Genomic DNA, 55,359 nt, shown 5'->3' with positions numbered 1-55,359 from the left:
GCCCGCGGCGGCCACTGCCGCTTCCACGGACGGCGACAGCATCTTCGCCAGCGCCACCACGGCCACGAGGCACACCACCAGCAGCACGCCACTCGCGGCGGCCACGCGCCCCGGCGGCGGCGGTGCGTGCTCGTTCTCGTCGCTGCTCTCCACCAGGAAGTAGTCGCGATGTCGCACCGTCTGCACGAACACGAAGCAGCCGTACAGCACGAGCGACATCAGCCCCGAGAACGCCAGTTGCGACGAGGTCAACATCGGCCCCGGCGTGGAGCTGGTGAAATTGGGCAGCACCATGGTCAGCACCAGCAGCGCTACGAGCACGGCCATGGCCGCCTTGGCGCCGGGCGCCTGGAATTCCTGCTCCCGGTGGTGCAGGCCACCCACGAACAGGCACACGCCGACGATGCCGTTGCAGATGATCATCACGGCGGCGAACACGGTATCCCGGGCCAGCCCGGCTTTTTCGGGCCCGGCCGACAGCATCACCGAGACGATCAGCGCCACCTCGATCACGGTCACCGCAATCGCCAGCACCAGCGTGCCGAACGGCTCGCCCACCTTGTGGGCCACCACTTCGGCGTGGTGCACCGCGGAAAATACCGCGCCCGCCAGCGCGGCGGCCATGATCGCAACAAGCCAGCCCTGGCCCGGCAGCATCAGCCCGACGCCGAACGCGGCCCAGGCGGCCAGCGGCGACCAGACGGTCCATGCGGGCAGTTTGTTCGAAGTAGCCATCCTTGTTCCTTTTTCTTCTGCTGCCGCACGACGGGCGACTGACGGGGCATTGTGCAGCAGAAGGCCGCCCGGCGATAGGTTTCAGGCGGGGCGGGGAAGTTCCGGAGGGCGGCGGATTCAGTCCGGCATGAACGGCCGGGTGGGCGGCTCCGCACGCGCGAGGCGGTCGGCATCGGCATCGCGCAGGCCGGGATGATGGCGCGAGATCCAGCGCGCGGCGACGATGAGGGCGATGAGGAAAGCGAGAACGTACCCGACGAAAGAGACGGCGTTATGCATGGTCTGACCCCTATATAGGAACGGCTCTGGTGGCCGGTGCAGGTCAGTATGGGGAACAAGCGCAGCGGCCGACACCCTCTGTCGGAGGGGCGTTCCGGTCACCCAATTGGGGGCTGCGCCGCGCGTGGGCGCCTGAGTCAGAATAGCGAGCCGGACTCGGGCGCGGGCGGCGCGGGCTCGGCATCGGGGGCGGCATCGGGGGTGGCATCTGGGGTGGCATCCGGGGCGGCGTTGCTTGCCGCCGGCGGCATCGGCGCGGGGGCCCCGGCCATGCGTTCGGACGGATAGAGCCGCAGGAAGGTCCGGGCGACCTCCGGGTCGCGGCAGCGCAGCCAGTCATCCCATTCAGTCTCCGGCACGATCACCACCGAGCGCTTCTCGGTGCCGGGCCGGTGCATGCGCGACAGCAGCGGGTGGGCATCGGCATTGACGGTGAGCATGGTGAAAGACAGCCTGTCGTCCGGCCACGCGCGCCAGAGGCCGGCGATGCCGAAGCCCGGCGTGTCTGGCAGCCAGAGCTTCCAGCGCACGGGTTTGCCGGGCCGCTCCGGCGTGCCGGTTTCGGGATAGGCGTATTCGTAGAACGCGCTGGCCGGTATCAGGGCCAGTTGGCCGGCCTTCCAGAACCGGGCGAAGGACTTGAGCGTGCCCACGGTCTCCGCGCGCGCATTCGCGGTGGGGAAGTAGCGGGTGCCGGGCGGGATCTTCCCCTTCGGCACCATGCTGAACGAGGCCAGCGCGCAGGTGCGCCCGGCATCGGAGCCGGTGATGATGGGGGCTAGGGTGTCTGGCCACGCCTCGTCCGCCCACAACCGGGCCGGCGGCTCGATGCCGAAGATGTCGCGCAGGACTTGCCGCTGGATGGGGGCGTAATTGACGCACATCGATCGCTCCAGGGAGGGGAGAGGCGTGCGGACATCCTAGCAGCCGCCGCCGTGCTACGCACTCCGCTTCGGGAGCTTCCCCGCAATGCCCATGATGGCTGCCACGCCGTCGTCTCCCATCATGGCCCTGGCGGCCGCCTGCGCCTGTGCCCACGCGGGTGCGGCCGCTTTCAGCATCGATTTGCCGGCGCGGGTCACGGAGAGCGGCCGCGATCGGCCATCGGCGGCCTCCGCCGCGTCTTCCGCGATCCATCCTGCTGCGAGCAGCGGCTGCAGGTTGCGGGTCAGCGTGGAACGGTCATGATGATTGCGCCGCCCGAGATCGGCGCGGCTGATCGGGCCGAGTTCATGCACGAGCACCAGCAGCGTGAACTGCGTGGCGTTGATGCCGAACGGGCGCAACGCCTGATCGTAGGCAGCGGTCAGGACACGCGAGATCTGCCGGGCACGGGTCATCACGCAGTGCTGGAGAATCTCGGCGCCCGGGTTGCTGGCCACAGAACGCTTGTCGGTACGCATGTCTCACGGGAAGGGGGAGCGATGAAGTACCGCCAGCGTACCGCACTCAGTGCCGATGTGCTGGCGGCGCGGCCGCGGTGCCCGGCGACCGGGTATCGGGGACGGTCACGCTCACCACTTCCGTCGCCAGGATCTTGTGCGTGGGATCTGCCAGTTCCATCCGCACCTTGTGCGGCCCCGGCGGCAGCCCCACCACGATGATGGGATCCTCGCTCGTGTGCGCCCAGGTGGCCGGGCCATCGTCAACGGTCACATGCAGATGGCCGACGCGCGGCGAAACCTGGGTGGCAGCCTTGCCGAACACCGGGATCACGCGGAAGTTCTCGGTACGGAACTGGACGATCACCACGCCCCGCGCGAGCGGCTCCGGCAATGCCGGGTAAGCCACAACCCTGGGCGCCGGCTCCGCGTCGAGCGGCAGGACGGCCGGTGGACGGCTCGTGTCCGGAGGGGTTTGTGCGGCGGCCGTCATCTGCACTGTCGCGAGCGCGGCGGCGGCGAATACATAGGTAAGTGCTCTCATGTCTGACTCCTGAAGTTGGGAAACAACCCGAGGGCGCCGATGATGCCTTGACGGAATAGTAGGTGCGCGGCCATTTTGTACGCGCATGTATCTGCGCGGCGCCGCCATACACGGCGATACCGTTTGACCGTCTCGGGACCACAGACTGGATACATCGCCTCACTCTAATGCTGCATATGCAACAGATTGCGCGGCTTGGCCGGTGCAGGAGGAAACGAGATGAAAGCGAAATCAGCAATCCGTCGGTCGGCACGGTCGGTGGCCACTGCAGTCAGTGTCTCCGCGGCGCTTATGGCCGGCACAGGCGCCGCTATCGCAGCGGCCAGCGAGCCCGTTGCGGAAGTGAGTTATGTGGATGTCGATCCCGAACTGCGTTTGCGGCGGATGGTGGTCGGGCCGGCGGCACCGCGAGGCACGGTGCTGTTCCTGCACGGTTTTCCCGAAACCATGCTCGCCTGGAAAGAGATTGCCAGGACGCTTGGGGAGGAATACGAAGTCCACGCGTTCGACTGGCCGGGCTATGGCGAATCTTCACGTCCGCCTGCCGAGCGTTTCGCCTACGCGCCGCGTGACTACGCCACGGTACTGACGCGCTACATCGACACGGCAGGCATCGACAGCAGCCGCCTGGTGATCTACGCCACCGACATCGCAGCCTTGCCGGCGTTGCTGGCGGCCATCGACCGGCCCAGCATCGCCCGGACCATCATCGTCGGCGACTTCGCACCGTTCAACCGCCCGCAATACATGCAGGAACGCCTGCAGGCGCTCAAGGAGCCCGCATCGGCCGAAGCCGTGCGGAGCGCCTTCAATGCCTCGCGCGACGAGATTCTGCTGAACGCGTTCACGCGTGGATTGCCGGAGGGGGCGCGCTATGCGTTGGATGCGGATTATCGTGCCGATCTTGCACGTGGCTGGCAGAACGGGGCGCTGACGTCGGCCGACGCGTTCGCGCACTACTACGCGCACTTCACGCGGGATCAGAATGCGTTCGAGGCGCGGCTGCCGGGCCTGAAGGCCCCGGTACGCGTGGTGTGGGGCGAGCAGGACATCTATATCAACAAGGAAATGGGCGTCGAGTTCGCGCGCAGGACCGGAGCGCCATTGCGGCTGCTGCCCGCCACGGGCCATTACCCGCACCTGCAGCGTCCGCACGAGACGATCGAAGAGGTCCGCGCGGCGTTTCGTTGAGGGTCCCCAGCGTGGCCCGTGTCGCCACCACGGGCCGCCGCCTTTCCTACGTGGCGAACACGCCGCTGACGGCTCCTGTCGCCGTTACACCGCGCCCTCCGGCCCGCGCCGGAAGCTGATTGCCAGCCGGTTGAAGGCGTTCATGAGGCCGATCGCGATGGTCAGGTCGGCCAGTTCTTTTTCCTCGAAGACGGCGGCGGCAGCCTCGAAGGCGTCGTCGGGCACATGGGTGTCGGCGACACGGGTCACCGATTCGGCCCAGGCCAGTGCGGCCTTTTCGCGGTCGGAGAACAGGCTGCCGGCCTCGTGCCAGACCTGGACCAGCGCGAGCTTCTGCACGTCCACGCCCCTGCGCGTGAGATCCCGTGTGTGCATGTCCAGACAGTAGGCGCAGCCGTTGATCTGGCTGATGCGCAGGTAGGTCAGCTCCACCAGCGCGGGGTCGAGCCCGGACTGCGTGATGTAGCCGTAGACACTGCCAAGCGCCTTGACGCCGGCCGGGGAAGTTTTGGTGTAGTCGATACGCATGTTCCGTCCTGCTTGTTGGGTGTTCAGGGTTGGAGCCGATCAGAACCAAACTGCCTCATGATCGACTTCAATTCATTACTACGACTGATGCAGTCGGAGATAAAGATAGCCGATCCGCGGTCGTACCGCAAGCGGTGGATGGGTTGGCGTAAACCCCGCCCTCAAAATTTCTTGCGCAGCTTAACTACGACTAATACAATCGTAGTTAAGCCGCGTCGAGAAAGGCGGGCTGGAGATCGCCGCGGCCTCGCCGCTGGTCAAGGCAGCACAGATCCATTCAGGAGCAGTAGAGATGTCCCAACGCATTCTTGTCATTGGCGCCGGTTTTGCCGGCATGTGGAGCGCCCTCGCTTCGGCTCGTCTACTCGACGAGGCCGCGCGTACCGATGTGGAAATCGTGCTGATCGCGCCGGAGCCGGCGCTGCACGTGCGTCCGCGGCTCTACGAGCAGAACCCGCTGAAGATGAAGGCGCCGCTGCTGGAGATCTTCGCCGCTACCGGCGTGCGGTTCGTACAGGGCTTCGTCGAGCGCATCGACGTGGCGGCCCGTGAAGTGGAGGTGAGGGGCGTGGGCGCCGAACCATCGCGCCAGACGCTTGGCTATGACCGCCTGGTGCTGGCGGCCGGCAGTCGGCTGTTCCGGCCGGCGATCAATGGGCTCGAAGCGCATGCCTTCAACGTCGATCAGGTGGCCGATGCCGCCCGGCTGGAAGCGCATCTGCACGGTCTGGCCGGCCGCCCAGACAGCGTGGCGCGCAATACCGTGGTGATCGCCGGCGCTGGCTTCACCGGCATCGAGACGGCGGCCGAAATGCCGGCGCGGCTGCGCGAAGTGCTCGGTGCCGATGCCGCAGTGCGCGTCATCATGGTAGAGCGCAATGGCGAGATCGGTCCGGACCTGGGCCAGGGGCCGCGCCCGGTGATCACCGAGGCGCTGACCGAACTCGGCGTGACGTGGAAGCTGGGCTCCGGTGTCGCGTCGGTGGACGCGGAAGGCGTCACGCTGGAAAGCGGCGAGCGCATCGACGCCCAGACCGTGATCTGGACCGCAGGCGCCCGCGCGAGCGCGCTGACCGACCAGATCCCCGCGCAGCGCGACAACTTCGGCCGGTTGCACGTCGATCGAAACCTGAAGGTCGATGGCGTGGCGCACGTCTATGCCACAGGCGATGTGGCCCGTGCGGCGACCGATGACGAGGGCAACGTCACGATGATGTCGTGCCAGCACGCGATGAACCTCGGGCGGTCGGCGGGGCACAACGTGGCAGCCGACCTGCTGGGCCAGCCGCCGATCCCGTACAGCCAGCCGAAGTACGTGACCTGTCTGGACCTGGGTCCGTGGGGCGCGGTCTACACCGAGGGCTGGGACCGCCAGGTGAAGCTGTCCGGCGCCGAGGCCAAGGCGCTGAAGACCAGGATCAACACGGAATGGATCTATCCGCCGAGCGCGAACCGGGCCGAGGCACTGGCGTCGGCTGACCCGCGCCGCATCGTCGTGGCCTGATCGGGCTGGGGGGAAAGAAGAAGGGCGATCCGCCGGGATCGCCCTTTTTTTATCTTGCGCTGCGCCGGTTGGCCGCGCGGTCTGTCAGCCACTCCACTACCTGCCCGCCGTAGGCGGCGGGCACTTTCTCCACGGTGCGTTCGGCAATGTCGGCCAGCGTGTGATTTTTCAACTCGGCGCGCATCGCCTTCTCGGCGGACTGCATGACGGCGTGGATCGTGCACACGCCGCGCGTTGCCCAGGCCGGCGGGCAGCCCTCGAATACGGCACTGCGCTCGCGGATCTCCCGGCACTCGAACAGCGGCTTGTCGCCGTCGATGGCGACGATCACGTCGTAGACCGAGATGCGCGAAGGCGGACGGGCGAGCCGGAAGCCGCCCTTGATGCCTTCGGTGGCCACCACGAGTTCAGCCTTCGCGAGCTTGGTGAACAGCTTGGCCAGGAACTCGGTGGGGATGCCCTGCAGCTCGGCGAGGTCGCGCACGCTGGCCTCTTCCACGGCCATGTTGGAACGGGACAGATAGAGCAGGCAGTGCAGCCCGTACTCGACACCCGTGCTGATATGGGACATTTTTAACTAGGACTCAATAGATCGTAGTTGAAAGCCTACACCAGCGCCGGCGCGACAGCAAGGCTCTCCAGAGACCTTGAAAAACTGAAGCGCTTGTTCGAATACTGTTGTACTAGCTGCAAATACCCACACGGCCCCGTCCGGCATCGCAAGCCTGCCACTTGCAAATGTCTGGACAATTTCGCCAGATGACAATCCTGCAATGTTCCTCGTGAACTTGCGCCGCTCGCGCTCAAGGAGAACGGGAAATGGACGACTCTTGTCAGCAGAATGGTGGCCGTGCCCGCACCGGCGGCGTGCAACCCGCCGCGCCGCAGGCCGGCGCCGGCCACGCGGTGAGCTTCAAGGTCAACGGCACGCTCCAGTCGCTTACGGTGGCGCCCAACGCCATACTGCTTGACGTCTTGCGCGATCAACTGCACCTCACTGGCACCAAAAAGGGGTGTGACCATGGCCAGTGCGGGGCGTGCACGCTGCACGTGAACGGCGTGGCGATCAATGCCTGCCTGTCGCTCGCGGTGATGCATGACGGCGACGAGATCACCACCATCGAAGGGCTCTCCCAGGGCGGCACGCTGCACCCGGTGCAGCAGGCTTTCTGGGATCACGACGCCTACCAGTGCGGCTACTGCACCGCCGGCCAGATGATGAGCGCCGTGGGCGTGCTCGGCGACAAGCGCATCCCGACCGACGACGCGGCCGTGCGCGAGGCGATGAGCGGCAACATCTGCCGCTGCGGCGCCTACCGGAACATCGTCGCGGCCGTCCAGGACGCACGCGGCAAAATGAAGAGAGGCTAGCCATGCGTACCTTCGAGTATGCCCGCGCGGCGGACGTCGAGCAGGCCATCGTGCTGCACGCGCGCGCGCCTGAGACCGCCTATCTGGCCGGTGGCACCACCCTGCTGGACCTCATGAAGCTGGACGTGATGCACCCGCCGCGCGTGGTGGACATCCACAAACTCGGCCTCAACCAGGTCGAGGTGGCTGAGGACGGCCGGGTGCGGATTGGCGCGATGGTCAGCAACACCGAGCTGGCGCGCCATCCGCACATCGTCAAGCATCACCCGGCGCTGTCGCAGGCGCTGCTGTCCGGTGCCAGCACGCAGCTGCGCAACAAGGCCACCACGGCCGGCAATGTGATGCAGCGGGTGCGTTGCGGGTACTTTCGCGATGGCGTGTCGCCCTGCAACAAGCGCGAGCCGGGCTCGGGCTGCCCCGCCATCGACGGGCTGAACCGCAACGTGCACGCGGTGCTGGGCGGCAGCAACCAGTGCATCGCCGCGCATCCGTCCGATATGTGCGTGGCGATGGTCGCCATCGGCGCCACCATCCACGTGCAGGGGCCCAAGGGCCGGCGTGACATCCCGTTCGCGGACTTCCACCTGCTGCCCGGTGAAACGCCGTGGAAGGAGCACGCGCTGGAGGCCGACGAGATGATCACGCACATCACGCTCGATGCGCCGCTGCCGAACAGCCGCTCGGCCTACCTGAAGCTGCGCGACCGGGGCTCCTACCAGTTCGCGCTGGCGTCGAGCGCCGTGGTGGTGGTGCTGGATGGTCGCACCGTGCGGGACGTGCGCATCGCGCTCGGTGGCGTCACCACCAAGCCGTGGCGGGCCGCCAATGCCGAGGCGGTGCTGCGCGGCAAGGCGGTGACGGACGCGCTGATCCGCGAGACCGCCGCCGCTGCCATGGCGGGCGCGCAGTCCTATGGCCAGAACGGCTTCAAGCTGCTGCTTGGCCAGCAGGCGGTATCGCGCAACCTGACGCGGCTCGTCGCCTGACCGGCTGCCCCGATCCATCCCCGATCCAGCGGACCTTCACTCGACAACGGGAGTCCAGCGTGAACAAGAATGCCATCGGCGCGTCGCCGCGCCGTATCGACGGTCGACTCAAGGTCACCGGCGCCGCGCTCTACACGGCGGACCGCAACCTGCCCGGCATGCTGCATGCCTATGGCGTATTCAGCACGATTGCGAGCGGGCGCGTCACGGGCATCGACACCGCCGCCGCGCGGCGCGTGCCGGGCGTGGTCGACATCCTGCACCATGACAATTTCCTGCGGCTCTACCGCGCGCCGAAGGCGCCGATCTCGCCGGCCACGATCCTGACCGCCGGCATTACGGACGAGCACCGCCTGCCGTTCGAGGACGCGAAGGTGCACTACGCCGGCCAGTTCGTCGCGCTGGTCGTGGCGGACACCTACGAGCATGCGCGAGAGGCGGCCCAGCTTGTGAAGGTGACGTATGCCCCGGCCAAGGCACTCGCCAATCTGGAGCAGGGCATGGCGGCTGGCAAGCTGCAGGACGGCGGGCGCGGCCACTCGCGCGGCGAGCCGGCCAGGGACTTCGACGCCGCGCCGGTCCGTGTCGATGCCGTGTACCACACGTCGGTGGAGACCCACAATCCAATGGAGATGCACGCCACGGTGGCGTGGTGGGAGGGCGGCGACCTGCATCTCTACGAGGCCTCGCAAGGCGTGCTGGTTCATCGCAACACGTTGGCCCTGATCTTCGGACTCACGCCGGAGAGCGTGAGCGTGGACGCGCCGTTCATCGGCTCGGGCTTTGGCGCCAAGCTGTTCCTGTGGCCGCACTCCGTGGCCGCCTGCGCGGCGGCCAAGATGACCGGGCGCCCGGTGAAGCTGGTGGTGCCACGCGCGCAGATGTTCACGACCACGGGGCAGCGGCCGGAGACGAAACAGCACCTCCGGCTGTCGGCGGGCGCCGACGGCAAGATCACGTCGATCCGGCATGAGTCGATCAACACCACGTCCTTTATCGAGCAGTACGTGGAGAACTGCGGCGGCATGACGTCGAGCCTGTACACCTGCCCGAGCGTGCTGGTCACGCACCACACCATCGACGTGCACCGGGGCGCGCCCACCTCCATGCGCGCGCCCGGCGCCGCGCCGGGCCTGTTCGCGCTCGAATCCGCCATCGACGAACTGGCGCTGGCGTGCCAGAAGGACCCGGTGCAGTTCCGCCTCGATAACATCTCCACGCGCGACGAAAGCACCAACCTGCCGTGGTCCAGCAACCACCTGCGCGAGGCCATCGAGCAGGGCGCCCGCAAGTTTGGCTGGGCCAGGCGCGACCCGCGCATCGGTGCGATGCGTGTGGGCGACGAGATTGCCGGCTACGGCGTGGCCGTCTGCAACTGGGACGCCTGGCGCACCCCAGCCGAAGCGCGGGTGCATTTGCGCAGCGACGGCACGGCCGCGGTGATCTGCTCGATCCAGGACATCGGCACCGGTACCTACACGATTGCGGCGCAGACGGTGAGCGAGCTGACCGGCCTGCCGTTCGAGAAGATCGAGGTGAAGCTGGGCGATTCCTCGTTCCCGGCGGCACCGGTCTCGGGCGGATCGTGGGCCACGGCCAGCGTCCTGCCGGCCATCGCAGAGGCCACGCGCAACGCCATCGACCAGTTGCGCACGTTTGCCACGCAGGAGGGCGCGCCGTTCGCCGGGGCGAAGCCCGAGTCGCTTCGCTTCGAGAATGGCTGCCTGACCGATGGAACGCGCACCGTGGACTACGCCACCGTGCTGACCGCGCAGCGCTTTGCTAGCGCCGATGGTCATGCGCGCACGGGCGGCACGCCCACGGACAGGATGTCGTTCATGTCGTTCGGCGCGCATTTCGTGGAGGTGCGCTGGGACCCCGGCATCTCGCGCCTGCGCGTGGCGCGCGTGGTCAGCGCCATCGACGTGGGCCGCGTCATCAACCCACTGACGGCGCGCAATCAGGTGGAAGGCGCCATCGTCATGGGCGTGGGCATGGCGCTGTTCGAGGCCACCGAGTACGACGAGCGCAACGGCATCCCGGGCAACAACAACTACGCCGAGTACGTGATGCCGGTGCATGCGGACCAGCCGGACATCGACGTCATCCTGCTCGACTACCCCGACCTGGCCTTCAACGAGTTCGGCGCGCGCGGCATCGGGGAGATCGGCATTACCGGCTTTGCGGCGGCGGTGGCCAACGCGGTCTACCACGCCACGGGCAAGCGCATCCGTGACCTGCCCATCACCATGGAGAAGCTGATGGACGCGCCCGGCCGGGTCGCCGCCTAGCCGATGGCCTATATATATAGCGGTGGATGGCCGAGCGCGGGAGGGGGTGATGGTCGACAATCCGGTTCCGGAGGATGACGCCGGGGTGCGCGAGCACCCGCGCTACGCGCAGATGTTCCCCGTGCTGACCGAGGAGGACATCCAGCGCGTGCGCCGCTTCGGGCGCCTGTCGCACTTCGCTGTTGGCGAATGCCTGTACCGCGCCGGCAGCCTGTGCCCGGGGATGTTCCTGATCCTGTCCGGCAAGGTGCGCATCGTCGGGCGCGATGGGCTGGGCCACGAGCGCGTCCTCCACACCTACACCCAGCGCGGCGAGTTCACCTCGGACGTGACGCAGCTCTCGAACAAGCCAGCCGTGGTGGATGCGCGCGTGATCGAGGACGTGGAGGCCGTGCTGGTGCGCCCCGACGAACTGAGCGCGATGATGATCAGCGAGGCTGATCTCGGCGAGACCATCATGCGCGCGCTGATCCTGCGCCGCATGCTGGTGATCGAGCGCGGCCACGGCGTGGTGCTGGTGGGCGCGCCGGACAACGGGCGGCTGGTGGCGCTGCAGAACTTCCTGCGGCGCAACGGCTTTCCCAACACCACGCTCGACGCGGCGATGGACCCCGAGGCCGTCGCGCTGCTCGAACGCCTGACCCCGCTGCCGGACGACTTCCCGCTCGTGGTCTGCCCGGACGGCACCGTGCTGCGCAATCCGGACGAAGGCCACCTGGCCTCGTGCCTGGGCCTGATTCCCGAGTTCGATCCCACCCACGTCTACGACGTGGCGGTGGTCGGCGCCGGCCCGGCCGGGCTGGCCACCGCCGTCTATGCGGCGTCCGAAGGGCTGTCCGTGGCCGTGCTCGACTGTCGTGGGCCGGGCGGGCAGGCTGGCACCAGCGCGCGCATCGAGAACTACCTCGGCTTTCCCACGGGCATCACCGGGCAGTCGCTGGCCAGCCGCGCCTTCGCCCAGGCGCAGAAATTCGGCGCCCATATCGGCATTCCATGTGAAGTGAAGGCCCTGTATTGCGACCGGCGTCCGCTCTTCGTGGAACTGACCGATGACCGCCGCATTGCCGCGCGCACCGTGGTGATCGCCAGCGGCGCCGAATACCGGCGACCGGACGTGACTGGGCTTGAGCGCTTTGAGTCGTCCGGCATCTACTACTGGGCCACGCCGATCGAGGCGCGCCTGTGCCGCAAGGAGCCGGTGCTGCTGGTGGGCGGCGGCAATTCCGCCGGGCAGGCGGCGGTGTTCCTGGCCGCGCATGCCGAGCACGTGCACCTGTTTATCCGGGGCACCAGCCTTGAGCACAGCATGTCGCGCTACCTGACTGAGCGGATCGCCGTGCTGCCCAACGTGACCGTGCATACCCGCGTGGACCTGCGCGCGCTTGAAGGCGGGGCACGTCTCGAACGGGTGTATTACCGGGGCGCGGGCGGCGTGGAGGGCTGCATGACCACGCATCACCTGTTCGTCTTCATCGGCGCGGCGCCGAATACCGCGTGGTTGGCCACCTGCGGCGTGCTGCGCGACGAGAAGGGTTTCGTGTTGACCGGGGCCGAAGTGCCCGATGCCGCGCCGCACGTGCCGTCCCTGCAAACCAGCCTGGAAGGCGTGTTCGCCATCGGCGACGTGCGTTCGGGATCGATCAAGCGGGTGGCTTCCGCCGTGGGCGAGGGCGCTGCCGTGGTCGCACAGATCCACGCCGTGCTGGCCGGCATGCGCGGCACCTGCCAGCCCGGCACGCGCTGATCCGTTTCCCCCCCTGCGGCGCCGGCATCACTCCGCCAACGCGCCCCCATCGGAATGCCTACAATAGCTGGACGGACAGGCCGCGCGGGCTGATGCGCGGCACTGTCGCTGCCACGCGTGCTCGCAGGCAGGGGCGCGCGCCACTCATCTCCACGAAACATGGAGAAACATCATGCAGAGTAGCGAAGCGGTGCTGACGCAGGCGCGAGCCGCGTTGGCGCATGTGCCGTATCAGGGCCACCATCTTCATCCCACCATTCACCTGCGGCTTTCCGACGGCGCGCTGATCCTCGAGGGCGAGGTAGCGGACATCGTCGACAAGACGCGCGCCGCCGCGCACCTGCGGCGCGTGGACGGCGTGACCATGGTCATTGACCACCTGCGCATTGCCGATGGCGCCGCGCCGGTGGGCGACGGCGAACTGCGCGATGCCGTGTGCCAACGGCTGCTTACCGCGATCGATTTCCGCAACTGCAAGATTTGCGCGAAGGTGAAGGGCCAGGACGAGGCGCGCCGCGAGGCCGTGGGCGAGCGCAGCGGCTGGATCGAGGTGGCCGCCGCCAATGGCGTGGTCACGCTGTCCGGCAATGTGATCAGCCTTTCCCACATGCGGCTGGCCGGCGTGCTGGCGTGGTGGTCGCGCGGCTGCCGCTGCGTGGTGAACGAACTCGTGGTGGCGCCGGCCGAGGCCGATAGCGATGAGGAAATCACCGAGGCGCTGCAACTGGTGCTGGAAACCGATCCCTTCGTCGATGCGGGCCGCATCGCGGTGCGCACCGCGAAACGCGTGGTGACGCTCGACGGCTACGCCACGAGCGAGGGCGCGCGCAAGCAGGTCGAGCGGGATGCCTGGTATGTGTACGGCGTGGAGGACGTCGTCAACCGGATTTCGCTGAGCAGCTGAGTGCTTTGGGGGCATGCCGGTGGCGGGAACGGCGCGTGGATTGGCGGGATTGACCCTCCCCGGCTGCGCGCGCAGGCGATAGGATCGGCTTTTGTCGCCAACCGTCCACACAGGAATCCTCATGCCCCGTTCCGTTCGTCACCGCCGCGCAGCGCTGCCCGCAGCGCTCTCCCTCGCGTTGTCATTGGCCTGGAGCGGCGCCGCGCTGGCCGCCGGGCCGGACGCGGCCCTGCTGCAGGCGGCACAGGCCGCGCAGCCGGGCGTGGTGCAGTCGCTCAAGGAGATGGTGTCGATCGAGTCCGGCAGCCATGACGTCGAAGGGCTGAACCGCATGGCCGCCTACACCGAGAAGCGCCTCAAGGCGCTGGGTGCCAGCGTGGAGCGCGTGCCGGCGGCGCAGGGCCACGGCCCGATCGTCAAGGGCACGCTGGAAGGCACGGGCAAAGGCCGCGTCATGCTGATCGCCCATATGGACACCGTCTACGCGCGCAACACGCTGGCCTCGCAGCCGATTCGCGAGGACGGCAACAAGCTCTACGGGCCGGGCATCGCCGATGACAAGGGCGGCATCGCGGTCATCCTGCACGCGCTGGAGATCATGAAGGCGCAGGGCTGGAAGGACTTCGCGCGGGTGACCGTGCTGTTCAATGCGGACGAGGAAATCGGCTCGCTCGGCTCGGGCGCCGCCATTGCCGCGCTGGGGGCGCAGCACGATGTGGTGCTGTCCTGCGAGCCCAATCCGGCCAAGGCCGTGGCCAAGACCGAATCCCTGCTGCTCGGCGCCGCTGGCACGGCCTCCGCGACGATGGCTGTTCAGGGCCGCGCCTCGCACGCCGGCGCCGCGCCGGAGCTGGGCCGCAATGCCTTGATGGAACTGGCCTACCAGCTGCAGCAGACGCGCGATGTGGCGAAGTCCGTGCCGGGCTCGCAACTGAACTGGACCAATGCCAAGGCTGGGGATGCCCGCAACCAGATTCCTGCTTCGGCCAGCGCCTTCGGCGATGTGCGGATCACGGCCAACGGTGCCGCCCAGAAGCTGCAGGCGGCGCTGCAGGAGAAGGTCAACGCCGGTCATCTGGTGCCCGATACGCAGACCACCATCACGATGGAAGAGGGCCGTCCCCCCTTCGTGGTCAATGCGCGTGGCCGGGAACTGGCGGCGCAGGCCCAGAAGATCTACGCGGAACTGGACGGCCGGCAGCTGGCCCTGTTTCCCGGCACGGGCGGCGCCACGGATGCCGGCTTCGCGGGCCAGTCGGGCAAGGCCGCCGTGGTGGAGAGCTTCGGCCTGTCCGGCTTTGGCTATCACGCGCGCGACGAGTACATCGAACTCGATTCCATCGTCCCGCGCCTCTACCTGATGACCCGCATGCTTCAGGAGAGCGGGCGCTGAGCGGATTGGGCGGATTGGGCAACCTGCTTGGCGATGGCGTCGGCAAGACGCGTGGCGTCGTTGTAGACGCTGTCGTGCTGCAGTTCGCTGACGCCGTGCGCCGCGCCGCCGGCGGCGGCTGACATGGCCACATGGCCGGCCACCGCGCCCACGCCGGCGGTCTCCGCCACGCCGGGCATGTGGCCGCTATCCGCGCTGGCGTGGAAGTCCTGCACCGCCACCGCCGGGCCATTGGCGGGCTGGTAGACCAGTTCGACCGACGCGCCCACATCGCTCTTGCCCGCGCCCAGGCCCACCACCATGCGGCGGCGCAGGTTGCCTTCGTCGATCTTGTCGAACTGGCCGGTAACGACCAACGCATTCGCGCCCGCCGGGACCGCGCCATCGAGGCGCACTGCGTTGAGCCCCTTGGCACGCAGCTGCCGCACGATTTCATCGCTCACCTGATCACGGGCCTCGCGCGCATCGTGCATGGCCTTGCCAGCCTGGCTGTCCGCGCCGGCCATCGACATGACCTTTTGCATCACGCGGCTGTCTACCTTGACCTGATCGGGGTTGGCGTTGAAGGTCTGCACGTAGATGATGTCCGCGTTGCCGGGGAGGGCGGCGGTGCCCTGCGTGATGGTAGTGGCGTTGGCGTAGCCGGCGGCCAGCAGCGCGGCGGCCGTCAGCGTGGCGAGGGTGAAGCGGCGGGCAATGAGGGAGAGTTGGGTGGTTTGCATGGCGAAATCCTGTATCGGTTGGGTTGGAGCGTGTCGGTGCATCGCTGGAACCCAGTATGGGAAAAACCGACCACAGATGCCATGCAGCAAGTATGTCGAGAAATGTCAGGCCGCTGGCCGCAGCGGCAGCGCCACTACGGCTTCGAGGCCGCCGCCGTCACGTGGGCGGAATTGCAGCGAGCCGCCGTGCAGCCGCGCGATGCGCTCCACAATCGCCAGCCCCAGCCCGGTGCCGCCCGAATGACCGCGCGCGTTGTCGCCGCGTGCGAACGGCGCCTTGAGCTGCTCCAACTGCTGCGCGCCGATGCCGTCGCCCCGGTCGCACACCGCCACATAGGCGGTCTCCGCATCGGCCCAGGTGCGCACGGCCAGTCCGGTGCGGCCGTAGACCACCGCGTTCTGCATCAGGTTCATCAGCAGCCGCATCAGGCTCACCGGGCGGTAGTCGAGCGGCGGCAGGTTGCCGATCGACAACTCGAAGCTGTGTCCCAGCCCCGCAAAATCGGACGACAACTGCTGCACCAGCGCGTTGAGGTCGCCCGGCTGGGGCGGCTCGCGCTCGCCGCTGCCGGCGTAGTCCATGAATTGCTGGAGGATGGTGTCGATCTGGTCGAGATAGCTTTCGGTGGAGGCAACGAAAGCGTCGTCGCTGCCGCGTGGCATGGCCATCGCCATGCCCAGGCGCAGCTTGGTCAGTGGCGTGCGGATGTCGTGCGAGATGCCCGCCAGCATCAGCGCGCGGGTGGCTTCCGCCTGGCGCAGGGCGTCGGTCATCTGGTTGAAAGCGGCGCTGACCTGCGCGATTTCCGTGGGGCCGTCCGTGGGGAGCGGCGCGGGCATCTCTCCAGCGCACACGTCGCCTGCGGCGCGGGCGAGGTCCTGCAGGGGCCGGTTCAGGTGGCGCTGGATCAGGTAGCCGGTCAGCGCGGCCAGCATCGCCAGCGCGGTCGAGAGCGCCAGCGCGGCCAGGATGCCGCTGGCGCGGGCATCGGCGGTCATCGGCAGGGAAATCCACGTCGGGGTGTGGGCCACGTGCACGCGGATCCACAGCCGTTCCTCGCCATCGGGGGCGTCGATCTGCCAGCGCACTGGCATGTCGGGCGGCAGGTCGCGGCGCAGGGCGTGCAGGAAGACATCGCGCTGGTAGGTGCGGAACAGTTGCAAGGGGCTGGCGGCGCCGTCCGGCGTGGGCTCCGGCACAGGGTCCGCCGCCTGGGCGTTGAGCCGCGTGGTGACCGCCTGCGCCTCGGCAGGCGGCAGCGCGGCCAGCACGCCATCGAGGGTCTTCACATAGTCCGCAAAGATAATGGCCGCGCGCTCGATACGCGGGCGCTGCACATAGTGGAGCAGTACCGAGAGGGAGCACGCCTGCGTGACGGCCACCAGCGCCACCAGCAGGGCGATATTGCGCGCCAGCAGCGACCGGGGCAGCCGCATCACGCCGCCACGCCGGCCACCAGCATGTAGCCCACGCCCCACACCGTCTTGATGAAACGGGGCTTGGATGGGTCTTCCTCGATGATCTGGCGCAGGCGCAGCACCTGTACGTCGATGCTGCGGTCCAGCGCGTCATGGTCGCGCCCGCGCGCGCGGGCCAGCAGGTTCTCCCGGCTCACGGGCCGGTTGGGCGAGGATCCGAGCGCGTGCAGCAACAGCATCTGGGCCGAATGCACCTCCACGGGATCGCCACGCAGCCGCAGCGTCTGCTGGCCGACATCGAACTCGAATTCGCCGAAGCGCAGCGTCTGCGCGGTGACGGTGGGATCGCCCGACGCGATCCGCTGCCGCCGCAGCAGCGCACGGATGCGGGCGACCAGCTCGTCCGGCACGAACGGCTTGGAGAGGTAGTCATCGGCGCCGGTCTCCAGCCCCAGCACGCGGTCCATGGGATCGCCCTTGGCGGTCAGCATCAGCACGGGCAGCGTGATGCCGTCCGCACGCAACCGCCGGCAGATGGTCAGGCCATCCTCGGGCGCCATCATCAGGTCGAGTACGAGCAGGTCGTAGGGTTCGCGCTGGAGGTAGCGGTCGAGCTGCTTGCCATCGGCCACGGCGCGCACGCGGAAGCCCTGGCTGGTCAGGAAGCGCTGCAACATGTTGCGCAACTCGGCCTCGTCGTCCAGCACGAGGATGCGGTTGACTACCTCCATGGCATGTCTCCGTGACCATCCGTCATGCGGGAACGATACCCGAAGTCATGCGTAGTGTGCGGGCACCCAGACACGTCCGACCCAATGTCCCGGCACCCACACCGCCGGGTGGGGCGGCGGCGCCACATAGACGGCACGCGGCGCCGGGGCGACATAGACAACGTGCGGCGGCGGCATGACGACGACCGCCCCAGCGCCATACCAGCCGGCGAAGGCGGGCGTGGCGGCGGTGACGGTGGCAACGATGAGGGCGGCGGTAGCGGTAACGAAGCTGAGGCGTTTCATGATGAGTCCCTTCCTGGTGAGTTTCAGCCGACCGATGTGCGGCGGCAACGGGACGAAATATAGGAGGGGACGGGGCAGTCCGCGAGGCGCAAACCATGTCGCGGTGTTACACGGCGTGGCGCCGGTCCGTGCATGACATCCGGCGACATATTTCCCGCATGGCGCGGCTGGCGGGCGGCACCTACATTTGGCTCACCGCGACGCAACATCGTCCCGATCCCCAATCGACTACCCCATGAGGCACGCCATGCTGACCCCCACCGCCAACCCCGACCTATCCGTCCAGCGGATAGCCCTCTACGCCACGGTGTTCATCGTCGCCGTCTCGCTCGTCGAAGCCGTGGTGCTCTGGCGCAAGCGCCGGAACTCGAATGCCCCGTTCGACTGGCGGGAGGTCTGGCTGTCGCTGGCCGACCTGGCCGGCCGCAAGCTGTCGGTGCTGCTGCCGCTCTCGCTGGCCACGCCCGTGTTCGCCTTCGCCTGGGATCACCGCCTGTTCACGGTCACGCTCAACAGCGCGCTAATGGTGCTGCTGCTCTTCGTGGGGCAGGAGTTCTGCTACTACTGGTATCACCGCGCCTCGCACCGCGTGCGCTTCTTCTGGGCGACCCACGCGGTCCACCACTCGCCGAACCAGCTCACGCTGGCCTCGGCCTACCGGCTCGGCTGGACCGGCAAGCTTACCGGCACGGCCATCTTCTTCGCGCCGCTGGTCTGGCTGGGTGTGCGGCCGGAAGTGGTGCTGGCCACGCTGATGTTCAACCTGCTCTACCAGTTCTGGCTGCACAACACGTGGGTGCCGCGCCTGGGCTGGCTCGAATACGTGTTCAACACGCCGTCGGCGCACCGCGTGCACCATGCCTCGAATGTGGATTACCTCGATGCGAACTACGGCGGCGTGCTGATCGTGTTCGACCGCCTGTTCGGTACCTATGTGGCCGAGCGTGCCGAAGAGCCGTGCCGCTACGGGCTGGTCAAGCCGTCCCGCACGGTGAACCCGCTGATGAACCAGTTCGAACACTGGATTGGCCTGTTCCGCGACATGGCGGCAGCCCCCAGCCTCGGCGCGGCCCTCGGCTACCTGACCATGCCCCCGGGCTGGCAGCCCGACGGCAAGGGCGAGACCACCGAGAACCTGCGTGCACAGTCTCAGGGTCAGGTCAGCGCCTAGGCTTCCACCATGCCCAGGAACTGCTGCAACTCCGGGGTCTTCGGACGGGCGAAGACCTCGTCCGGCGGCCCGATCTCGTGGACCTTGCCCTGGTGCATGAAGACCACGCGGTCGCACACTTCCCGGGCGAAGCGCATCTCGTGCGTGACCATCAGCAGCGTCATCCCATCGGCGGCCAGCCCGCGCATGACCTGGAGCACCTCGTTGACGAGTTCCGGGTCCAGCGCCGAGGTGATCTCGTCGCACAGCAGCGCAGCGGGCTGCATTGCCAGCGCCCGGGCAATCGCCACGCGCTGCTGCTGCCCGCCGGAGAGTTGATCGGGATGGGCGTCGAACTTGGCCGAGAGGCCCACGCGGGCCAGGTTCAGCTCCGCCAGCTCGCGCGCCCGGGCCTCCGGCACCCCCTTGACGATCATTGGCGACAACATCACGTTGCGCCCCGCGCTCAGGTGCGGAAACAGGTTGAACTGCTGGAAGATCATGCCCACCTTGAGCCGCAGCGCGCGCAGTTGCAGCTCGGTATCGGCCAGATGGGCGCCAGCCACGGTGATGGCGCCGGCGTCGATGGACTCCAGCCCGTTGATGCAGCGGAGCAGCGTGCTCTTGCCCGAGCCGCTCTTGCCGATGATGGCGATGACCTCGCCCGGCTCCACCGACAGCGACACCCCCTTCAGGACCTCGTTGCTGCCGAACGACTTGCGGACCTGGTCAATGGCGATGAGCGGCATGGAATTTCCTCTCCAGCAGTTTGCTGGCTTGCGAAAGGGGCCAGCACAGCGCGAAGTACATCAGCGCCACGGCGGCATAAACGGTGAATGGCTGGAAGCTCGCGTTGACGATCATCGTGCCGGCCTTGGACAGCTCGGTGAAACCGATGATCGACGCGAGCGCGGTGCCCTTGATGACCTGCACGCCAAAGCCGACGGTCGGCGCCACGGCAATGCGCATGGCCTGCGGCAGGATCACGTGGCGCATCTGCTGCACGTAGCTCATGGCCAGGCTGCCGGACGCCTCCCATTGGCCGCGCGGAATCGCCTCCACGCAGCCGCGCCAGATCTCGGCCAGGAAGGCGGCGGTCCAGAGCGTCAGCGCCACGCCGGCGGCGAGCCACGCGGGCACGTCCACGCCGAACAGCGCGAGGCCGAAGAAGGCGAGGAATAACTGCATCAGCAGCGGCGTGCCCTGGAAGATCTCGATATAGGCCCAGGTGGCCCGGCGCAGGAAGGGCCGCTTGCTGGTGCGCATCAGCAGCACCAACAAGCCCACCACGCCGCCGCCGACAAAGGCCACCAGCGACAGCAGGACGGTCCAGCGCGCGGCCAGCAGCAGGTTGCGCACGATGTCCCACAGCGTGAAGTCGATCATCGCGCCCTCCGCGCAAACAGTTGCCGGCCCACGCCGCGCAGCAGCTGGCGCAGCAGCAGCGCCAGCAACAGGTAGATCACGGTGCTCACCAGATAGACCTCGAAGGCGCGGAAGTTGCGGCCCTGGATGAAGTTGGCGGCGTAGGTCAGGTCCTGGGCGGCAATCTGGGAGCAGACCGCCGAGCCAAGCATGACGATGACGATCTGGCTCGACAGCGCCGGCCAGATCTTCTGCAGCGCCGGGCGCAGCACCACATGGCGGAACACCTGCAGCGGCGACATCGCCAGGCTGGCGCCGGCCTCGAACTGGCCGCGTGGCGTGGCGGCCAGCCCGGCCCGAATGATCTCGGTGCCGTAGGCGCCCAGGTTGATCACCATCGCCAGCGAGGCGGCCACCATCTCGGGCAACTGCACGCCCAGGCTGGGCAGGCCGAAGAAGATGAAGAAGAGCTGGATCAGGAACGGCGTGTTCCGGATCATCTCCACATAGGCGCCGACGATGGCGCGCAGCCAAGCCGGCCCCTGCGTCCGGGCCCAGGCGCCGAAGATGGCCACCGCCACGCCCAGCACGCCGCCCGTGAGCGTGAGCTGGGCCGTGACGGCGATGCCCTTGAGCAGGACGTCGGTGTAGTCGAGCACCGACAGGAAATCGAACTGATAGGCCATGGACGGGACCGGTTGCAGCGGGAGGGGAAGCGGTTCAGATCAGAGCTGGGCCGGCAGCGGACGCAGCAGCCACTTGATCGACAGCGAGTTCAGCGCGCCGTCCTTCTTGGCTTCGGCCAGGATGGCGTTCACCTTGGCCTGGAGCGCGGGCTCGTCCTTGTTCATGCCGATAAAGCACGGCGAGTTCTTGATCAGGAACTTGGTCTCGGGCGCCTTGGGCGCATGCTTGGCGATCAGCGCGGCGGCGACCACGTTGCCGGTGGCAATCAGCTGCACCTGGCCGGACAGGAACGCGGAGATCGTCGCGTTGTTGTCCTCGTAGCGCTTGATGGTGGCGTTGGCCGGGGCGATCTTCGACAGCTCCAGGTCCTCCACCGCGCCGCGCGTGACGCCGACGGTCTTGCCGGCCAGGTCGGCGGCGCTCTTCACGGGCATGTCGGCCGGGCCGAACACGCCGTTGTAGAACGGGGCATAAGCTTCGGAGAAGTCCAGCACCTTCTCACGCTCGGGATTCTTGCCGAGGCTGGAGATGATCAGGTCCACCTTGCGGGTCTGGAGGTAGGGCACGCGGTTGGTGCTGGACACCGGCACCAGTTGCAGCTTCACGCCCATCCGCTTCGCCATCAGCGCGGCCACGTCGATGTCCAGGCCCTGCGGCGCCATGTCGGCGCCAATCGAGCCGAACGGCGGGAAGTCCTGCGGCACCGCCACGCGCAGCACGCCGGCCTTGGTGATGTCCGCGAGCGTGTCGGCCTGCGCCGGGCGGGGCAGGGCGGCCACGCAGACGCTGGCGAACAGGCCCAGCAGCAGCGCGCGGCGCGCCTTGGAGAACAGCGGGGTCGATGGAGTCGGGGTCATCGGTCAGTCCTTTTGCAAAGCGGGTGGGTTGGAGCGGGAGGAAGCGGAGATCGGGGGCGCTGGCGCGCGGCCGGAAACCGGCGCCAGGGCATGGCGCAGGCCGGCCAGCGGGTCCGCCGGCACGGCGTCCAGGCTGGCGTGGACTTCGCCGAGGTGGTCGGTCATCAACCGGGCGGCGCGTTCGCCGTCGCCGGCGGCCAGCGCGTTGACGATTTCCTCGTGCTGCGCGCAGGAGCGGCCCGCGTCAGCGGCGGACTGCTGGCGGCTGGCGACGAGCGTGGTGCGCGCGGTCAGGTCGCGCAGGGTATCCACGAGCAGGCCGTGGCCCAGCGCGGCGCACAGGCAGACATGGAAGTCGCCGAGCAGGAAGCTGCGCTCGCCGGCGTCGTCGCCGTCCAGCGCCGCCTTTTCGCGGGCGATATGCACCTTCAGTGTGTGGATGGCCGGCGCGCTGGGCGGCTGGGCCGCGCTGATCTCGCGCAGCAGGCCGGTCTCGATGATGCGGCGGGCGGCAAACGCGGCGCGGATATCGTCGGCGCCGGGTTCGATCAGGTACCAGCCGCGCCGGGCGCTTACGGTCACCATGCCGCGCGCGGCCAGCCGCATCAGCGCCTCGCGCACCAGCGTGCGGCTGACGCCGAACAGCGCGGCCAGTTCCTGCTCGCCCAGGCGCGAGCCCGGCAGCAGCTTTTGCGCGAGCATGGCCTCGGTGATGCGCTGGGCAATGTCGGCGGAGGGTTTTTCTTGGATGTCGCTCACGGGCATTCCTATTGCAAGTGGTATGCCAGCTTTGTATGCAAGACTTGTGAGCAAACATGGGGCGCAAGGGGCCGGTCAGCCCCCATCGGCGCCGGCATCGGCCCCAACAGGGTGCATGACCGGCCGCGCGTGGTGCACGCAGCCGGTTGATCTTTGGGGGAAGCCCCGGGGCTTACGCCTTGAGCTTGCGGTCCGCCGGGGCCGGCAGGAACTGGCCGGTCCAGATATCCGCCACGGACAGGCCGGGCTTCATCCCGAACGCGCCGACCGTCTCGTCGATGGTGGCCTGCAGCCGTGCCTGGGTGGCGGCGCCCCAACCGTCGCGCAGCGTATCGGGGGTGCGCATCGACCCGTCGACAATCAGCTTCAGCCGTTCGAATTCCAGCGTCTGGTCGGCCAGCGGCTCGCGCGCCTTGACGGCGGCGGCGCCGGCCTGCGGGTCGGCCATGGCCTCGATCCAGCCGCGCGTGGAGGCCTTGACGAAGGCCTTCATGGCGTCCGGGTGCTCGGCCATGCTCTTCGGGTTGGCCACCAACCCGTTGCCGTACGATTTCATGCCGTAGTCGGAGAAGCGGAACACGCTGAGCTTCTCCGGGCCCATGCCGCGCGCCTTGAGGTTGAGCAGGCCGGTGAAGTAGAAGTAGGCCACGGCGTCGAAGTCACCCTTGACGAAGCGGGTGTCGCCGATATCCGGCGTGGCGCTCTCCCATTTGATCGAGGACGGGTCGAAGCCCTGCGCCTTGGCGAACACCGGGAACAGCTTGCGCGAGGCGTTGAACGGCTGGCCGAGGATGGTTTTGGCCGCCAGATCGCCCGGCTTGCGGATCGGGCCGTCCTTGCGCACGATCACGGCGTTCGGGTTCAGGTCGTACTGGATGGCCACCGCCTTGAGCGCGGCGGCGGGGTTGGCGGCGTTGAATTCGAGCATAGCGGCCAGATCCGCCGAGGCGCAGTCGTAGGCGCCGCCCGCCACGAGGCTGATGGCCGAAGCCGAGCCGTTGCCGGTGTCGATCACCACGTCGAGCCCGGCGTCCTTGTAGTAGCCGCGCTGCTGGGCCAGCAGGAAGCCGGCGCCGGACGCCTCGACCTTCCAGCCGAGGTTGAACTTGAACTTCTGCAGGCTGCCGGCGGCGCGCACGAAGGCGGGGGCGGCGATCAGCGACGACACAGCGGTGGCGGCGGTGGCATGGAGAAAGGAACGGCGGCGCATGGGAAAGCTCTCCGGAAAATGGGTGTGGGAACACGCGGCGAGCAATTTCCGGGCGGCCCGACATGGCGAGGCGGGCCGCTGAACGCTTCTACTCTCCTGGCCACCGGTTCAGCAGGTTCCGTGCCACGGCCCCGGCGCCGGGCGGGCCGTGTGGCGCACCGCAATGTTTCATGCCATGCGCCATGGCGGCGCATTGGCGATGCATCGGCGCCCCGGCTGGGCGAACATCGGCGCGATGGCTTGCCGGCGCCGCCTTATCCGACTAAGGTTTCGGCCCATGACGAAGACGACTGACAACACGCCACGGGTTGCCGTGGTGGGCGCCGGCATTGTGGGCTGCTGTATCGCGCTGGCGCTGCGCAAGCGCGGCGCCGACGTGACGCTGATCGACCGGGACGCCCCCGCGCAGGGGTGCAGCTACGGCAATTCGGGCGCCATCAGCGTGAGTTCGGTGGCGCCGCTGGCCATGCCGGGCGTGCTGGCCTCGCTCCCCAAGATGCTGTTCGATCCGGAAAGTCCGCTCCATCTGCGGCTGGCCTACCTGCCCACGGCGGCGGCGTGGCTGACGCGCTTCGTCCTCTCGGCCGCGCCGGGGCGCGTGGCGGAGTCGGCGGCAGCGCTGGCCGCGCTCCACGCCAACGCCGGGGACCGCCACGAGGCGCTGGCGCGCGAAGTCGGCGTGCCCGAGCTGTTCATGCGGCGTGGCCATCTGCATCTTTATCCCGATGCTGCCGCGCTTGAGGCGGATGCGGCGGCGTGGCAGCTGCGCGAGCGCTTCGGCTTCCGCTTCGAACGGCTGGACCGGGCCGGCATCGAGGCGCTCGAGCCCGGCGTGGCGCCGCGCTACCAGGCGGGCGTCTTTCTGGCCGACCACGCCACCATCCGCAACCCGGCGCGCTACACGGAGGCGATTGCCGCGGCCTTCGTCGCGCGCGGCGGCCGGATCGTGCGCGACGAGATTCGCGGGATGCGCCGGCAGGACGGGGAATGGCTGCTGAGCGGTGCGGAAGGCCGCCACACGGCGGACCACGTGGTGGTGGCGGCGGGCGCCTGGTCGCGCCGGCTGCTGGACCCGCTGGGCGTGCGGCTACAGCTGGAGAGCCAGCGCGGCTATCACGTGCAGTTCACCAACCGGCACGACGCGGTGTCGCGCACCGTGGTGCTGACCGATCGCAAGATCTTCGTCACGCCGATGGAGGGCGGGCTGCGCGTGGGCGGCACGGTGGAGATCGCCGGGCTGGCGGCGCGGCCCGATCCGAAGCGCGCGGCCATCCTCGAACGTATTGCGCGGGAGACATTCAAGGGGCTCGAAGACGCCCACGTCACCACCTGGATGGGCCACCGGCCCTGCATGCCGGATTCGGTGCCCGTGGTGGGACCGGCCGACGGCCAGCCCGGCCTCTGGCTGGCGGTAGGCCACGGCCACCTGGGGCTGACCGACTCGGTCAACACGGCCGACCGGATCGCCGATGCGTTAATCCGTTAATCCGTTGGTGCATTAATACTTTGATACAGGGACGCCCTTGACCTCCGGCCGACCGGCATCCTAAAAATTAGACAGTTCCGTTCCTCTCGAAGGGTACCGTCGTGAAGATCTCGATACATCGTCGTGGTGTACGCGCTCTTTTCGTCGCGCACACACACCCGCTGGAAAACATCCCGCCCGCCATGCTCGCCTGGCTCGGTCCGCCCGAGCGGGTGGAGTCGTGCGATTTCGATCCCCACACGCCGCTGACCGGCCTTAGCGCCACCGAGGTCTGGAGTGCGCTGCAGCGTGACGGCTACTGCGCGGTGGACGAATGCCGCATCCTGGCCGAGGCGCGACACCGGCATCCGGTGTCGGCGCCCCAGCCGTGGGACTAGGGGCTCAGGCCCTCAGGCGGACAGGTCGGGCATCCGCCCGAGCAGCTTGTCGAGCGTGACCGGGTAGTCGCGCACGCGCACGCCGGTGGCGTTGAAGACCGCGTTGGCGATGGCGGCCCCCACGCCGCAGATGCCCAGCTCGCCCACGCCCTTGGCCTTCATCGGCGAGGACATCGGGTCGGTTTCGTCGAGGAACACCACCTCCTGCGGGCCGATGTCCGCATGCACGGGCACCTCGTAGCCGGCCAGGTCGTGGTTGATGAAGCAGCCCAGCCGCTTGTCAACCGCCAGCTCCTCCATCAGCGCCGCGCCCACGCCCATCGTCATCGCGCCGATCACCTGGCTGCGGGCCGACTTCGGGTTGAGGATGCGCCCGGCGGCGCAGACCGCCAGCATGCGGCGCACGCGGATCTCGCAGGTGTCCGCATCCACGCCGACTTCCACGAAATGGGCGCCGAAGGTGGATTGCTGGTAGCGGCGCGTGAGGTCGCCGAACTCGATGGTGTCTTCGGCCACGATGTCGCCGCGCGCGGCCACGGTGGCCAGCGGCACGGCGCGCCCGCCCGGGTTGTTGCCGCCGGCGCGGACCCGGCCGTTCTCGAACACGGCCGTGGCGGCATCAAGACCGGCCTGCGTGGCAATCGCCTCGCGCAGCTTCACGCACGCGGCGTAGACGCCGGCGGTGGAGCTGTTGCCGCCCCACTGGCCGCCCGAGCCGGACGAGACCGGGAAGGTCGAGTCGCCCAGCCGCACGATGACCTTGTCGATCGGCAGGCCCAGCATTTCGGCGGCAGTCTGGGCGATGATGGTGTAGCTGCCCGTGCCGATGTCGGTCATGTCGGTTTCCACGGTCACCATGCCGCGCTTGTCCAGCCGCACGCGCGCGCCGGACTTGGCCACCTGGTTGTTGCGGAACGCCGCCGCCACGCCCATGCCCACCAGCCACTGGCCGTCGCGCACCGCGCCGGGGCGCGTGGCGCGGCCCTTCCAGCCGAAGCGCTCGGCGCCGATGCGCAGGCAATCGACCAGACGCCGCTGCGAGAACGGGCGCTCGGGCTTCTCCGGGTCCACCTGGGTGTCATTGCGTACGCGGAATTCCACCGGATCGAGGCCGAGCTTGCCGGCCATCTCATCCATGGCGATCTCCAGCGCCATCATGCCGGGCGCCTCGCCGGGCGCGCGCATGGCGTTGCCTTCCGGCAGGTCCAGCGCGGACAGCCGCAGCGCGGTCATGCGATGGGCGCCGGCGTAGAGCAGGCGCGTCTGCTGCACCGCGTTCTCGGGCTTCACGCCGTCGATGTCGCCGGACCAGCTTTCATGGCCGATGGCGGTCAGCCGGCCGTCACGCCCGGCGCCGAGGCGGATGCGCTGGATCGTGGCGGGCCGGTGCGGCGTGTTGTTGAAGATCAGCGGGCGCGTCAGTGCCACCTTCACGGGCCGGTGTACCGCCCGCGCGCCGAGGGCGGCGAGCACGGCATCGGCGCGCACGAACAGCTTGCCGCCGAAGCCGCCGCCGATAAAGGGCGAGATCAGGCGCACGTTGTCCTTCGGCACGCCGAGCGTCTGGGCGAGGTCGCCCCGGCTCCAGTCGATCATCTGGTTGGAAGTCCACACCGTGAGCTGGTCGCCGGTCCAGCTCGCCATCGACGCATGGGGCTCCATCATCGCGTGGGCCTGGTCGGGGGTGGAGTAGGTGCCGTCCAGCTGCACCGGGGCCGCCGCGAAGGCGCCGGGGAAATCGCCCCGGGCCGATTCGGGCGTGCCGGACTTCGGGCGCGTGGCCCCGTCGCGTGAGGCGGCGAGGTCGAAGCTGCCGCGCTCGCGTTCATAGCGCACCCGCACCAGCTGCGCGGCGGCGCGTGCCTGCTCGAAGGTCTCGGCCACGACCAGCGCGATGGCCTGATGGTAGTGCTGCACCTCCGGGCCGCCCAGCAGCCGCGCGTTATTGAAGCGGCCCTTGCCGAGCGTGCCGGCGTTGGCGGCGGTGACGATGGCCAGCACGCCCGGCGCGCGGTGCGCGGCGTCGGTGTCGATGCCGGCGATGCGGCCCTTGGCGATGCCGGCGCCCACCACGTAGCCATAGGCGGCGTTGCGGGCAACGTCGTGCCATTCATAGGCGTAGCGGGCGACGCCGGTGGTCTTGAGCGGGCCGTCGATGCGGTTGAGCGGCTGGCCGACCACCTTGAGCTGGTCGATCGGATTGGTGGTGGCGGGCGTGTCGAATTTCATCGGAGCGTCCTTGTTTCCGTTCGGTCAGCGCTTGGCCTGCAGCAGCACGGCGCCGAGCGTGCGCTCGGCCAGCGCCACCTTGAAGGTGTTCTCGGGCGTGGGCGTGGCGCCTTCCAGCAGGCGCTGCGTGACGGCGCGCGCGCCCCGCGGCAGGTCCGCCTCGGCGGCTTCCACGCGCCACGGCTTGTGCGCCACGCCGCCCAGCGCCACGCGGCCGGTGCCGTCGCGCTGGACGATGGTAGCCACCGAGACCAGCGCGAACGCGTACGAGGCCCGGTCACGCACCTTGCGGTAGGCGTGCACGCCGCCGAGCGGACGCGGCAACGTGACGGCCGTGATCAGCTCGCCGGGCAGCAGCGCGGTCTCGATATGCGGCGTGTTGCCAGGCAGGCGATGGAAATCGGCAATCGGGATGACGCGCGCGGCGCCATTCGGCTGGACGGTTTCCACGGAGGCGTCGAGCAGGCGCATGGCCACGGCCATATCGCTCGGATGGGTGGCGATGCACGCCTCGCTCACGCCGATCACCGCGTGCTGGCGCGTGACGCCGCCGATGGCCGAGCAGCCGCTGCCCGGCGTGCGCTTGTTGCACGGCAGGTTGGTGTCGTAGAAGTAGGGGCAGCGGGTGCGTTGCAGCAGGTTACCGGCCGTGGTGGCCTTGTTGCGCAACTGGCCCGAGGCGCCGGCCAGCAGCGCGCGGGACAGTACGCCGTAGTCGCGCCGCACGCGGGTATCGGCGGCCAGGTCGGTATTGCGCACCAGCGCGCCCACGCGCAGGCCGCCCTCGGCGGTGGGCTCGATCTTGTCGAGCCGCAGGCCGTTCACGTCGATCAGGTGCGAGGGGGACTCGATGCCGAGCTTCATCAGGTCGAGCAGGTTGGTCCCGCCCGCGATAAAGCGGCTGTCCGGCGTGCGCGCGGCGGCTGCGGCGGCCTCCGCCGGGGTCTTGGCGCGTTCGTAGCTGAAGGGATTCATGCCTGCCTCCCGGCCACTTCGGTCATGGCGTCGGCGATGTTGGCGTAGGCGCCGCAGCGGCAGATATTGCCGCTCATGCGCTCGCGGAACTCCACCACGGTCATCTGGGGCCGCGCGTTGAGGTCGGCGCTGACATGGCTGGGAATGCCCTGGCGGATCTCGTCGAGCACAGCCACGGCGGAGCAGATCTGCCCCGGCGTGCAATAGCCGCACTGGTAGCCGTCATGCTTGACGAAGGCGGCCTGCATCGGATGCAGGCTGTTGGGCGTGCCCAGGCCCTCGATGGTGGTGACCTTGCCCCCGTCGTGCATCACGGCCAGCGACAGGCAGGCGTTGATGCGCCGCCCATCGGCCATCACCGTGCAGGCGCCGCACTGGCCGTGGTCGCAACCCTTCTTGGTGCCGGTGAGGTGCAGGTGCTCGCGCAGGGCATCGAGCAGCGTGGTGCGGGTGTCCAGCTTGAGCGTGTGGCGGCGCCCATTGACGTCGAGCGTGACGCTGGCCACCACGGGCGGGCGGCTGGCGTTGGGGGAGGGCGAGGGGGTGTTTACATTAGTGGGGCTGTCCTGCGCCTGGGCGGCTGGCACGGCCGCTGCGGTGGCCGATGCCGCGCCCGCCTTGAGCAGGTCACGCCGTGACATTCTGATGTCGCCGAAATCTTCCATGGGGGGCATCCTTGTTTTGTGGACTTTCGGGCAAGGCAAACCGGAATGATAGGAGGCGTGGCCCACAAAGGGTAGACGCAGGAATCTGCATACACTTGTTAGCTGTGCTCATGAATGCAGGCCATCGGCGCCCGTCACAGCTCCGGTGGCAGCAGGCAGACCATGCTGCCGCAGGCCGCCTCGATCCGTTGGCGGAGGTACCGGATCACGCCCGTGGCGCGTGCCGACAGGGGCCATTCGGCACGATGGATCCACCACAGCGTGTCCACCACCGGCGGACCGCATTCGGCCACCTTGACCGGGCGGGTGCGCTCCCACGCCTCGCGGGCGAAGCGTGGCACCACGGTGAAGCCGAGCCCCCGCGCCACCGGCTCGTGCAGCATGCCAATCTGGTTGCTGAAGCCGCGCCTAGGCAGGTGGAACGCCCCTGGGTTGCCGGGAAAGCGCCGACTCAGCAGCCGGTTGGCCATCGCCTGGCCTTCGGCATGGTCGATGAAGCCGATGCGCACGAGATCGTCCCAGCTATGGACTTCCTCGTCGGGCGGGATCACCAGTTCCAGCGGTTCCTCGATGAACGGCGTGGCCGTCAGGCGCGTGTCGTCCGGCTTGAGCGTGACGATGCCGAGTTCGTAGCGGTTGTGCAGCACCGCCTCCAGCACCTCGGTATCGGGCGCGAAGCGGTGCCGCACGGCCAGCCCGGGATGCTCCTGCTGGAGGTCCAGCAGCATCGGGTAGATAAATAGGCCGATGCTCCCTGGCGTGATCAGCGCCACCTCGCCCTGTGTGGCATCGGCGTCGGAGAGCCGCGAGGCCAGCCGCTCATGCGCCTGGTTCACCTCGGCGCAGTATTCGAGCAGCGCCGCGCCCGCCGGGGTCAGTTCCAGGGCGCGGGGGCGCCGGATCAGCAGTGATCCATACATCTCTTCGAGATGCCTTACGTGTTGACTGACGGCGGCCTGGGTCAGCCCGAGGCGGTCTGCCGTGCGCGTGAAGTTGCCCAGCTCGGCCAGGGTGGCGAAGGACTTCAGCCATTGCGGGTTCACCATCATGGATTCACCATAACAAACTCTTATTGCGACGATAATTGCCAGATAGTTTTCATTATAGCGGCGCCCGCCTACGATTGGCACCCTCGACAACACCCCCGGAGCCATCCGATGAGCGACGCCGCTTTGTTCACCCCCTTCACGCTGAAAGACGTCACGCTGCGCAACCGCATCGCCATTCCGCCGATGTGCCAGTACAGCGCCGTCGACGGTGTCACCAACGACTGGCATCTGGCGCATTACACCGGGCTGGCGCGTGGCGGTGCGGGCCTGGTGATCGTCGAGGCCACGGCCGTGTCGCCGGAAGGCCGCATCTCCCCGGGTTGCACCGGCCTGTGGAACGACGAGCAGATGGCCGGCATGGCGCGCATTGCCGCCGCGATCAAGGCCGGCGGTGCCGTGGCCGGCATCCAGATCGCCCACGCCGGCCGCAAGGCCAGCGCCAACCGGCCCTGGGAAGGCGACGACCATATCGCCGAAGACGATGCGCGCGGCTGGCCGACCATCGCCCCGTCTGCCGTGCCGTTCGGCGCCCACCTGCCCAAGGTGCCGAAGGCGATGACGCTCGACGACATCGCCCGCGTGCAGGCCGACTTCGTGGCCGCCGCCAAGCGCGCGCTGGAAGCCGGCTTCCAGTGGCTTGAGCTGCACTTCGCGCACGGCTACCTCGCCCAGAGCTTCTTCTCGCGCCACGCCAACCAGCGTACCGATGGCTATGGCGGCGACGTGGCCGGCCGCAGCCGCTTCCTGCTGGAAACGCTGGCCGCCGTGCGCGAAGTCTGGCCGAAGAACCTGCCGCTGACCGCGCGCTTTGGCGTGATCGAATATGACGGCGACGACGCCCGCACGCTCGACGAATCGATCCAGCTGACCCGTGCGATGCGCGAGGGCGGGCTCGACATGCTCAATGTCAGCGTCGGCTTCACCATCCCCGACGCGCAGATCCCGTGGGGCCCGGCCTTCCTGGCCCCGGTGGCCGAGCGCGTGCGCCGCGAGGCCGGCCTGCCGGTGGCGGCGTCGTGGGGCATCGACAATCCGGCCATTGCCAACCAGGCCGTTGCCGATGGCCAGATCGACCTCGTCATGGTGGGTCGCGCGCTGCTGTCCAACCCGCACTGGCCCTATCAGGCGGCCATGGCGCTGAACGTGGAACGCCCGTCGTGGGTGCTGCCGGCGCCGTATGCGCACTGGCTCGAGCGCTACCGGGTGCAGCAGTAAGGCGGATCCCGGCGGCGCGGCTTGAAGCGCCGCCGATCATCCCCATCTAGGCGCCTTTGCCGCCCTCAACCCGATCGACGCATGTACAAGAAAGGCTCCGTCCTAGAACTTCAGTTTTCCCCGCAACGCCTGAACGATGGCGCTGGTGATCCGTTCTGGATCGACTTCACGCTGGAGGAGACCCAGGCGCTGATGGCGAGGCTCCAGGGTCACATGGCCGATCTGGCGAGCGCCACGGCCGCGCCGCTGGTCTTCAGTCTCGATGACCCCGAAACCAGCCAGGACGCCCCCGCCAGCGCCGGGAAGCCAGCGGCCCCCGAAGCGGAATTCAAGCAATGGGTGTGCATCATCTGCGGCTGGGTCTACGACGAAGCGGCCGGCCTGCCCGAGGACGGCATCGCGCCCGGCACGCGCTGGGAAGACATTCCGGACGACTGGCGCTGCCCCGAGTGCGACGTGGGCAAGGAAGACTTCGCGATGGTGGAGTTCTGAGCGGTCCGAGCTGATCAGTACCTGAAATGAAAAACAGGGCGGGAATGCATCCCCGCCCTGTTTTTTTTGGCTTTTCCCCTCAGGCGGTGGCGCCTACCACGGCACGCTGTACAGCAGTGTCGGCGCGGCCAGGATCGACACGGTTGCGGGCGTCAGCGGCGTCAGCGCACCGGTCACGCCGATAACGTACTGGCGGATTTCGAGGCTGCTGGCATTCGGCACATAAAGGAAGCGCCCGGTCGGGTCGATCGTCGGCGCGCCGGGAAGGGTGCCCGCGGCAACGGTGGGCTGGGGCATCGCCACCAGCGTGCCATCGGCGGCGATCGTGTACTGCGAGATCCTGCCGGATGCCGGGCTCGTGGCGTACAGGTAGCGGCCCGAAGGGTCGATGCTGAGGTGCTGTGGCTGCCCGTCGGTGGCAATGAGCACGGCCGGCAGGGGCGTCACATTGCCTGCACCGTCGACGCGATACTCCATGATTCGGTTATTGATGGGGTCCGCCACATACAGATAGCTCTTGGAAGGATGCATCGCCAGCGCTGACGGCGCCACAGCCAGGGCGAGATGGCTGCTGGAGGTCAGCGAGCCATCCGGGGCGATCGCAAAGACGTCGAACCCCGGTGTGGCGGACGAGCTGGCAATCAGGTACTGGCCATCGGGCGTAGCGACCATCCTATCGGGCCGGAAGGTCGTCCCAATCGGGGTCGTCGGGGTCGTCATGTTGCCGAGGACATCGAGAGTGGCGGTGCGGATGTTGAATACGTCACTTCCCACGAAGAGGAACCGTCCGAGGGGGTCGCGCAACAGGCTGGTGGGCGTGCCGCCGTAGGCCCAGTTCCCCGCGCTGCTGATCCACGTGCCGTCCGCGGCCACGTCGAACTTGTACGTCCATCCGCTCGTCGTCGAAAAGTACAGCGTTCTCAAGCTGTCGTCATAGGCCATGGCGATCGGATCCCCGCTGTAGCCATAGGCATTGCCGGAAATGACCAGCTGGCCGTCCGACATCACGCTGTAGACGTCCGTCCGCGTGGCGAAGGCGGCCGGCATGTAGAGGGTGCCAATCGGCTGCGAGGTGCAGATCACTGCGATATTCGTGACGTTGGCGGCGGCCACCGTGCCGGAGCTGTTCACCACGGTACAGGTCTGCCCGAGTGGCAGGGTGTTGATGGTGACATTGAAGGTGCCGCCCGTCGGAAGGGCGGTCGGCATGGTGAATCCGCCGTTCTCGGAAATCGTGAGGAAGTCCGTGCCGTTGTTGGCCAGGGTGACCTGGCTCGACAGACCCGCCACGGTGCCGCCCACACTGTATGTGGTCGTGGCGCAAACCACGTCCACCGAGGCAATGTCCGCGATGACCGCGCTGCCTTGGTGCCCATTCACGGTGCAGGTCTGGTCGGCCGGCTGGGCGGATACCGTTACGAGGTAGCTGCCGTTGTAGGGCACGGGTGTCGGAAAGCTGAACGTGCCATTCGCGCTCAGGGTCAGGGTATCCGCGCCATTGTTGTGCAGGACGACCGACTGCCCGCCAGCCAGTCCGCTGACCTTGCCACCGACGGTGAAGCGAGTGGTGGCACAGACCACGGCGATATTTGTGACCGCTGCGGTCACACCGGCCCCGGCGCCGCCTGCCACCGAGCAGACCTGTCCGGCCGGCTGCTGGGCGATGGTGACCGCGTAGCCGCCGTTATGCGCCACGGGCGTGGCGAAGGTAAAGCTGCCGTCGGCGGACAGCGTCAGCGCATCCTGCCAGTTGTTTTGGAGCACCAGTTGGCTGCCGGCGGCGAGGCCGGCGAGGGTGCCGCCAATGGCGTACGGGCCGGGTGGGGCCGGCACTGTGGGCGCCGTGGGCACTGCCGGTGCCTCGGTGGATTCGTCCGCCGCGCATCCGCCCAACAGCAGGGCGGTGAACAGCGCGAGGCATGGCAGAAAGGCGGCTTGTACGCGCAAAGGCCGCGCGGCGTGGCGCCAGCGCAGGAGATGGCTCATGATTGGACCCGTTTGTGATTATTGTTGATAAGTCAAGCGACAGAAACGTAGCAAGAAAACCGGCGTGAATCAATACGGCGCGATCCATCCCCGCTTCGTGTTGGACGCTGAAATGAAAAAACCCCTTGCACAGCGGTGCAAGGGGTTTGCGGACCGGTCTGGCAAGGCCTACGCCGCCAGTTGCTGCGGCGCCACGCCGAAGTGCGGATGCCGGGAGAACAGGTCGGCCGCCCAGTTCACGAAGACCCGCACTTTCGCCGACAGGTGGCGGTTCTGCGGGTACATCGCCGAAATCGGTAATTCCTCGGTCTGCCAGTCACCCATGACCTCGACCAGCCGGCCGCTCTGGACGTAGGGCTCCGCCATTGCCCGCGAAATCTGGGCGATGCCGTGGCCTTCCAGCGCGCAGCCGATGTAGACATCGGCGTCGTTGGTGGAGATGGCCGAGGGCAGCAGGATCTCGCTGCTCTCGCCGCCGCGTGACAACGTCCACGGCATTTCGCGGCCGTGCCGGTTGGACAGATAGTTGATGGCCTTGTGCTGCGCCAGCTCGGTCAGGTCGGCGGGTGTGCCAAAACGCCGCAGGTAGATCGGCGAGGCAAAGAACGCCAGTTTGACCTGGCCCAGGCGCCGCGCCACCATCGCCTCATCCAGCGAGCCCACGCGCAGCACCAAGTCCACGCCTTCCTGGAGCAGATCGATCGGCTTGCCGTTGATGGTCAGCTCGAGCTTCAGTTCCGGGTAGGCATTGTAGAAGTCGTGCAGGTGGGGAATCAGCACCATCCGCGCGAGAGCCGCCGTGGTATCTACGCACAGCGTGCCCCGTGGCGAGTTGTTGTGGCGCGTCAGTGACTGTTCAGCTTCCTCCACGTCCGCGAGAATGCGCACGCAGCGTTCGTAATAGGCGGCGCCGTCCGTGGTCACGCTGATACGCCGCGTGGTCCGGTGCAGCAGCTTGACGCCGAGATGGGTCTCCAGGTTCTGGATCAGGCGGGTGAGCGTGGCTTTTGGCAGGTCCAGGGACTCCGCCGCGCGCGCAAAGCTGCCGACATCCACCACCCGAGTGAATGCCTGCATAGAGACAAGACGATCCATGATGTTGCTTCCGAAAGGGGTGAGACCGGGGGCTACGTTCCGAAGGATGGTGTCTGGCGGGAGTGGGGTCGCGCATGTCAAGTGCGTGCCCTGGGTTTGCTGCCGGCGGTCCGCCAGTGGCGGCCGGAGCGGGGATGGGTGGAGGTCTGGGGGCTCGGTGGCGGGCGCGGTTCCCCAACCGTGCGTGCACCGAGGACCGGAGTGAATCACATTTCCGGTGTCCTTGCCAAGCGTGTGGTTTCACTTCTCGCAACACTCTGGCGATTATTCCACTCCAGAAACAGTGCGTTGGCAATCTCCAGCTTTATCCCAATCGGGTCAATCACCATAATTCGTTGCATCGCAACACAGTATCGACGGCCCGTGCAGGCGTCGTAACCACCATGTCAAAGACCGTGAATCCCATCACCCCCGCCGTGAAACCGGCTGCAGGCAAGGGAGAAGCGCGCGCTGAGCAATACATGGTGGCGAGCGGCGACCGCGAGATCAAGGTCTGCGTGGCCTATCCCGCCGGGTATGCACCGGCGGCGGGCAGCACCGAGTTGCTGCCGTGGCTGGTGTACCTGCACGCGGGCGGTTTTGTCGAAGGTGGCGTGGAAGCGGCACAGGCATTGGCGCGGGATCTGGCGAAGTCGGTCCCGGCCGTGGTGGTGACGCCGGCGTATTCGCTGGCGCCTGACCATCCGTTTCCGGCCGCGCCGGAAGATGCGGTGAATACGGCGGTCTGGGTGCTCAAGCACGCCAAGAAGCTGAAGGTGGACAAGCTGCGCTTCGCGCTGGTCGGCGAGGAAGCCGGCGGCAATCTCGCGATTGCGCTGGCGCAGATGCTGCGTGACCGCGGCCTGCCGCAGCCCGCCGGGCAATGGCTGATCCGCCCCGTAACGGACCCGTGCCTCCAGCACGCGTCGATGTGCACGACCGGCCAGGTGCCGATGGAGATGCTGCGCCGCCTGGCCTGCAACTATCGTGATTACCTGCCCACGCCGGCCGCCAGCGTGCACCCGTATGCGGCACCGGCCATGGCATCGCGCCTGGTGGGGCTGCCGTCCACGCTGGTGCAGGTGGCCGAGAAAGATGCGTTGCGCGCCGAGGGCGAAGCCTTCGCGGCAAAACTCGTCAAGGCGGGCATTCCGGCCCGCACCCTGATCATGCCCGGCGCCTGTGGCGACGGGGTGGAAGAATCCCATGAGCAGTGCCAGGCATGGGTCAACGAAGGTGCGCGGTTCTTGCGCGAGTGTTTTGCGCAAACCGACGATACCTCATCACCGGCCGAACGCCGGCCCGGCGCTCAAGGAGCCTGAGCGACCGGAGCAAGTTAGCCAGCGCCCTTTGAGGCTGGCAGCGGTAGTGGCATAGCCCCGTCCATCCAGGCGGGGACGAACCCTTGTTTCCCATTTTTCCGGGCCTTCCAGCCCGGCGGGGGGCGTTCGGCCTTTTGCTTTTCCAGTTGAAGAAAACCCGACGAACACGGAGTGAAGAAAAATGAATCATCAGTCTCGACGCACGCTGATCGCCATTGCCATCGTGGCAATCCTGGGCGCCGGCGTGGCGACCTCGGTTCTGCGTCCCTGGCACGGCGGGGAAGCACAGGCCAACCCGGCACCGTCCGCCCCTGCGGTGGAAGTGGCGGCGGCTGTGGGGCAGACCATCACCGAATGGGATGAATTCTCGGGCCGCATCGAGGCCGTGGACCGCGTGGAGATTCGTCCGCGCGTCTCCGGCACCATCGACACGGTGCATTTCCGCGAAGGCTCCATCGTGAAGAAGGGCGATCCGCTGTTCACGATCGACCCGCGTCCCTATGCGGCCGAAGTGGCCCGTGCCGACGCCGCGCTGAACGCGGCCCAGGTGCGCGCCAGCCACGCGCAGAGCGAAAAGGTACGCGCCCAGCGCCTGCTGGATGACAACGCCATTTCGAAGCGCGAGTTCGACGAGCGCATCAACGCTGCCAGCGAGACCACCGCCGACGTGCGTGGCGCGCAGGCTGCGCTGGAAGTGGCGCGCCTGAACCTGAGCTACACGCGCATCGTTGCACCGGTTTCGGGCAAGGTGTCGCGTGCGGAAATCACGGTGGGCAACCTCGTGGCGGCGGGTGCGGCTTCGCCGCCGCTGACCACGGTGGTGTCGGTCTCGCCGGTGTACGCGAGCTTCGACGTGGACGAGCAGAGCTACCTGCGCTACACGGCGCCGGGCGCCGGCGGCGGCAAGAACGACCTGCCGGTGTTCGTCGGCCTGGCCAACGAGGACGACTACCCGCACAAGGGCAAGATCCACTCGGTGGACAACCGCCTCGATACGCGCAGCGGCACCATCCGCGTGCGCGCGGTGTTCGACAACGCCGACGGCCGCCTGCTGCCGGGCCTCTATGCCAAGGTCAAGCTCGGGGGCGGCACGCCGCACCCGGCGGTGCTGATCAATGACCGCGCCATCGGCACGGACCAGGGCAAGAAGTTCGTGCTGGTGGTGGACAAGGCCAACAAGCTGGTCTACCGCGAGGTGAACCTCGGGCCGTCGTTCGAAGGGCTGCGCGTGATCCGCAAGGGTCTGCAGCCGGGCGAGAACATCGTCGTGAATGGCCTGATGCGCGTGCGTCCGGGCGATACCGTGGCGCCGAAGCCGGTGGCCATGGCCTATCGCAGCGAACTCGAACCGCGTGGCACCACGCCGGACCGCAAGCAGGCTGCCGAGGACAAGGCGGGCCAGGCCGACAAGCCTGCCGAAGCCGCAGCGGCCAAGACCGTGAGCTGAGCACTACCCCGCAGTACGCACAGGTAGCTTAATTTTTTCTCCCTTGCAGCATATGGCGTCCGCTCCGGCGGACGGCCAGGGGGAGTGCTTTCGCCGAGACCAAGATGAATCTCTCGAAATTCTTTATCGATCGCCCGATCTTCGCGGGCGTGTTGTCGGTGCTGATCTTCCTGATCGGCGCCATCTCGATGTTCAAGTTACCGATCTCGGAGTATCCCGAGGTGGTGCCGCCGTCGGTGGTGGTGCGCGCGCAGTTCCCGGGCGCCAACCCGAAGGTGATCGCCGAAACGGTGGCCACGCCGCTGGAAGAGCAGATCAATGGCGTCGAGGACATGCTCTACATGAACTCGCAGGCCAACAGTGACGGCAACCTCACGCTGACGGTGACCTTCAAGCTCGGCACGGACCCGGACAAGGCCCAGCAGCTGGTGCAGAACCGCGTCTCGCAGGCCGAGCCGCGCCTGCCCGAGGACGTGCGCCGCCTGGGTATCACGACCGTCAAGAGCTCGCCCGACCTGACCATGGTGGTCCACCTGGTCTCGCCGAACGACCGCTACGACATGACGTACCTGCGCAACTACGCGCTGATCAACGTGAAGGACCGCCTTGCGCGGATCCAGGGCGTGGGTCAGGTGCAGATGTTCGGCGCGGGCGATTACTCGATGCGCGTGTGGCTGAACCCGGAGAAGATCGCCGAGCGCCATCTTGCCGCGTCCGACGTGGTCAAGGCCATCCGCGAGCAGAACGTGCAGGTGGCAGCCGGTGTGATCGGCCAGTCGCCGTCGCTGCCTGGCACTGACCTGCAACTGTCGGTGAACGCGCAGGGCCGTCTGCAGACCGTCGAGGAATTCGGCGACATCGTCGTCAAGACCTCGTCCGACGGCGTGGTGACCTACCTGAAGGACATCGCCCGCATCGAACTCGGTGCGTCGGAGTACGCGCTGCGCTCGCTGCTGGACAACAAGTCCGCCGTGGCGCTGCCGATCTTCCAGGCACCGGGCTCCAACGCCATCCAGATCTCGGATGACGTGCGCAAGACCATGGCCGAGCTCAAGGAGAACATGCCGGAAGGCGTGGACTACAGCATCGTCTATGACCCCACGCAGTTCGTGCGCCATAGTATCGAGGCCGTGGTTCACACGCTGTTCGAGGCCATCGCGCTGGTGGTGCTGGTGGTGATCCTGTTCCTGCAGACCTGGCGCGCGTCGATCATCCCGCTGCTGGCGGTGCCGGTGTCGATCGTCGGTACCTTCGGCCTGATGCATGCGTTCGGCTTCTCGATCAACGCGCTGTCGCTGTTCGGCCTTGTGCTGGCCATCGGTATCGTGGTGGACGATGCGATCGTGGTGGTGGAGAACGTCGAACGGAACATCGAGGAAGGACTCTCGCCGAAGGAGGCCACCTACAAGGCCATGCGCGAAGTGAGCGGCCCGATTATCGCCATCGCGCTGACGCTGATCGCCGTCTTCGTGCCGCTGGCCTTCATGACGGGCCTGACCGGCCAGTTCTACAAGCAGTTCGCGCTGACGATCTCGATCTCGACGATCATCTCGGCCTTCAACTCGCTGACGCTGTCGCCGGCGCTGTCGGCCCTGCTGCTGCGCGGCCATGATGCGCCGAAGGACTGGCTCACGCGTGGCATGGACAAGGTCTTCGGCGGCTTCTTCAAGCGCTTCAACCGGTTCTTCCACCGCAGCTCCGATAACTATGGCCGCGGCGTGACGGGTGTGATCCGTCGCAAGGGTGCGGTGTTCGGCGTCTATGCCGTGATGCTGGTGGCCACGTGGGGCGTGTTCCAGATGGTGCCGAAGGGCTTCGTGCCGGCGCAGGACAAGCAGTACCTGGTGAGCTTTGCCAAGCTGCCGGACGGCGCCACGCTGGACCGTACGGAAGACGTGATCCGCCGCATGTCGGATATCGCCCTCAAGCATCCGGGCGTGGAATCGGCCATTGCGTTCCCGGGCCTGTCGATCAACGGCTTCACCAACAGCCCGAGCGCCGGCATTGTGTTTGTCTCGCTCGATCCGTTCGATCAGCGCAAGAGCAAGGAGTTGTCCGGCGATGCCATCGCAGCGGATCTGAACAAGCAGTACGGTGCGATCCAGGACGCGTTCATCGCCGTGTTCCCGCCGCCGCCCGTGCAGGGCCTGGGCACCATCGGCGGTTTCAAGCTGATGATCGAGGATCGCGCCGCGCTGGGTTATGACGCGCTGTTCGATGCGACCAATGCGTTCATGGGCAAGGCACGCGCCACGCCGGAGCTGGCTGGCATCTTCAGCAACTACCAGGTGAACGTGCCGCAGCTCGACGTGCAGCTGGACCGTACCAAGGCCAAGCAGCTCGGCGTGCCGGTGACGGACGTGTTCGATACGCTGCAGACCTACCTTGGCTCGGCGTACGTGAACGACTTCAACAAGTTCGGCCGTACGTATCAGGTGAAGGTGCAGGCAGATGCGCAGTTCCGCGCCCATGCCGAGGACATCCTGCAACTGAAGACCCGCAACGTGAATGGCGACATGGTGCCGCTGTCCTCGCTGGTCCAGGTGAAGCAGGGCTTTGGCCCGGACAGCGTGGTGCGCTACAACGGCTTCACGGCCGCTGACATGAACGGCGGTCCGGCACCGGGCTTCTCGTCGGGTCAGGCGCAGGCTGCAGCCGAGCGCATCGCCGCCGAAACGCTGCCGAAGGGTATCAAGTTCGAATGGACCGAGCTGACCTATCAGGACATCCTGGCCGGCAACGCGGGTGTGTGGATCTTCCCGCTGTGCGTGCTGCTGGTGTTCCTGGTGCTGGCAGCCCAGTACGAGAGCCTGACGCTGCCGCTGGCCGTGATCCTGATCGTACCGATGAGCCTGCTGGCCGCCATGACCGGCGTGTGGCTGACGCGTGGTGACAACAATATCTTCACGCAGATCGGTTTCATCGTGCTGGTGGGGCTGTCCGCGAAGAACGCGATCCTGATCGTCGAATTCGCACGGGAACTGGAGCACCACGGCCGTACGGTGGTGCAGGCCGCGATCGAAGCGAGCCGCCTGCGTCTGCGCCCGATTCTGATGACGTCGTTCGCGTTCATCATGGGTGTGGTGCCGCTGGTGGTCTCGACCGGCGCCGGCTCGGAAATGCGTCATGCGATGGGCGTGGCGGTGTTCGCGGGCATGCTCGGCGTGACGTTCTTCGGCCTGTTCCTGACGCCGGTGTTCTACGTGGCGCTGCGCCTGTGGGCCACCCGTGGCCAGCGTAAGGCCGTGGCGAATGACGCCTCGGCTTCGCACGCGGTGGCATCGGCGGAATAAGCCAATCAGAGACATGAAAGCAAAAAGGGAACACATCATGATTGCGCAATTGACACGCACGCTGCCCCGCCTGGCCACACTGGCCGCCGCGCTGGTGCTGGCGGGCTGCTCGCTGGCGCCGACCTACAAGGTGCCCGAGACCGCCTCCGTGCCCGCGTTCAAGGAAGCGGAAGCGGCGCAGGCCGAGGGCGCGCAGTGGAAGACCGCTACGCCGGCCGAGGGCCAGCATCGCGGTGACTGGTGGAAGGTATTCGGCGATGCCGACCTGGACCGCCTGATCACGGCCGCCAACGGCAGCAACCAGGACCTCGCTGCCGCAGCCGCCCGGCTGAAGCAGGCGCGGGCCTTCATGGGCGCGACCGAGGCCGACCTCTATCCGCAACTGAGCGTCGGGCTCGATCCGACGCGTACGCAGGCGTCAGCCGCCTCGCAGGGCCTGCCTGACGGCACCCGTGTGTCGCCGCAGACCGTGTACAAGGCCCGTGCCTTCGCCAGCTACGAGCTGGACCTGTTCGGCCGCGTGGCCAGCAGTGTGAACGCCGCCCGGGCAGACACCCAGGCTGCCGAGGATCTGTATCGCTCGGTGCAACTCGCGCTGCAGGCTGACACCGCGCAGGCCTACTTCGCGCTGCGCACGCTGGATAGCGAACGCGAACTGCTGAACGCGACGATCAAGCTGCGCGAGGATGCGCTGTCGCTGCTGAAGAAGCGCTACGACGCCGGCGAGACTACCGACCTCGATCCGGCCCGTGCCGAAGCCGAACTGGGCACCGCGCGCGCGGACCTGGCCGGTATCGAGCGTCGCCGCGCCAATCAGGAGCATGCGCTGGCCGTGCTGACCGGCGTGCCGCCGGCGCAGTTCACGCTGGCTGCGCGGCCGTTCGACACGGCACCTGTGGCGGTGCCGGCCGGCCTGCCGTCGGAGCTGCTGGAGCGCCGTCCCGACATCGCCGCCGCCGAGCGGCAGATGGCGGCCGCCAACGCGCGGATCGGCGTGGCGAAGGCCGCGTTCTTCCCGCGTATCTCGCTGACCGCGCTGTTCGGCTTCGAGTCGGCGGATCTGTCGAACCTGTTCAAGTGGTCGTCGCGTACGTGGATGCTGGGGCCGCTGATTGGCACGACCGTCGCGCAGACCGTGTTCGACGGTGGCCGCAACAGCTCCAATCTGGCCGGCGCCCGCGCCGCGCACGAGGAAACCGTGGCGTCGTACCGGCAGACCGTGCTGGTGGCCTTCCGCGAAGTGGAAGACAGCCTGGCCGACGTGCGCTGGCTGAGCCAGCAGGGTACGGCGCTGGACGGCGCGCTGGCCGGCGCCCGCCGCGCGCAGCGCATCTCGCGCAGCCGCTACGATGCCGGTGCGGTCGATTACCTGACCGTGATCGACGCGGACCGCACGGTGCTTCAGTCGCAGCGTGAGGCTAATCAGGTCGCGGGCCTGCGCGCAGCGGCGACGGTGTCGCTGGTGCGCAGCCTCGGCGGCGGCTGGGGTCCGCTGCCGGAGTCGGTGGCGGCCAACGGCACCGCGCAACCGGCGGCGCAACAAACCGCCCAGTAGCCTAGGCAGTAAGCGGCGTAACAAGTCGTAAGCCCCGGCAGGGGCACGCTGGCGCGAGGTATCCAGAGCACTACACTGGATGCATCGCGCCAGTTTCTTTTTGTAGCGGCGCCATGAAAGAGGAGGGCGCCATGCCATCGAGACTGCTTGTTGCCATGATGGCGGCCACCCAGTTGTCGCTGGGCATGCTGTGGCCCCAGTGCGCAGGCGCCCAGCCCTCGACCACGGGATCGATCGCGGTAGGCGGCTCGGCGCATGTGAAGGGGCCAGTCACGGTGCAGGGCACCCTGAGCGTGGACGGCAGCGTCTACGCAGAGGGTCCGATCACCGCCGCGTGGTTCTCCTCCCCGGGGCGCGGCTATCCGCCGCCGCCGGCGCGCGGCCTGCTCAAGGTGTTCCATGGGCCGTTGACGGTACATGGCACGATGGTGGTGCACGGCGACCTGCATGTCGATGGGCCGCTCACGGTCACCGGCCCGCTCGAGGCCGGCGGTGGCATCGACGCCGGCGGCCCGATGGTGGAGCGGCAGGCGCGCTAGGCCAGCCGGGCGATCCGTCTCGCCGCGAATGCTGCACAATGGCGGCTTCGTCGACTCCCGCAACTCGCCATGGCAAAAGGGGCAGCAGCCAGCCCGCAACTGGGCCTCAAGAGCATTGCAATGTTCGAAGCCGCCAAGGGCGCGCTCGTCATCCTGGCCGGCATCGGCCTTGTGGCGCTGCTGCACCGCGACGCGCAGGCACTGGCGGAAGCCATCGTCAGCCGCTTCCATATCAACCCGGCGAGCCGGTATCCCACCATCTTCCTGTCGCTGCTTGCCCATCCCACGGATGGGCGGCTCTGGGCCATTGGCGGCTCGGCCGCGATGTACGCGCTGATGCGGTTCACCGAAGCCTATGGCCTCTGGCGTGGGCGCGCATGGGGCAACTGGCTCGGCGTGTGGTCCGGCGGCATCTATATTCCGGTGGAGGTTTACGAGGCGATCCGCCATCCCACATGGCTCCATGTGGGGCTGGCCGTGGCGAACGCGCTCGTGGTGGCCTACCTCGTGATGGGGCTGGCGCGGCACCGCGTGACGTGACGAGCGCGCGCCAAAATCTGCTAAGGTAGACAGCAAGCCGCTTCGCGGCGCATTGCTGACTGATCGGAAGACTCTGATCCCACCCGAACACGAGACCATCATGATTCACGAAATCGCCCAGATCACCATCAAGCCCGGCATGGAGTCGCAGTTCGAAGGCGCTGTGGCGCAGGCCAAGCCGCTGTTCCTGCGTGCGCGCGGCTGCCACGGCATGAACCTGCGACGCTCGATCGAGCAGCCGTCGCAATACGCGCTCGTGGTGGCCTGGGAAACCGTGGAAGACCACATGGTCCACTTCCGCGAGTCCGACGACTTCCAGACCTGGCGCAAGCTCGTGGGCGACTGCTTTGCCGCGCCGCCCCAGGTGCATCACGTCACCACCGTGCTCTGACCCGGAGGTTGCGCATGGCGACACCCCAGGAGCGCCCACGGCATTTCTCGATGCTACGCGACCTGCAGCTGGCCGATTTTTTTACACTGGCCAACGCGGCGTGCGGAATGGGATCGGTATTTTTTGCCATGTACTACGTGGCCGAGCCGATGCTGACCTATTTCTACATCGCCGCGGCGCTGGCGCCGGCAGCCTTCATCTTCGATGTGCTCGACGGCCGTATCGCGCGCTGGCGCCACGCCCATTCGGCGCTGGGCCGCGAACTCGATTCGCTGTCTGACATCATCTCGTTCGGGGTGGGCCCGGCCACGCTGGCCTTCGCCGCCGGCATGCGCGGCGGCTGGGACCTCGCCGCGCTGATCTACTTCGTCTGCTGCGGCGTCAGCCGGCTGGCACGCTTCAACGTGACCGCCGAAACGCTGGCCGAGGGCACCGGCAAGGTCAAGTACTTCGAAGGCACCCCGATCCCGACCAGCGTGGTCCTGACCGGCATCCTGGCCTGGTGCGCCGCCGCTGGCCGCATCGGCGATGCCCTGCCCGCCGGCGCCTGGCTGATCGGCCCCGGCACCTTCCACCCGATGGCGCTGCTGTTCGTCCTGAGCGGCTCGTTCATGATCAGCAAGACGCTGCGGATTCCGAAGTTTTAGGGCGTTTTCGTCCTGCCGCCGGATGGGCTATACTTAGCTAAGAAGATTAGCTAGGATAAAAGATGCCAACCATCAACATGCATGAGGCCAAGAGTCAGTTGTCCAGGCTGGTGGATGCGGTCGAGTCCGGCCTGGAGACCGAAGTCATCATTGCCCGCAATGGGAAGCCGGCCGCGAGGCTGGTGCCGATATCGGCTTCGGTGGATGTGTCCAGGCGCATCGGCGGCGGCAGGGCGTTGTTCGGGGCGGTGATGGACGACACGACGCTGGCCAAGTTCAACGAAGTGGACGAGGACGTTGCCGCGCTCTTCTATGGGGAGCGTGAATGAGGCTGCTGCTGGATACGCACATCGCCTTGTGGGCGGCCTTCGATGCCCCCCAATTGCCGCCAGCCGCCGCCGAGTTGATCGCCAATCCCATCAACGACATCTTTGTGTCCACGGCCAGCCTGTGGGAGATTGGGATCAAGTCGTCCATCGGCAAGCTCGAACTCACGGCTACGCAAGCCTCGACTGTGTTCGACTTGTGTGGATACCGCTCCCTGGACCTGACCAAGCTGCATGCGCGCACGCTTGACGGACTCGCGCTGAATCCGAACCACAAGGATCCGTTCGACCGCATGCTGGTGGCACAGTCCCTGTCAGAAGGCATGACGCTGCTGACGGCGGATGCCAAGATGTCCGGCTACCATCCGGTGCTGGTCCGCATTGTGTGATCATCGCGATAAAAACAACCAGGAGATTCGGCGATGCAAGACAAGACGGTGCAAGGTATGTCCCGGGCCCGGCTGGAGCGGGTCGAGCAGTTCCTCGATACCAACTACGTATCCAGCGGCAAGCTGCCCGGCGCGCTGGTCCAGGTGTGGCGGCGCGGCGAAGTCGTGCTGAATTCCGTGCTGGGCGTGGCCGACCGCGAGCGGCAGACGCCGCTGGCCGAGGATTCGATCTTCCGCATCTACTCGATGACGAAGCCGATCACCTCGGTGGCGATCATGATGCTGGTGGAGGAGTGCAAGATCGCCCTCGATGATCCTGTCAGCAAGTACATCCCGTCCTGGGAGAACCTCGGCGTTTATGCGGGCGGCTATATGGATAGCTTCCAGACCCGGCCGGCCAAGCGCCAGATGCTGGTGGTGGACCTGCTGCGCCATACGTCCGGCCTGACCTACGGCTTCCAGCAGAACAGCAATGTCGATGCCGCCTACCGCAAGCTGAAGATTGCCGACCGGACCACCGAGGGCACGACGCTGGACGACATGGTCGGGCAGTTGTCGAAGCTGCCGCTGGAATTCTCGCCCGGCGAGGCGTGGAACTACTCGGTTTCCACCGACGTGCTGGGCTATCTGGTCGGCAAGGTCAGTGGCATGCCGTTCGAGAGCTTCGTCAAGCAGCGCATCCTCGATCCACTGGGCATGGTGGACACCGCGTTCCACGTGCCGGAAGACAAGGTCTCGCGCTTCAGCGCCTGCTATGCCGTGGGCGTGCTTGGCTCCAAAGTGGTGTCCCAGGACCGTCCGACACTGCAGGACGACCCGCGCACCAGCCCGTACCTGAAGCCGCCCACGCTGGTTTCCGGCGGCGGCGGGCTCGTTTCCACGGCCGCCGACTACCTGCGCTTTTCGCGCATGCTGCTGCAAGGCGGTGAACTCGATGGGGTGCGCCTGCTCGGCCCCAAGACGCTGGCGCTGATGACCGCCAACCATCTGCCGGGCGGGCAGGACATCCCGCGCCTGTCGCGCTCGATGTTCAGCGAGGCCACCTACGATGGGGTGGGCTTCGGTCTCGGCTTCGCCACCACGGTCACGCCGGCGAGCACGCTGATGCCGGGCAGTGCGGGCGACTTCTTCTGGGGCGGCGCCGCCAGTACCTTCTTCTGGGTCGATCCCCAGGAAGACCTGATCGGCGTGTTCCTGACGCAGCTGCTGCCGTCGTCCGCGTTCCCCGTGCGGCGCCAGTTGCGGACGCTGGTCTATAGCGCGATCACCGAGCCCGGCCCCGCAGCACGTGGCAGGGGCTAAGCCGCCCCCGCGCGCAACTCGGCCCGCACCGAGTGCGCGCGCCGGTGCGCCCCGGGCGGCAGGCCGGTGTGCTTGCGCACCACGGAGCGGAACGCTGACATATCCTGATAGCCGCACTGCTCGGCAATCGCCGTCAGGCTCAGCGTGGTCACCTCCAGCAGATGGCAGGCGCGTTCCGCGCGCAGCTTGTGCAGGAACTGCAGCGGCGACATCCCCACCGATTTCATGAAATGCCGCAGCAGCGTGCGCTCGCTGGTGGCGGCCACCGCTGCCAGCCGCGCCAGGTCGTAGGGATCGGCCAGATGCTGTTGCAGGTGCCGGCGGGCGCGTAGCACCACGCTTTCTCGGGGCGCGTCGCCAGCGCGGAGCCATATCTTCAGCGCCGCGCCGCGCTCGGGCTGGTCCAGCAGGGTATTGCCGACGGTGCGGGCCAGCGCGTCGCCGGCCATGCGCGCCACGGCCCGCTGCATCAGCACGTGGATCTGCTCCATCGCGCGCGCGCTGAGCAGGTTGCCGCTCTCCACGATGGCCTGATCGGCCGGCAGCCGCCGCGCCGGCTCCCCGGCGCGCATCCAGTTCCCGATCAGCCACGGCACGGCCAGCCGCCACGGCTTGGGCAGTGTCAGGCCGACCAGCAGCGCCACCGCCGTGAATGGCGCCACCAGCAGCGCGCCGTTGGCCGCCGCCGCCGCGATGGCCGCGCGCTCGGCATCGATCTTTGATAGCAGCAGTTCCAGCCCGGCGATATGGTCGAACAGCGGCGGGCCGATCACGACCATGCTGTCGCTGTCGGCCTGCGCGAGGGCGTCCAGCCCGACCACCTCGGCCCGCATGACCTCGGCGGCGGCGCGCCAGCGATCGGGCTCGGCTGCTGCGATCCGCCACTGGAAGGGCGTGGCGTGGCCGCGCCGCCGTGGCTGCATGGAGGCGAGCGTGTTCGCGATCATCAGCGTATCGGCCGCCACGGCCAGCGTGGAGACCGCCACGGCGGGATAGCAGATCAGATAGACGATGGTCATCGGAGCGGGGGCGGCGCCGCATGGCGGCATTGCCACCAATTCTGGCGAGATTCCCCCTACCTGTCATGCCCCGATTTACCCGACCATTGGCCACGCGGCACCCAGAACAATCACAAGAGACGGAGAGAGACAGATGAAGCATCGCATTGCGCGAGGCGCGATCGCGCTCGCCACGCTGGCCCTGGCAGCCACCGCGCTGACCGGCTGCGCCACCAGCGGGGGATATGGCAGCGAGCAGGGCCTGAGCGCGGAAATCCGGCGCACGTCGTACGGCATTCCGCACATCCGTGCCAACGACTACGCCGGCGTGGCGTTCGGCATGGCCTACGCCTATGCGCAGGAAAACGTCTGCCTGATGGCCGACCAGCTTGTTACGGTCAGCGGCGAGCGCTCGGCCGTGTTCGGCCCGGACCAGACCACCGAGGTCTCGTTCAAGCGCATGCGCAACACTGACGCAGACGCGTTCTTCCGCGCGATTCTGGACGACGACGCCCTGCAGGCCGGCATGGCCACGCAGTCGCCCGAGGCGCGCGAACTGCTGCGCGGCTACATCGCCGGCTACAACCGCTATCTGCGCGATACCCCGCCGGCGCAGCGCCCCGCCGCCTGCCGCAATGCCGCGTGGGTGCGGCCCATCACCGCGCTGGACATGGCGCGGCTGGCCGAGGAAAAGAGCATTCAGGCCAGCGCCGGCGCCCTCGCGGCCGGCATCCTGGCCGCTGCGCCGCCTGCCGCCGGCAAGGCTGCTGCGGCGCTGTCGGACAAGATCGATGTCGCGTCGATCGACGTCGACGCCGTCAACCGCGACCTCCAGCTGCTCGATCCGCCCATCGGCAGCAACGGCTGGGCCTTCGGCAAGGCCGCCACGGTCAACGGGCGCGGCCTGCTGCTCGGCAATCCGCACTTCCCGTGGACCACCACCAACCGCTTTTTCGAAGCCCACCTGACCGTCCCGGGCAAGCTGGACGTGATGGGCGCGTCCATCGCCTCGTTCCCCATCATCAGCATCGGCTTCAACAAGGACGTGGCGTGGACCCACACGGTGTCCACCGCGCGCCGTTTCACGCTGTTCGAACTGAAGCTGGCCGAGGGCGACCCGACGACCTACCTGATCGACGGCAAGCCGCACAAGATGACCACGAAGACGGTGCGCTACGACGTGCGCCAGCCTGACGGCACGCTGGCGGCGCGTACGCACACGATCTACCTGACCGAGTACGGCCCCGTGGTGGCGATGCCGGCTGCCGGCCTGCCGTGGACCGCCCAGCGCGCCTACACGCTGCGCGACGCCAACCGCAATAACATGCGCGCCATCGACACCTGGCTGGATATCGCCCGCGCCGGCAATGTGGGCGATGTGCGCCAGGCCATCGGCAACCTCGGCATCCCCTGGGTCAACACGATCGCCACGGACCGCCATGGCCGTGCGCTGTTCGCCGATGTCTCGGTCACGCCGAACGTCTCGACGGCGATGCTCGGCCAGTGTGCGCCGGCCGGCGAGGGCGCCGCGCTGGCGAAGAAGCTGCTCGTGGGCACCGGCATGGTGTTGCTGGACGGCTCACGCGCCGCGTGCAACTGGACCGTGGACGCCGCCTCGCCGGTGCCGGGCCTTGTGCCGCCATCGGCCATGCCGGTGCTGGAGCGCGACGACTTCGTGGCCAATAGCAACGACAGCTCCTGGCTGACCAACCCGGCGCAGAAGCTGGAGGGCTTCTCGCCGGTGCTCGGCCCGCAGGGCGTGCCACAGCGGCTGCGCACACGCGTGGGCCTGATGGAGATCGGCAAGCGGCTGTCGGGCGTGGATGGCCTGCCCGGCAATCGTTTCGATGTGCCGAGCCTGCAAGCCGTGCTGTTCCGTGACCGCAACCTGGCGGCCGAAATCGTACTGGACGACCTGTTGCGCGCCTGTGCCGGCAAGGCGGCGCAGGCCGATGCGGATCTGCGCGATGGGTGCGCGGCGCTGGGCCAGTGGGACCGCCGCAGCAACGTGGAGAGCCGCGCGGCGCCGCTGTTCCGCGAGTTCTGGATGCGCGCGCACACCATCCCCAACGTCTATGCCGTGGCGTTCAATGCGGCGGACCCGGTCAACACGCCGCGCGGCCTGCGCATGCAGGACGGCACGGTGGGCCCGGCGGTGTTCAAGGCGCTCAAGGACGCGGTCGGGGCCATGCGCATGGCTGGATTTGCGCTCGATGCGCCACTTGGGGACGTCCAGGCGGCGATTTCCCCGGCGGGCCGCATCGCGCTCCACGGCGGCGAGGAGTACGAGGGCGTGCTGAACAAGCTGACCAGCCAGCCGGTGTCGGCGCAGGGCCTGCACGTCTATTTCGGCACCAGCTATGTCCAGACGGTGGGGTTCGATGACCAAGGGCCGGTGGCGCAGGCGCTGCTCGTCTACGGCCAGTCGGTCGATCCCAACTCGCCGCACGCCTGGGACCAGATGCGGCAGTTCTCGGCCAAACGCTGGATTTCGCTGCCGTTCACGGAACAGGCGATTGCGGCGGACCCGCAGCTCACCGTGGTGAAACTGAGTCAATAAGAGGGCTCTGCGTCACCCCGATTCCCAAAGACACCGCCCGGTTCCCCGCCGGGCGGTTTGTTTTTTGTGGCGACGCAGCATCCGACCTTGCGTTTTGTATCGATCGCTCTATAATCCGTTTCATATCGACCGATACAAAACGGAATCGTCATGGCAAGACCCCGGCAATTCGACGCAGCGGCTGCGCTGGCCGCCGCCCAGAACACCTTCCTGGACAAGGGCTACCAGGCCACGTCCACGCGCGAGCTGACGCAGGCCATGGGCCTGACCCAGCCCAGCCTCTACAACGCGTTTGGCGACAAGCGCTCGCTGTTCCTGCTGGCGCTGGACGACTACCTGAACAAGTCGCTGCGTGCCCGCATCGCGCGCGCGGAAGCGAACCATCCGCCGGCGGAGGCCATTTCGGCGTTCTTCGCCGAGAGCGTGGAGCGCGCACTGGCGGACCCGCAGCATCGCGGCTGCATGCTGATCAATGCTTCCCTGGATGCCTCGTCCGACGACCCCGCGCTGCGCGAGGTGGTAGCCGAGGAACTGGACGATCTCCGCGCGTTCTTCGAACGTTCCGTGCGCGCCGCGCAGACCGCCGGCACGCTGGATGCCGACTTCGTCCCCGAGGACGTGGCCGCCAACCTGCTGGCCGTGCAGGTGGGCCTGCGCGTGCTGTCGCGCGTGATGCCCGAGCGCCCGCTGCTCGAGGCGATGGTGCGGCAGGCGCTGTCCATGCTGGGTCTGCCGTCCACGTCCCCGCCATCGTGTTGATGCCGATCCGCTGATCCGCTGAGGGCCCCCGGCCCGCCTCGCATTCCCCCTGATCCATTCGCCAACGTGCTGCCGGCGCAGCGCGGGGGCGGCGTTCGTCCCCAAGGAGTTCCGTCATGTCCCAAGATGCCGCTACGGCACCAACACCCACCGCGATCCGGCCCTCCGCGGACGGGGCGCTCGATGCCCGGGCCCTCTATGCCGCGCTGGCCGGCCTCTGCGCGAGCCTCGTCGCCATCGGCCTCGCACGCTTTGCCTACACGCCGCTGATTCCCCCGCTGATCCACGCGCACTGGTTCACGGCCGCCGATACGGTCACGCTCAGCGCCGCCAATTTCGCGGGCTACTTCGCCGGCGCGCTGTTTGGCCGGCCGATCGCCGCGCGGCTGTCCAACCGCCATGCGCTGCGCTGGCTGATGGTGGCCGCCACGGCGGCGTTCTTCGCCTGCGCGTTTCCGCTCTCGGTGAGTTGGTTCTTCGTCTGGCGCTTCCTGTCCGGGCTGTCAGGCGGCGCCATCATGGTGCTCGTGGCGACGGCCATCCTGCCCCATATCGCGCCGGCGCGGCGCGGGTTCGTCAGCGGCATGATCTTTCTCGGCCTGGGGTTGGGCATCGCGGCATCCGGCACGCTGGTGCCGGCGTTGCTGACGCTGGGCCTGCGCGAGACGTGGCTCGGCCTTGGCGCGCTGTCGCTGGTGCTGACGGCGCTGAGCTGGTTCGGCTGGCCGACCACCGATGCGCCGGCCGGCACGCCGGCCTCGCCCGCCGGGCACCCCGAAATTGGTGCAGCGCTCCGCGCCGAGCGGCCCACGCTGCGGCTGCTGAGCCTGCAATACGCGGCCAATGCGCTGGGGCTGGTGCCGGCGATGGTGTTGCTGGTGGACTACGTGGCGCGCGGGCTGGGGCAGGGCGCCAACGTGGGCGCCGGCTACTGGGTGCTCTACGGCGTGGCAGCCATCGCCGGGCCGCTGGTCTCCGGCTTCATGGGTGACCGCATGGGCTTCCGCAATGCCTACCGGCTGGCGCTGGCGCTCCAGGCCCTGGCTGTGGCGGCGCTGGCGCTGTGGGACGGCCCCGTGGCGATCGTGGCGGCCACCATCGTGCTCGGCGCGTTCACGCCCGGCGTGGTGCCGTTGATGCTCGGCCGCGTGCACGACGCGCTGCCGCACGACCCCAGCGCGCAGCGCGCCGCCTGGAGCCGCGTGACCAGCGCCTTCGCGCTGTTCCAGGTGCTGGCCGGCTACGGCTACTCCTACCTGTTCGCGCACACGCACGAGAACTACGCGCTGATCTTTGCCTGCGGCGCGGTGGCCTTCGTGATTGCGCTGGGGGCGGATCTGGCGCTGCGGGGACGGGTGCGATAAGGGTCGGCGGCGCTGTAGGGGCGTTGCGAGCAAGGTTTTCCGCGCGCCACTACAATCGCCAAACATCGTGACACCCGGCTACGCCTGAAGGCCTCCGAAGGAACCTGTTCATGTCCCAACTTTTCACGCCCTACAAGATCGGCAATCTCGAACTTGCCAACCGCATCGCGATTGCGCCGATGTGCCAGTACTCGGCCGACGAGGGCTCGGCCACCGACTGGCACATGATTCACCTGGGCCACATGGCGCTGTCCGGCGCCGGGCTGCTGATCGTCGAGGCCACGGCGGTGTCGCCCGAGGGCCGCATCTCGCCGGACGACCTCGGCCTGTACGGCGATGCCAACGAGGCCGCGCTGGGCCGCGTGCTGGACGCGGTGCGCAAGTACTCGCCCATCGCCGTGAGCGTGCAGCTCGCGCATGCGGGCCGCAAGGCGTCGAGCCAGGCACCTTGGGAGGGCGGCGCGCAAATCCGCCCGGACCAGCCGCGCGGCTGGCAGACCCTGGCGCCCTCGGCAGTGCCGCATGGCGCGGACGAAGTGCCGCCCGTGGCGCTGGACAAGGCCGGCATGCGCAAGATTCGTGACGACTTCGTCGCGGCGGCCAAGCGCGCTGCGCGGCTTGGTATCGACGGTATCGAGGTGCACGGCGCGCACGGCTACCTGCTGCACCAGTTCCTGTCTCCGCTGGCCAACCATCGCACCGACGAGTACGGCGGCAGCCTGGAGAACCGCATGCGCTTCCCGCTGGAAGTGTTCGATGCCGTGCGCGAGGCGTTTCCGGCCGAGCGGCCCGTGTGGATGCGCGTCTCCGCCACGGACTGGGTGCCGAACGGCTGGGACATCGACGGCACGCTGGCGCTGTCCCACGCGCTCAAGGCGCGCGGGTGCGCGGCGGTGCATGTGAGCACGGGCGGCGTGTCCCCGCAGCAGGCCATCAAGCTCGGACCGGGCTACCAGGTGCCGTACGCGCAGCGCGTGAAGGCCGAGGTGGGCCTGCCGACACTGGCCGTGGGCCTGATCACGGAACCCGAGCAGGCCGAATCCATCGTCGCCAACCACGAGGCCGATGTCATCTCGATTGCGCGCGCCATGCTCTACGACCCGCGCTGGCCGTGGCATGCCGCCGCCAAGCTCGGCGCCAGCGTGGACGCCCCGAAGCAGTACTGGCGCTCCCAGCCGCGCGGGCTCGAGAAGCTGTTCCGCGACGCGCATTTCGGCCAGCGCTGAGTCCCTGACTTCCCCTTGTCCAGCCTTTCCCGGCGCGCCTGATCCATCTGATGCATCCGGCGCGCATCGCCAATCCATTCTCCGATCCTGCCTTGCCGCCTAACCTGCGCTGACGCTGGCGCACGGGGCGCCGCGCTGACGAACATGCGGAGGCAGGGATCATGGCAGTGCTTTACGACATCAAGGTGGAGAGCGGGGCGTCGCAGTGGTATGGCGTGATCTCGGTCACGAATATCCGCTACGCCGATGGCAGCGCGGTCCGGGTCAACGACTTCCTCGGCATGGGGTTCCATTCCCCGGCATCGGTGCAGCCCACCGACTTCAATCCGCAGTTCTGGATGTGGACGCCGACCACGGCGGAGACCACGAATGACCAGATCGACAGCCAGACCTGGGACGTCACCGCCAAGCTCATTTTCGAACTGGGGCACACGTTTGCCGCCCAGGACAAGATCAATATCGGCATCAATGGCGACCTGACCGGCCCCGACGCGGCCGACTACCTGTCGTCGTTCGCGCTGGCTGCGGATACGCTGCCGGATACCAACGGCATCGTCAGCGTGCAGGCCAACTCGGCGCCCGATGAGCGGCTGTACTCGTCCGCCCAGACCCTGTACTTCACGCAGGGCACCCAAGTCCATGTGGAGACAGTGGCGCCGGGCACGACCACGCCGCTGGCGCTGCCGGCCGGCACGTATTCGATTACCGCCAGCCCGCTGTCGAACCATGCCGGCACGGTCGTGTCCACTGCCCATGTGCAGCCGTCGACCGTCACGGTCACGCCCGGCAGCAATGCAGTCATCATGGTCGTCTACGACCCGGCGAAGTACACTGCGGCGCTCGATGTGTCGATTGGCGATATTCCCGTGCTGGCGGACGAACTGCTCGACGTCACGGTGGTGTCCCGCAACAGCCAGGACCCGCTCGCCGCGTTCTCGAGCCCGCCCGGGCATCTCACGCAACTGCACGGGCTGCCGCTGGTCGGCGTGGTCGACATCAGCGTGGCGAGCATCGCGGTGAACAACGTTCGCCACACGTTCCCGTCCCAGCACCGTTCGCTCGATACCAAGCTCCAGTTCGTTGCGTTCACGGCCGCCGACATGCATTCCACGGCGG

Annotated in this window: 53 protein-coding genes (2 of these 53 cut by a window edge); 29 read left to right on the top strand and 24 right to left on the bottom strand. The window is 67.8% G+C overall.

The window, feature by feature from the left end; all coding sequences use genetic code 11:
* The 5 genes from AC1EJR_RS04695 to AC1EJR_RS04675 form a co-directional block, all read right to left on the bottom strand.
* On the bottom strand, positions 1–735 hold the 5' portion of the coding sequence (locus AC1EJR_RS04695) for a calcium:cation antiporter (protein WP_441592728.1). The gene continues 345 nt to the left of window position 1, outside the view; the window shows 735 of its 1,080 coding nt (coding positions 1–735); it begins with the start codon at positions 733–735; its stop codon lies off the left edge, out of view.
* Positions 736–852: 117 nt separating this feature from the next.
* Complete coding sequence (locus AC1EJR_RS04690) at positions 853–1,014, bottom strand: hypothetical protein (RefSeq protein WP_177219920.1); 162 nt, start codon at positions 1,012–1,014, stop codon at positions 853–855.
* Between the two features lie 137 nt (positions 1,015–1,151).
* Complete coding sequence (locus AC1EJR_RS04685; RefSeq protein WP_477113036.1) at positions 1,152–1,898, bottom strand: SOS response-associated peptidase family protein; 747 nt, start codon at positions 1,896–1,898, stop codon at positions 1,152–1,154.
* 54 nt (positions 1,899–1,952) lie between these two features.
* Positions 1,953–2,417: a MarR family winged helix-turn-helix transcriptional regulator gene (locus AC1EJR_RS04680; RefSeq protein WP_092294939.1), complete on the bottom strand. Its 465-nt coding sequence runs from the start codon at positions 2,415–2,417 to the stop codon at positions 1,953–1,955.
* Positions 2,418–2,463: 46 nt separating this feature from the next.
* Positions 2,464–2,940: a DUF6130 family protein gene (locus AC1EJR_RS04675; RefSeq protein WP_441592726.1), complete on the bottom strand. Its 477-nt coding sequence runs from the start codon at positions 2,938–2,940 to the stop codon at positions 2,464–2,466.
* Between the two features lie 219 nt (positions 2,941–3,159).
* On the opposite strand from AC1EJR_RS04675, the gene AC1EJR_RS04670 reads away from it, so the two are divergent.
* Positions 3,160–4,131: an alpha/beta fold hydrolase gene (locus AC1EJR_RS04670; RefSeq protein WP_441592725.1), complete on the top strand. Its 972-nt coding sequence runs from the start codon at positions 3,160–3,162 to the stop codon at positions 4,129–4,131.
* Positions 4,132–4,215: 84 nt separating this feature from the next.
* Here AC1EJR_RS04670 and AC1EJR_RS04665 read toward each other — a convergent pair whose 3' ends face one another.
* On the bottom strand, positions 4,216–4,659 hold the full coding sequence (locus tag AC1EJR_RS04665; protein ID WP_092294945.1) for a carboxymuconolactone decarboxylase family protein: 444 nt from the start codon (positions 4,657–4,659) through the stop codon (positions 4,216–4,218).
* Positions 4,660–4,951: 292 nt separating this feature from the next.
* Here AC1EJR_RS04665 and AC1EJR_RS04660 point away from each other — a divergent pair, with 292 nt between their 5' ends.
* Positions 4,952–6,163 (top strand): NAD(P)/FAD-dependent oxidoreductase, encoded by a 1,212-nt coding sequence (locus tag AC1EJR_RS04660; protein ID WP_477113035.1) that lies wholly within the window; start codon positions 4,952–4,954, stop codon positions 6,161–6,163.
* Positions 6,164–6,212: 49 nt separating this feature from the next.
* Here AC1EJR_RS04660 and AC1EJR_RS04655 read toward each other — a convergent pair whose 3' ends face one another.
* On the bottom strand, positions 6,213–6,734 hold the full coding sequence (locus AC1EJR_RS04655; protein WP_092294949.1) for an RrF2 family transcriptional regulator: 522 nt from the start codon (positions 6,732–6,734) through the stop codon (positions 6,213–6,215).
* 248 nt (positions 6,735–6,982) lie between these two features.
* Here AC1EJR_RS04655 and AC1EJR_RS04650 point away from each other — a divergent pair, with 248 nt between their 5' ends.
* The 6 genes from AC1EJR_RS04650 to AC1EJR_RS04625 all read left to right on the top strand — a co-directional run bounded on the left by AC1EJR_RS04650 (position 6,983) and on the right by AC1EJR_RS04625 (position 14,852).
* Positions 6,983–7,534 carry a (2Fe-2S)-binding protein gene (locus AC1EJR_RS04650; protein WP_092294951.1) on the top strand — a complete coding sequence of 184 codons (552 nt, stop codon included), beginning with the start codon at positions 6,983–6,985 and terminating at the stop codon, positions 7,532–7,534.
* 2 nt (positions 7,535–7,536) lie between these two features.
* Positions 7,537–8,520 carry an FAD binding domain-containing protein gene (locus tag AC1EJR_RS04645; RefSeq protein ID WP_092294953.1) on the top strand — a complete coding sequence of 328 codons (984 nt, stop codon included), beginning with the start codon at positions 7,537–7,539 and terminating at the stop codon, positions 8,518–8,520.
* A gap of 59 nt (positions 8,521–8,579) precedes the next feature.
* Positions 8,580–10,811 (top strand): xanthine dehydrogenase family protein molybdopterin-binding subunit, encoded by a 2,232-nt coding sequence (locus tag AC1EJR_RS04640; protein WP_477113034.1) that lies wholly within the window; start codon positions 8,580–8,582, stop codon positions 10,809–10,811.
* Between the two features lie 49 nt (positions 10,812–10,860).
* Positions 10,861–12,555, top strand: coding sequence for an FAD-dependent oxidoreductase (locus tag AC1EJR_RS04635; RefSeq protein WP_454757913.1), 1,695 nt, complete (start codon positions 10,861–10,863; stop codon positions 12,553–12,555).
* 172 nt (positions 12,556–12,727) lie between these two features.
* A complete protein-coding gene (locus AC1EJR_RS04630; protein WP_092294959.1) occupies positions 12,728–13,459 on the top strand; it encodes a BON domain-containing protein in 732 nt (243 codons plus the stop codon).
* A gap of 121 nt (positions 13,460–13,580) precedes the next feature.
* Positions 13,581–14,852 carry a M20/M25/M40 family metallo-hydrolase gene (locus AC1EJR_RS04625; protein ID WP_477105241.1) on the top strand — a complete coding sequence of 424 codons (1,272 nt, stop codon included), beginning with the start codon at positions 13,581–13,583 and terminating at the stop codon, positions 14,850–14,852.
* On the opposite strand, the gene AC1EJR_RS04620 is transcribed toward AC1EJR_RS04625, so the two are convergent.
* From AC1EJR_RS04620 to AC1EJR_RS04605, 4 genes are all read right to left on the bottom strand, one after another.
* Positions 14,834–15,574, bottom strand: coding sequence for a DUF4410 domain-containing protein (locus AC1EJR_RS04620; RefSeq protein ID WP_092294963.1), 741 nt, complete (start codon positions 15,572–15,574; stop codon positions 14,834–14,836). The two genes, AC1EJR_RS04625 and AC1EJR_RS04620, sit on opposite strands and share 19 nt — an antisense overlap.
* A 105-nt stretch (positions 15,575–15,679) precedes the next feature.
* Entirely contained in the window at positions 15,680–17,011 is a 1,332-nt protein-coding gene (locus AC1EJR_RS04615; RefSeq protein ID WP_477105305.1) for an ATP-binding protein, read from the bottom strand.
* On the bottom strand, positions 17,011–17,724 hold the full coding sequence (locus AC1EJR_RS04610) for a response regulator (RefSeq protein WP_092294967.1): 714 nt from the start codon (positions 17,722–17,724) through the stop codon (positions 17,011–17,013). Before AC1EJR_RS04610 ends, AC1EJR_RS04615 begins: the two co-directional genes overlap by 1 nt.
* Before the next feature lie 45 nt (positions 17,725–17,769).
* Positions 17,770–18,009, bottom strand: coding sequence for a hypothetical protein (locus AC1EJR_RS04605; RefSeq protein ID WP_477110096.1), 240 nt, complete (start codon positions 18,007–18,009; stop codon positions 17,770–17,772).
* 247 nt (positions 18,010–18,256) lie between these two features.
* On the opposite strand from AC1EJR_RS04605, the gene AC1EJR_RS04600 reads away from it, so the two are divergent.
* Complete coding sequence (locus AC1EJR_RS04600; RefSeq protein WP_477113033.1) at positions 18,257–19,180, top strand: sterol desaturase family protein; 924 nt, start codon at positions 18,257–18,259, stop codon at positions 19,178–19,180.
* On the opposite strand, the gene AC1EJR_RS04595 is transcribed toward AC1EJR_RS04600, so the two are convergent.
* The 6 genes from AC1EJR_RS04595 to AC1EJR_RS04570 form a co-directional block, all read right to left on the bottom strand.
* Positions 19,177–19,908: an amino acid ABC transporter ATP-binding protein gene (locus AC1EJR_RS04595; RefSeq protein ID WP_092294973.1), complete on the bottom strand. Its 732-nt coding sequence runs from the start codon at positions 19,906–19,908 to the stop codon at positions 19,177–19,179. The genes AC1EJR_RS04600 and AC1EJR_RS04595 overlap by 4 nt on opposite strands.
* A complete protein-coding gene (locus AC1EJR_RS04590; RefSeq protein WP_092294975.1) occupies positions 19,889–20,545 on the bottom strand; it encodes an amino acid ABC transporter permease in 657 nt (218 codons plus the stop codon). The genes AC1EJR_RS04595 and AC1EJR_RS04590 overlap by 20 nt, the downstream gene beginning before the upstream one ends.
* Entirely contained in the window at positions 20,542–21,210 is a 669-nt protein-coding gene (locus AC1EJR_RS04585) for an amino acid ABC transporter permease (RefSeq protein WP_092294977.1), read from the bottom strand. The genes AC1EJR_RS04590 and AC1EJR_RS04585 overlap by 4 nt, the downstream gene beginning before the upstream one ends.
* A gap of 39 nt (positions 21,211–21,249) precedes the next feature.
* Complete coding sequence (locus tag AC1EJR_RS04580; RefSeq protein WP_454757908.1) at positions 21,250–22,068, bottom strand: transporter substrate-binding domain-containing protein; 819 nt, start codon at positions 22,066–22,068, stop codon at positions 21,250–21,252.
* Positions 22,069–22,071: 3 nt separating this feature from the next.
* On the bottom strand, positions 22,072–22,833 hold the full coding sequence (locus AC1EJR_RS04575) for a GntR family transcriptional regulator (RefSeq protein ID WP_092294981.1): 762 nt from the start codon (positions 22,831–22,833) through the stop codon (positions 22,072–22,074).
* 166 nt (positions 22,834–22,999) lie between these two features.
* Positions 23,000–24,037: an ABC transporter substrate-binding protein gene (locus tag AC1EJR_RS04570; RefSeq protein WP_477113031.1), complete on the bottom strand. Its 1,038-nt coding sequence runs from the start codon at positions 24,035–24,037 to the stop codon at positions 23,000–23,002.
* A gap of 277 nt (positions 24,038–24,314) precedes the next feature.
* On the opposite strand from AC1EJR_RS04570, the gene AC1EJR_RS04565 reads away from it, so the two are divergent.
* Both AC1EJR_RS04565 and AC1EJR_RS04560 read left to right on the top strand, forming a co-directional pair.
* Complete coding sequence (locus AC1EJR_RS04565; RefSeq protein WP_477113030.1) at positions 24,315–25,523, top strand: NAD(P)/FAD-dependent oxidoreductase; 1,209 nt, start codon at positions 24,315–24,317, stop codon at positions 25,521–25,523.
* A 101-nt stretch (positions 25,524–25,624) separates the two neighbouring features.
* The gene (locus AC1EJR_RS04560; protein WP_477146880.1) at positions 25,625–25,900 is read left to right on the top strand and encodes a YcgL domain-containing protein; all 276 of its coding nucleotides are present in this window, start codon (positions 25,625–25,627) and stop codon (positions 25,898–25,900) included.
* Between the two features lie 12 nt (positions 25,901–25,912).
* Here the strand turns inward: AC1EJR_RS04560 and paoC are convergent, their stop codons facing one another.
* From paoC to AC1EJR_RS04540, 4 genes are all read right to left on the bottom strand, one after another.
* Positions 25,913–28,129: an aldehyde oxidoreductase molybdenum-binding subunit PaoC gene (gene paoC, locus AC1EJR_RS04555; RefSeq protein ID WP_092294989.1), complete on the bottom strand. Its 2,217-nt coding sequence runs from the start codon at positions 28,127–28,129 to the stop codon at positions 25,913–25,915.
* 24 nt (positions 28,130–28,153) lie between these two features.
* A complete protein-coding gene (locus tag AC1EJR_RS04550; protein WP_477113028.1) occupies positions 28,154–29,104 on the bottom strand; it encodes an FAD binding domain-containing protein in 951 nt (316 codons plus the stop codon).
* Entirely contained in the window at positions 29,101–29,769 is a 669-nt protein-coding gene (gene paoA / locus AC1EJR_RS04545; RefSeq protein WP_092294992.1) for an aldehyde dehydrogenase iron-sulfur subunit PaoA, read from the bottom strand. Before paoA ends, AC1EJR_RS04550 begins: the two co-directional genes overlap by 4 nt.
* 134 nt (positions 29,770–29,903) lie before the next feature.
* A complete protein-coding gene (locus tag AC1EJR_RS04540) occupies positions 29,904–30,818 on the bottom strand; it encodes a LysR family transcriptional regulator (protein WP_369823431.1) in 915 nt (304 codons plus the stop codon).
* Positions 30,819–30,926: 108 nt separating this feature from the next.
* On the opposite strand from AC1EJR_RS04540, the gene AC1EJR_RS04535 reads away from it, so the two are divergent.
* Complete coding sequence (locus AC1EJR_RS04535; protein ID WP_441592712.1) at positions 30,927–32,033, top strand: NADH:flavin oxidoreductase/NADH oxidase; 1,107 nt, start codon at positions 30,927–30,929, stop codon at positions 32,031–32,033.
* Between the two features lie 81 nt (positions 32,034–32,114).
* Entirely contained in the window at positions 32,115–32,525 is a 411-nt protein-coding gene (locus AC1EJR_RS04530; protein WP_092294995.1) for a rubredoxin, read from the top strand.
* A 93-nt stretch (positions 32,526–32,618) separates the two neighbouring features.
* Here AC1EJR_RS04530 and AC1EJR_RS04525 read toward each other — a convergent pair whose 3' ends face one another.
* Positions 32,619–34,511: a lactonase family protein gene (locus AC1EJR_RS04525; protein ID WP_477113026.1), complete on the bottom strand. Its 1,893-nt coding sequence runs from the start codon at positions 34,509–34,511 to the stop codon at positions 32,619–32,621.
* A 168-nt stretch (positions 34,512–34,679) separates the two neighbouring features.
* Complete coding sequence (locus AC1EJR_RS04520) at positions 34,680–35,606, bottom strand: LysR family transcriptional regulator (protein ID WP_092294999.1); 927 nt, start codon at positions 35,604–35,606, stop codon at positions 34,680–34,682.
* Between the two features lie 383 nt (positions 35,607–35,989).
* Between AC1EJR_RS04520 and AC1EJR_RS04515 the strand changes: the two genes are divergently transcribed.
* The 11 genes from AC1EJR_RS04515 (at position 35,990) to AC1EJR_RS04465 (ending at position 47,336) form a co-directional block, all read left to right on the top strand.
* Complete coding sequence (locus tag AC1EJR_RS04515) at positions 35,990–36,907, top strand: alpha/beta hydrolase (protein ID WP_092295001.1); 918 nt, start codon at positions 35,990–35,992, stop codon at positions 36,905–36,907.
* Positions 36,908–37,088: 181 nt separating this feature from the next.
* Complete coding sequence (locus tag AC1EJR_RS04510; RefSeq protein ID WP_092295002.1) at positions 37,089–38,354, top strand: efflux RND transporter periplasmic adaptor subunit; 1,266 nt, start codon at positions 37,089–37,091, stop codon at positions 38,352–38,354.
* 104 nt (positions 38,355–38,458) lie between these two features.
* Complete coding sequence (locus tag AC1EJR_RS04505; RefSeq protein WP_441592708.1) at positions 38,459–41,647, top strand: efflux RND transporter permease subunit; 3,189 nt, start codon at positions 38,459–38,461, stop codon at positions 41,645–41,647.
* A 37-nt stretch (positions 41,648–41,684) separates the two neighbouring features.
* On the top strand, positions 41,685–43,202 hold the full coding sequence (locus AC1EJR_RS04500) for an efflux transporter outer membrane subunit (RefSeq protein WP_092295006.1): 1,518 nt from the start codon (positions 41,685–41,687) through the stop codon (positions 43,200–43,202).
* A 131-nt stretch (positions 43,203–43,333) separates the two neighbouring features.
* Positions 43,334–43,741 (top strand): hypothetical protein, encoded by a 408-nt coding sequence (locus tag AC1EJR_RS04495; protein WP_477113025.1) that lies wholly within the window; start codon positions 43,334–43,336, stop codon positions 43,739–43,741.
* A gap of 69 nt (positions 43,742–43,810) precedes the next feature.
* Complete coding sequence (locus AC1EJR_RS04490) at positions 43,811–44,281, top strand: DUF2127 domain-containing protein (protein ID WP_092295008.1); 471 nt, start codon at positions 43,811–43,813, stop codon at positions 44,279–44,281.
* A 100-nt stretch (positions 44,282–44,381) separates the two neighbouring features.
* Positions 44,382–44,672 carry an antibiotic biosynthesis monooxygenase family protein gene (locus tag AC1EJR_RS04485; protein ID WP_092295010.1) on the top strand — a complete coding sequence of 97 codons (291 nt, stop codon included), beginning with the start codon at positions 44,382–44,384 and terminating at the stop codon, positions 44,670–44,672.
* A 14-nt stretch (positions 44,673–44,686) separates the two neighbouring features.
* Positions 44,687–45,319 (top strand): CDP-diacylglycerol--serine O-phosphatidyltransferase, encoded by a 633-nt coding sequence (gene pssA, locus AC1EJR_RS04480; protein WP_092295012.1) that lies wholly within the window; start codon positions 44,687–44,689, stop codon positions 45,317–45,319.
* Between the two features lie 62 nt (positions 45,320–45,381).
* On the top strand, positions 45,382–45,648 hold the full coding sequence (locus AC1EJR_RS04475) for a type II toxin-antitoxin system Phd/YefM family antitoxin (RefSeq protein ID WP_441592706.1): 267 nt from the start codon (positions 45,382–45,384) through the stop codon (positions 45,646–45,648).
* Positions 45,645–46,034 (top strand): type II toxin-antitoxin system VapC family toxin, encoded by a 390-nt coding sequence (locus AC1EJR_RS04470; protein WP_092295016.1) that lies wholly within the window; start codon positions 45,645–45,647, stop codon positions 46,032–46,034. Before AC1EJR_RS04475 ends, AC1EJR_RS04470 begins: the two co-directional genes overlap by 4 nt.
* 33 nt (positions 46,035–46,067) lie before the next feature.
* Complete coding sequence (locus AC1EJR_RS04465; RefSeq protein WP_477105234.1) at positions 46,068–47,336, top strand: serine hydrolase domain-containing protein; 1,269 nt, start codon at positions 46,068–46,070, stop codon at positions 47,334–47,336.
* Here AC1EJR_RS04465 and AC1EJR_RS04460 read toward each other — a convergent pair.
* The gene (locus AC1EJR_RS04460; protein ID WP_092295020.1) at positions 47,333–48,355 is read right to left on the bottom strand and encodes a helix-turn-helix domain-containing protein; all 1,023 of its coding nucleotides are present in this window, start codon (positions 48,353–48,355) and stop codon (positions 47,333–47,335) included. The genes AC1EJR_RS04465 and AC1EJR_RS04460 overlap by 4 nt on opposite strands.
* A gap of 133 nt (positions 48,356–48,488) precedes the next feature.
* Here AC1EJR_RS04460 and AC1EJR_RS04455 point away from each other — a divergent pair, with 133 nt between their 5' ends.
* The 5 genes from AC1EJR_RS04455 to AC1EJR_RS04435 form a co-directional block, all read left to right on the top strand.
* Positions 48,489–50,894 carry an acylase gene (locus tag AC1EJR_RS04455; RefSeq protein WP_477146879.1) on the top strand — a complete coding sequence of 802 codons (2,406 nt, stop codon included), beginning with the start codon at positions 48,489–48,491 and terminating at the stop codon, positions 50,892–50,894.
* Positions 50,895–51,044: 150 nt separating this feature from the next.
* On the top strand, positions 51,045–51,653 hold the full coding sequence (locus tag AC1EJR_RS04450; RefSeq protein WP_092295024.1) for a TetR/AcrR family transcriptional regulator: 609 nt from the start codon (positions 51,045–51,047) through the stop codon (positions 51,651–51,653).
* 116 nt (positions 51,654–51,769) lie between these two features.
* Positions 51,770–53,017 (top strand): YbfB/YjiJ family MFS transporter, encoded by a 1,248-nt coding sequence (locus AC1EJR_RS04445; RefSeq protein WP_092295026.1) that lies wholly within the window; start codon positions 51,770–51,772, stop codon positions 53,015–53,017.
* Between the two features lie 110 nt (positions 53,018–53,127).
* Entirely contained in the window at positions 53,128–54,243 is a 1,116-nt protein-coding gene (locus AC1EJR_RS04440; RefSeq protein ID WP_441592702.1) for an NADH:flavin oxidoreductase/NADH oxidase, read from the top strand.
* 161 nt (positions 54,244–54,404) lie between these two features.
* Positions 54,405–55,359: the start of a hypothetical protein gene (locus AC1EJR_RS04435; RefSeq protein WP_477113023.1), read on the top strand. 1,637 nt of this gene lie beyond the right edge of the window; only the first 955 of its 2,592 coding nucleotides appear in the window; the start codon lies at positions 54,405–54,407; its stop codon lies off the right edge, out of view.

It is taken from the genome of Cupriavidus sp. 05T42, assembly GCF_056396345.1.
The sequence above is the reverse complement of the archived record's forward strand: the minus strand, read 5'-3'. Positions and strand labels throughout refer to the sequence as shown.

Bases quoted from the DNA above. Each gene is read 5' to 3' on its own strand.
- AC1EJR_RS04670 (WP_441592725.1), top strand. From the start codon at position 3,160: ATGAAAGCGAAATCAGCAATCCGTCGGTCGGCACGGTCGGTGGCCACT.
- AC1EJR_RS04525 (WP_477113026.1), bottom strand. From the start codon at position 34,511: ATGAGCCATCTCCTGCGCTGGCGCCACGCCGCGCGGCCTTTGCGCGTA.
- AC1EJR_RS04440 (WP_441592702.1), top strand. From the start codon at position 53,128: ATGTCCCAACTTTTCACGCCCTACAAGATCGGCAATCTCGAACTTGCC.
- AC1EJR_RS04565 (WP_477113030.1), top strand. From the start codon at position 24,315: ATGACGAAGACGACTGACAACACGCCACGGGTTGCCGTGGTGGGCGCC.
- AC1EJR_RS04520 (WP_092294999.1), bottom strand. From the start codon at position 35,606: ATGGATCGTCTTGTCTCTATGCAGGCATTCACTCGGGTGGTGGATGTC.
- AC1EJR_RS04485 (WP_092295010.1), top strand. From the start codon at position 44,382: ATGATTCACGAAATCGCCCAGATCACCATCAAGCCCGGCATGGAGTCG.
- AC1EJR_RS04445 (WP_092295026.1), top strand. From the start codon at position 51,770: ATGTCCCAAGATGCCGCTACGGCACCAACACCCACCGCGATCCGGCCC.
- AC1EJR_RS04650 (WP_092294951.1), top strand. From the start codon at position 6,983: ATGGACGACTCTTGTCAGCAGAATGGTGGCCGTGCCCGCACCGGCGGC.
- AC1EJR_RS04625 (WP_477105241.1), top strand. From the start codon at position 13,581: ATGCCCCGTTCCGTTCGTCACCGCCGCGCAGCGCTGCCCGCAGCGCTC.
- AC1EJR_RS04605 (WP_477110096.1), bottom strand. From the start codon at position 18,009: ATGAAACGCCTCAGCTTCGTTACCGCTACCGCCGCCCTCATCGTTGCC.
- pssA (WP_092295012.1), top strand. From the start codon at position 44,687: ATGGCGACACCCCAGGAGCGCCCACGGCATTTCTCGATGCTACGCGAC.
- paoA (WP_092294992.1), bottom strand. From the start codon at position 29,769: ATGGAAGATTTCGGCGACATCAGAATGTCACGGCGTGACCTGCTCAAG.
- AC1EJR_RS04615 (WP_477105305.1), bottom strand. From the start codon at position 17,011: ATGCGGCTGCCCCGGTCGCTGCTGGCGCGCAATATCGCCCTGCTGGTG.
- AC1EJR_RS04630 (WP_092294959.1), top strand. From the start codon at position 12,728: ATGCAGAGTAGCGAAGCGGTGCTGACGCAGGCGCGAGCCGCGTTGGCG.
- AC1EJR_RS04470 (WP_092295016.1), top strand. From the start codon at position 45,645: ATGAGGCTGCTGCTGGATACGCACATCGCCTTGTGGGCGGCCTTCGAT.
- AC1EJR_RS04575 (WP_092294981.1), bottom strand. From the start codon at position 22,833: ATGCCCGTGAGCGACATCCAAGAAAAACCCTCCGCCGACATTGCCCAG.
- AC1EJR_RS04675 (WP_441592726.1), bottom strand. From the start codon at position 2,940: ATGAGAGCACTTACCTATGTATTCGCCGCCGCCGCGCTCGCGACAGTG.
- AC1EJR_RS04655 (WP_092294949.1), bottom strand. From the start codon at position 6,734: ATGTCCCATATCAGCACGGGTGTCGAGTACGGGCTGCACTGCCTGCTC.
- AC1EJR_RS04680 (WP_092294939.1), bottom strand. From the start codon at position 2,417: ATGCGTACCGACAAGCGTTCTGTGGCCAGCAACCCGGGCGCCGAGATT.
- AC1EJR_RS04510 (WP_092295002.1), top strand. From the start codon at position 37,089: ATGAATCATCAGTCTCGACGCACGCTGATCGCCATTGCCATCGTGGCA.
- AC1EJR_RS04635 (WP_454757913.1), top strand. From the start codon at position 10,861: ATGGTCGACAATCCGGTTCCGGAGGATGACGCCGGGGTGCGCGAGCAC.
- AC1EJR_RS04475 (WP_441592706.1), top strand. From the start codon at position 45,382: ATGCCAACCATCAACATGCATGAGGCCAAGAGTCAGTTGTCCAGGCTG.
- AC1EJR_RS04455 (WP_477146879.1), top strand. From the start codon at position 48,489: ATGAAGCATCGCATTGCGCGAGGCGCGATCGCGCTCGCCACGCTGGCC.
- AC1EJR_RS04490 (WP_092295008.1), top strand. From the start codon at position 43,811: ATGGCAAAAGGGGCAGCAGCCAGCCCGCAACTGGGCCTCAAGAGCATT.
- AC1EJR_RS04570 (WP_477113031.1), bottom strand. From the start codon at position 24,037: ATGCGCCGCCGTTCCTTTCTCCATGCCACCGCCGCCACCGCTGTGTCG.
- AC1EJR_RS04610 (WP_092294967.1), bottom strand. From the start codon at position 17,724: ATGGAGGTAGTCAACCGCATCCTCGTGCTGGACGACGAGGCCGAGTTG.
- AC1EJR_RS04550 (WP_477113028.1), bottom strand. From the start codon at position 29,104: ATGAATCCCTTCAGCTACGAACGCGCCAAGACCCCGGCGGAGGCCGCC.
- AC1EJR_RS04685 (WP_477113036.1), bottom strand. From the start codon at position 1,898: ATGTGCGTCAATTACGCCCCCATCCAGCGGCAAGTCCTGCGCGACATC.
- AC1EJR_RS04500 (WP_092295006.1), top strand. From the start codon at position 41,685: ATGATTGCGCAATTGACACGCACGCTGCCCCGCCTGGCCACACTGGCC.
- AC1EJR_RS04530 (WP_092294995.1), top strand. From the start codon at position 32,115: ATGTACAAGAAAGGCTCCGTCCTAGAACTTCAGTTTTCCCCGCAACGC.
- AC1EJR_RS04585 (WP_092294977.1), bottom strand. From the start codon at position 21,210: ATGGCCTATCAGTTCGATTTCCTGTCGGTGCTCGACTACACCGACGTC.
- AC1EJR_RS04460 (WP_092295020.1), bottom strand. From the start codon at position 48,355: ATGACCATCGTCTATCTGATCTGCTATCCCGCCGTGGCGGTCTCCACG.
- AC1EJR_RS04645 (WP_092294953.1), top strand. From the start codon at position 7,537: ATGCGTACCTTCGAGTATGCCCGCGCGGCGGACGTCGAGCAGGCCATC.
- AC1EJR_RS04690 (WP_177219920.1), bottom strand. From the start codon at position 1,014: ATGCATAACGCCGTCTCTTTCGTCGGGTACGTTCTCGCTTTCCTCATC.
- AC1EJR_RS04505 (WP_441592708.1), top strand. From the start codon at position 38,459: ATGAATCTCTCGAAATTCTTTATCGATCGCCCGATCTTCGCGGGCGTG.
- AC1EJR_RS04660 (WP_477113035.1), top strand. From the start codon at position 4,952: ATGTCCCAACGCATTCTTGTCATTGGCGCCGGTTTTGCCGGCATGTGG.
- AC1EJR_RS04495 (WP_477113025.1), top strand. From the start codon at position 43,334: ATGCCATCGAGACTGCTTGTTGCCATGATGGCGGCCACCCAGTTGTCG.
- AC1EJR_RS04465 (WP_477105234.1), top strand. From the start codon at position 46,068: ATGCAAGACAAGACGGTGCAAGGTATGTCCCGGGCCCGGCTGGAGCGG.
- AC1EJR_RS04535 (WP_441592712.1), top strand. From the start codon at position 30,927: ATGAGCGACGCCGCTTTGTTCACCCCCTTCACGCTGAAAGACGTCACG.
- paoC (WP_092294989.1), bottom strand. From the start codon at position 28,129: ATGAAATTCGACACGCCCGCCACCACCAATCCGATCGACCAGCTCAAG.
- AC1EJR_RS04540 (WP_369823431.1), bottom strand. From the start codon at position 30,818: ATGATGGTGAACCCGCAATGGCTGAAGTCCTTCGCCACCCTGGCCGAG.
- AC1EJR_RS04600 (WP_477113033.1), top strand. From the start codon at position 18,257: ATGCTGACCCCCACCGCCAACCCCGACCTATCCGTCCAGCGGATAGCC.
- AC1EJR_RS04450 (WP_092295024.1), top strand. From the start codon at position 51,045: ATGGCAAGACCCCGGCAATTCGACGCAGCGGCTGCGCTGGCCGCCGCC.
- AC1EJR_RS04595 (WP_092294973.1), bottom strand. From the start codon at position 19,908: ATGCCGCTCATCGCCATTGACCAGGTCCGCAAGTCGTTCGGCAGCAAC.
- AC1EJR_RS04580 (WP_454757908.1), bottom strand. From the start codon at position 22,068: ATGACCCCGACTCCATCGACCCCGCTGTTCTCCAAGGCGCGCCGCGCG.
- AC1EJR_RS04665 (WP_092294945.1), bottom strand. From the start codon at position 4,659: ATGCGTATCGACTACACCAAAACTTCCCCGGCCGGCGTCAAGGCGCTT.
- AC1EJR_RS04620 (WP_092294963.1), bottom strand. From the start codon at position 15,574: ATGCAAACCACCCAACTCTCCCTCATTGCCCGCCGCTTCACCCTCGCC.
- AC1EJR_RS04515 (WP_092295001.1), top strand. From the start codon at position 35,990: ATGTCAAAGACCGTGAATCCCATCACCCCCGCCGTGAAACCGGCTGCA.
- AC1EJR_RS04590 (WP_092294975.1), bottom strand. From the start codon at position 20,545: ATGATCGACTTCACGCTGTGGGACATCGTGCGCAACCTGCTGCTGGCC.